This window comes from Chloracidobacterium sp., assembly GCA_025057975.1.
Taxonomy (GTDB): domain Bacteria; phylum Acidobacteriota; class Blastocatellia; order Chloracidobacteriales; family Chloracidobacteriaceae; genus Chloracidobacterium.
In genome coordinates this window covers 55,340-113,010 of record JANWUV010000008.1, presented here as the reverse complement: position 1 = coordinate 113,010, position 57,671 = coordinate 55,340, and the positions used below count along the sequence as shown (strand labels likewise).

46 protein-coding genes and 1 tRNA gene (2 of these 47 running past the window's edge) are annotated in these 57,671 nt (G+C 60.0%); 27 read left to right on the top strand and 20 right to left on the bottom strand.

Annotation, left to right across the window (positions count from 1 at the left end):
- The 3 genes from NZ585_08795 to NZ585_08785 all read left to right on the top strand — a co-directional run.
- On the top strand, positions 1-1,568 hold the 3' portion of the coding sequence (locus NZ585_08795) for a glycosyltransferase family 39 protein (GenBank protein ID MCS7080133.1). The gene continues 13 nt to the left of window position 1, outside the view; the window shows 1,568 of its 1,581 coding nt (coding positions 14-1,581); its start codon lies off the left edge, out of view; it ends in the stop codon at positions 1,566-1,568.
- Between the two features lie 93 nt (positions 1,569-1,661).
- Complete coding sequence (locus NZ585_08790; GenBank protein MCS7080132.1) at positions 1,662-2,276, top strand: D-sedoheptulose 7-phosphate isomerase; 615 nt, start codon at positions 1,662-1,664, stop codon at positions 2,274-2,276.
- Entirely contained in the window at positions 2,273-2,812 is a 540-nt protein-coding gene (locus NZ585_08785; GenBank protein MCS7080131.1) for an acetyltransferase, read from the top strand. Before NZ585_08790 ends, NZ585_08785 begins: the two co-directional genes overlap by 4 nt.
- A gap of 180 nt (positions 2,813-2,992) precedes the next feature.
- Here the strand turns inward: NZ585_08785 and glpK are convergent, their stop codons facing one another.
- Entirely contained in the window at positions 2,993-4,501 is a 1,509-nt protein-coding gene (gene glpK / locus NZ585_08780) for a glycerol kinase GlpK (GenBank protein ID MCS7080130.1), read from the bottom strand.
- 84 nt (positions 4,502-4,585) lie between these two features.
- Complete coding sequence (locus NZ585_08775; protein MCS7080129.1) at positions 4,586-5,707, bottom strand: M48 family metallopeptidase; 1,122 nt, start codon at positions 5,705-5,707, stop codon at positions 4,586-4,588.
- 145 nt (positions 5,708-5,852) lie between these two features.
- On the opposite strand from NZ585_08775, the gene NZ585_08770 reads away from it, so the two are divergent.
- Together NZ585_08770 and hisB are read left to right on the top strand one after the other, a co-directional pair.
- Positions 5,853-7,817 carry a M1 family metallopeptidase gene (locus NZ585_08770; GenBank protein MCS7080128.1) on the top strand — a complete coding sequence of 655 codons (1,965 nt, stop codon included), beginning with the start codon at positions 5,853-5,855 and terminating at the stop codon, positions 7,815-7,817.
- Positions 7,818-7,834: 17 nt separating this feature from the next.
- Positions 7,835-8,425 carry an imidazoleglycerol-phosphate dehydratase HisB gene (hisB, locus tag NZ585_08765; protein ID MCS7080127.1) on the top strand — a complete coding sequence of 197 codons (591 nt, stop codon included), beginning with the start codon at positions 7,835-7,837 and terminating at the stop codon, positions 8,423-8,425.
- Between the two features lie 93 nt (positions 8,426-8,518).
- Here hisB and NZ585_08760 read toward each other — a convergent pair whose 3' ends face one another.
- Positions 8,519-8,938: a hypothetical protein gene (locus NZ585_08760; protein MCS7080126.1), complete on the bottom strand. Its 420-nt coding sequence runs from the start codon at positions 8,936-8,938 to the stop codon at positions 8,519-8,521.
- 10 nt (positions 8,939-8,948) lie between these two features.
- Here NZ585_08760 and NZ585_08755 point away from each other — a divergent pair, with 10 nt between their 5' ends.
- Positions 8,949-11,144, top strand: coding sequence for a DUF3488 and transglutaminase-like domain-containing protein (locus NZ585_08755; GenBank protein ID MCS7080125.1), 2,196 nt, complete (start codon positions 8,949-8,951; stop codon positions 11,142-11,144).
- Positions 11,145-11,196: 52 nt separating this feature from the next.
- On the opposite strand, the gene mnmG is transcribed toward NZ585_08755, so the two are convergent.
- Positions 11,197-13,092 carry a tRNA uridine-5-carboxymethylaminomethyl(34) synthesis enzyme MnmG gene (gene mnmG / locus NZ585_08750; protein MCS7080124.1) on the bottom strand — a complete coding sequence of 632 codons (1,896 nt, stop codon included), beginning with the start codon at positions 13,090-13,092 and terminating at the stop codon, positions 11,197-11,199.
- Positions 13,093-13,293: 201 nt separating this feature from the next.
- On the opposite strand from mnmG, the gene puhE reads away from it, so the two are divergent.
- Entirely contained in the window at positions 13,294-15,069 is a 1,776-nt protein-coding gene (gene puhE, locus NZ585_08745; protein ID MCS7080123.1) for a putative photosynthetic complex assembly protein PuhE, read from the top strand.
- A 309-nt stretch (positions 15,070-15,378) separates the two neighbouring features.
- Here the strand turns inward: puhE and ispG are convergent, their stop codons facing one another.
- The 3 genes from ispG to NZ585_08730 are packed head-to-tail and all read right to left on the bottom strand — an operon-like array spanning position 15,379 to position 19,436.
- Positions 15,379-16,599 (bottom strand): flavodoxin-dependent (E)-4-hydroxy-3-methylbut-2-enyl-diphosphate synthase, encoded by a 1,221-nt coding sequence (gene ispG / locus NZ585_08740; protein MCS7080122.1) that lies wholly within the window; start codon positions 16,597-16,599, stop codon positions 15,379-15,381.
- A 46-nt stretch (positions 16,600-16,645) separates the two neighbouring features.
- Entirely contained in the window at positions 16,646-17,908 is a 1,263-nt protein-coding gene (locus NZ585_08735) for a hypothetical protein (protein MCS7080121.1), read from the bottom strand.
- Between the two features lie 52 nt (positions 17,909-17,960).
- Positions 17,961-19,436 carry an AarF/UbiB family protein gene (locus NZ585_08730; GenBank protein MCS7080120.1) on the bottom strand — a complete coding sequence of 492 codons (1,476 nt, stop codon included), beginning with the start codon at positions 19,434-19,436 and terminating at the stop codon, positions 17,961-17,963.
- Between the two features lie 242 nt (positions 19,437-19,678).
- Here NZ585_08730 and NZ585_08725 point away from each other — a divergent pair, with 242 nt between their 5' ends.
- The 3 genes from NZ585_08725 (at position 19,679) to NZ585_08715 (ending at position 24,669) form a co-directional block, all read left to right on the top strand.
- A complete protein-coding gene (locus NZ585_08725) occupies positions 19,679-20,743 on the top strand; it encodes an energy transducer TonB (GenBank protein ID MCS7080119.1) in 1,065 nt (354 codons plus the stop codon).
- A 275-nt stretch (positions 20,744-21,018) separates the two neighbouring features.
- Positions 21,019-23,268, top strand: coding sequence for a response regulator (locus tag NZ585_08720; GenBank protein MCS7080118.1), 2,250 nt, complete (start codon positions 21,019-21,021; stop codon positions 23,266-23,268).
- A gap of 33 nt (positions 23,269-23,301) precedes the next feature.
- Positions 23,302-24,669, top strand: coding sequence for a response regulator (locus NZ585_08715; GenBank protein ID MCS7080117.1), 1,368 nt, complete (start codon positions 23,302-23,304; stop codon positions 24,667-24,669).
- A 294-nt stretch (positions 24,670-24,963) separates the two neighbouring features.
- Here the strand turns inward: NZ585_08715 and ftsY are convergent, their stop codons facing one another.
- From ftsY to NZ585_08685, 6 genes are all read right to left on the bottom strand, one after another.
- Complete coding sequence (ftsY, locus tag NZ585_08710) at positions 24,964-26,337, bottom strand: signal recognition particle-docking protein FtsY (protein MCS7080116.1); 1,374 nt, start codon at positions 26,335-26,337, stop codon at positions 24,964-24,966.
- A gap of 44 nt (positions 26,338-26,381) precedes the next feature.
- A complete protein-coding gene (locus NZ585_08705; protein MCS7080115.1) occupies positions 26,382-29,093 on the bottom strand; it encodes a PBP1A family penicillin-binding protein in 2,712 nt (903 codons plus the stop codon).
- A gap of 100 nt (positions 29,094-29,193) precedes the next feature.
- Positions 29,194-29,291: transfer RNA gene (locus NZ585_08700), tRNA-Sec, on the bottom strand.
- 76 nt (positions 29,292-29,367) lie between these two features.
- Positions 29,368-30,495, bottom strand: coding sequence for a PQQ-binding-like beta-propeller repeat protein (locus NZ585_08695; protein ID MCS7080114.1), 1,128 nt, complete (start codon positions 30,493-30,495; stop codon positions 29,368-29,370).
- Positions 30,496-31,260: a crotonase/enoyl-CoA hydratase family protein gene (locus NZ585_08690; protein ID MCS7080113.1), complete on the bottom strand. Its 765-nt coding sequence runs from the start codon at positions 31,258-31,260 to the stop codon at positions 30,496-30,498.
- Between the two features lie 24 nt (positions 31,261-31,284).
- Complete coding sequence (locus NZ585_08685; protein MCS7080112.1) at positions 31,285-32,445, bottom strand: alpha/beta fold hydrolase; 1,161 nt, start codon at positions 32,443-32,445, stop codon at positions 31,285-31,287.
- 29 nt (positions 32,446-32,474) lie between these two features.
- Between NZ585_08685 and NZ585_08680 the strand changes: the two genes are divergently transcribed.
- Positions 32,475-33,218 carry a 4'-phosphopantetheinyl transferase superfamily protein gene (locus NZ585_08680; GenBank protein ID MCS7080111.1) on the top strand — a complete coding sequence of 248 codons (744 nt, stop codon included), beginning with the start codon at positions 32,475-32,477 and terminating at the stop codon, positions 33,216-33,218.
- Between the two features lie 42 nt (positions 33,219-33,260).
- Positions 33,261-35,045: an ATP-binding protein gene (locus NZ585_08675; GenBank protein MCS7080110.1), complete on the top strand. Its 1,785-nt coding sequence runs from the start codon at positions 33,261-33,263 to the stop codon at positions 35,043-35,045.
- Positions 35,046-35,186: 141 nt separating this feature from the next.
- Here NZ585_08675 and NZ585_08670 read toward each other — a convergent pair whose 3' ends face one another.
- From NZ585_08670 to NZ585_08655, 4 genes are all read right to left on the bottom strand, one after another.
- Positions 35,187-36,542 (bottom strand): glycosyltransferase family 2 protein, encoded by a 1,356-nt coding sequence (locus tag NZ585_08670; GenBank protein ID MCS7080109.1) that lies wholly within the window; start codon positions 36,540-36,542, stop codon positions 35,187-35,189.
- Between the two features lie 301 nt (positions 36,543-36,843).
- A complete protein-coding gene (locus NZ585_08665) occupies positions 36,844-38,250 on the bottom strand; it encodes a sigma-54 dependent transcriptional regulator (GenBank protein ID MCS7080108.1) in 1,407 nt (468 codons plus the stop codon).
- A gap of 49 nt (positions 38,251-38,299) precedes the next feature.
- Complete coding sequence (gene aroA, locus NZ585_08660) at positions 38,300-39,589, bottom strand: 3-phosphoshikimate 1-carboxyvinyltransferase (GenBank protein ID MCS7080107.1); 1,290 nt, start codon at positions 39,587-39,589, stop codon at positions 38,300-38,302.
- Positions 39,590-39,609: 20 nt separating this feature from the next.
- On the bottom strand, positions 39,610-41,541 hold the full coding sequence (locus NZ585_08655) for a protein prkA (protein MCS7080106.1): 1,932 nt from the start codon (positions 41,539-41,541) through the stop codon (positions 39,610-39,612).
- A gap of 173 nt (positions 41,542-41,714) precedes the next feature.
- Between NZ585_08655 and NZ585_08650 the strand changes: the two genes are divergently transcribed.
- From NZ585_08650 to NZ585_08585, 14 genes are all read left to right on the top strand, one after another.
- A complete protein-coding gene (locus NZ585_08650) occupies positions 41,715-42,179 on the top strand; it encodes a hypothetical protein (GenBank protein ID MCS7080105.1) in 465 nt (154 codons plus the stop codon).
- Positions 42,180-42,237: 58 nt separating this feature from the next.
- Positions 42,238-43,353, top strand: coding sequence for a response regulator (locus NZ585_08645; GenBank protein ID MCS7080104.1), 1,116 nt, complete (start codon positions 42,238-42,240; stop codon positions 43,351-43,353).
- Positions 43,354-43,489: 136 nt separating this feature from the next.
- Positions 43,490-44,248, top strand: a complete 759-nt coding sequence (locus NZ585_08640) for a hypothetical protein (GenBank protein ID MCS7080103.1) — start codon at positions 43,490-43,492, stop codon at positions 44,246-44,248.
- Positions 44,249-44,293: 45 nt separating this feature from the next.
- A complete protein-coding gene (locus tag NZ585_08635) occupies positions 44,294-44,989 on the top strand; it encodes a hypothetical protein (GenBank protein ID MCS7080102.1) in 696 nt (231 codons plus the stop codon).
- Positions 44,990-44,994: 5 nt separating this feature from the next.
- Positions 44,995-45,468, top strand: a complete 474-nt coding sequence (locus NZ585_08630) for a (2Fe-2S)-binding protein (protein ID MCS7080101.1) — start codon at positions 44,995-44,997, stop codon at positions 45,466-45,468.
- A gap of 141 nt (positions 45,469-45,609) precedes the next feature.
- Entirely contained in the window at positions 45,610-46,272 is a 663-nt protein-coding gene (locus NZ585_08625; GenBank protein MCS7080100.1) for a 4-vinyl reductase, read from the top strand.
- A gap of 34 nt (positions 46,273-46,306) precedes the next feature.
- The gene (locus NZ585_08620; protein MCS7080099.1) at positions 46,307-46,816 is read left to right on the top strand and encodes a hypothetical protein; all 510 of its coding nucleotides are present in this window, start codon (positions 46,307-46,309) and stop codon (positions 46,814-46,816) included.
- A gap of 103 nt (positions 46,817-46,919) precedes the next feature.
- Positions 46,920-47,519, top strand: a complete 600-nt coding sequence (locus tag NZ585_08615; GenBank protein MCS7080098.1) for a hypothetical protein — start codon at positions 46,920-46,922, stop codon at positions 47,517-47,519.
- Complete coding sequence (locus NZ585_08610) at positions 47,516-48,160, top strand: hypothetical protein (GenBank protein ID MCS7080097.1); 645 nt, start codon at positions 47,516-47,518, stop codon at positions 48,158-48,160. Before NZ585_08615 ends, NZ585_08610 begins: the two co-directional genes overlap by 4 nt.
- 73 nt (positions 48,161-48,233) lie before the next feature.
- The gene (locus NZ585_08605; GenBank protein MCS7080096.1) at positions 48,234-50,048 is read left to right on the top strand and encodes a serine/threonine protein kinase; all 1,815 of its coding nucleotides are present in this window, start codon (positions 48,234-48,236) and stop codon (positions 50,046-50,048) included.
- Between the two features lie 5 nt (positions 50,049-50,053).
- Positions 50,054-50,248 carry a hypothetical protein gene (locus tag NZ585_08600; GenBank protein MCS7080095.1) on the top strand — a complete coding sequence of 65 codons (195 nt, stop codon included), beginning with the start codon at positions 50,054-50,056 and terminating at the stop codon, positions 50,246-50,248.
- Positions 50,245-51,267: a trypsin-like peptidase domain-containing protein gene (locus tag NZ585_08595; protein MCS7080094.1), complete on the top strand. Its 1,023-nt coding sequence runs from the start codon at positions 50,245-50,247 to the stop codon at positions 51,265-51,267. The genes NZ585_08600 and NZ585_08595 overlap by 4 nt, the downstream gene beginning before the upstream one ends.
- A 54-nt stretch (positions 51,268-51,321) precedes the next feature.
- Entirely contained in the window at positions 51,322-51,768 is a 447-nt protein-coding gene (locus NZ585_08590; GenBank protein ID MCS7080093.1) for a DUF4870 domain-containing protein, read from the top strand.
- A 41-nt stretch (positions 51,769-51,809) separates the two neighbouring features.
- On the top strand, positions 51,810-53,135 hold the full coding sequence (locus tag NZ585_08585) for a circularly permuted type 2 ATP-grasp protein (protein MCS7080092.1): 1,326 nt from the start codon (positions 51,810-51,812) through the stop codon (positions 53,133-53,135).
- Positions 53,136-53,274: 139 nt separating this feature from the next.
- On the opposite strand, the gene NZ585_08580 is transcribed toward NZ585_08585, so the two are convergent.
- The 3 genes from NZ585_08580 to NZ585_08570 form a co-directional block, all read right to left on the bottom strand.
- Complete coding sequence (locus tag NZ585_08580) at positions 53,275-54,324, bottom strand: hypothetical protein (GenBank protein MCS7080091.1); 1,050 nt, start codon at positions 54,322-54,324, stop codon at positions 53,275-53,277.
- Between the two features lie 215 nt (positions 54,325-54,539).
- The gene (locus NZ585_08575) at positions 54,540-56,084 is read right to left on the bottom strand and encodes a protein phosphatase 2C domain-containing protein (GenBank protein MCS7080090.1); all 1,545 of its coding nucleotides are present in this window, start codon (positions 56,082-56,084) and stop codon (positions 54,540-54,542) included.
- A gap of 150 nt (positions 56,085-56,234) precedes the next feature.
- Positions 56,235-57,020 carry an FHA domain-containing protein gene (locus NZ585_08570; GenBank protein MCS7080089.1) on the bottom strand — a complete coding sequence of 262 codons (786 nt, stop codon included), beginning with the start codon at positions 57,018-57,020 and terminating at the stop codon, positions 56,235-56,237.
- Positions 57,021-57,282: 262 nt separating this feature from the next.
- Here NZ585_08570 and tyrS point away from each other — a divergent pair, with 262 nt between their 5' ends.
- On the top strand, positions 57,283-57,671 hold the beginning of the coding sequence (gene tyrS / locus NZ585_08565) for a tyrosine--tRNA ligase (protein ID MCS7080088.1). It continues 922 nt past the right edge of the window; only the first 389 of its 1,311 coding nucleotides appear in the window; its start codon is at positions 57,283-57,285; its stop codon lies beyond the right edge, outside the window.

The window sequence follows — 57,671 nt, the reverse complement described above, 5'->3', positions numbered from 1 at the left end:
CCGTCGCCGCCCACGCCGAACCGGCCGCCAGGGTTGGGGACTGGACGAGCCGAGTGTTTTGGTTTGGCGTTTTGCCGCTGGCGGTTGGGTTGCGGCTGTGGGGCATTGAGACGCAAAACCTCTGGCTGGATGAGCTGTATTCAATTGACGTGGCGCGCAAGTCGCTCACTGAGATTGTCCGGTGCGCAGCGGCGGACGTTCACCCGCCGCTGTTTTATGTTGTTTTGAAGGCGTGGATGCGACTCTTCGGCGACGGCGCGGCGGCTGTTCGGTCGTTGTCCGTCGCGGCAAGCATTGCGGCGCTCGTCTCCGCGTTTCGCCTGATTGCGCCGCGCTACGGCGGCGGCGCGGCGCTGACGACGACGCTGCTGATGGCTGTTTCGGCGCACCAGATTTTCTTTGCGCAGGAAGCGCGGATGTATGCGCCGGTGACGGCGCTGGTCTTGGGCGCGACGCACGGCTACGCGCTCTGGCGGGAGGCCGGTGTTGAGCGGGGGCTGGCGGTCTACTTCTGGTGCTCGCTGGCGGCGCTCTATTGCCATTATTTCGCGGCGTTGGCCGTTCTTGTTTTCAACCTCCACGTTTTGCTTTCCGCTTACGGCCCGACCCGCGCCGGGACGCGCCGTCAAGTTCGGCGCTGGCTCGGCGTACAGGTTGTGACGGCGCTGCTTTACGCCCCGTGGGTGGGGGTCATGGTCGCGCAAATGCGGCGCGGACAAACGTGGCGCAAGCCCCTGACGCTGGCCGACGCCGCCTGGCAGGCGCTGGGCTACCTACAGGAAACGACGCTGGGGCATGCCGTGTATCTTGATCACGTCCGCGAGTGGTTGACCAAACTGTTTGTGGAAAACGTCGCCCTACCGCGTAGCTTCTTTCAGCAGCCGTTGGCGTTCAACGTGCTGTTCATCGTGTTTCTTGGCGGGTGGGCGGCCTGGGGACTGTGGCGTTGCCTGCGGTTGGCGCGGACGGACGTACGTGCGGCGCTGCCCATCCTGTTGCTGGTTGTCCCACTGTCGGCGGCGAGTGTCCTGTCGCTGCGCAAAGGCGGCATGGAACTGGGGCGTTATCTGATGTTCACCACGCCCGCCGTGTGGTTCCTCATTGCGGCGGGGCTGCATGACATCGGCGTGCGATGGTTGCGGGTTGTGCTGATTGGTTTTTGCGTCGGCGGCTTGTTTTGGCAAGGGGCGCGCGTCCACTACGCGACGACGGCGCGCGACAGCGACCTGCGTCCGGCCTTGGCCTTCATTCGGCAAAACCTCCAACCGGGCGACCGGGTGGTGATTGACCCGGACGCAGTGGATGTGTGTTTGAACTACTACGCGCCGCGCTACGGACTTGGGGAAGCCGTCTACCCGACGCAGACCGTACCGACCGGCGAGCCGAACGGCCACAGTCAGCTTGACCGTTTGCCTTTGGAGTCGGCCGTCCAACGGGCGTGGGTCATGCTCGATTACCGGTCGGAGCGGTTTGAGAGGCTCGCCGTACCGGGTTTTCAGGCGCTGCGGGTGATGGATTTTCCAAGCGAGTATCCGAAGGTGCGGGTAGTGGAACTCAGGCGGCAGTAGGCGTCGGACGGCGCGAGGTGGGCGCGCCGTCACTGCGTTGCGCCGCACTGCGCCGCCTGCTAGCGTTTACGGCAGTTTAATGCGTCGTGCCTTATGTCGCCTTCCGCTGACCAGCCCCCGCTTACCGTCGCCGCTGCTGCGCTGGCCGACGCCGCCTTACGCGAGCACGCCGAAGTCGTCGCCGCCCTGCCTCCGCTGTTGCCGACCATCGCCGCCGTCGCCGCCAAACTCGTTGAGACGCTGCGCCGCGATGGGCGGATTTTCCTGTGCGGCAACGGCGGTTCGGCCGCCGACGCCCAACACCTCGCCGCCGAACTGGTCGGCCGCTTCCGGCGCGACCGGCGGCCGCTCCCGGCCGTGGCGCTCACAACCGATACTTCAATCCTGACAGCTGTTGCGAACGACCTTGGCTACACGGAAGTTTTCGCCCGCCAGCTTGCCGCGCTGAGCCGTCCCAATGACCTGCTGCTTGCCATTTCGACCAGCGGCGACAGTCCCAACGTTCTCCGCGCCGCCGAAGTTGCGCGGCAGGAACGCCTGACCGTCGTCGGCCTCACGGGACGCACCGGCGGAAAGCTGCTTGCTCTGTGCGACCTGTGCCTGTGCGTTCCTTCAGACGCCACCCCGCGCATTCAGGAAATGCACATTCTAGTCGGGCACATCCTGTGCGAGGTTGCGGAACGCGCCTTCTGTGGGGACGACCTATGACGTTGCGCGTCTTTGCTGGAAGCCTGCTGAGTTACTTCTACAACCACTGGCTGACCTATTGCCCATCGCATCACATTCGCCGGGCGTATTTGCGCGCCTACCTAGGCGGCTGCGGTGCGCAGACGTGGGTTCAGATGGGCTGCCGGTTTCTCAATGGACGCAAGGTGTTTCTAGGGCCGCGTAACGCCGTCAATTTTGGCTGCCTGTTTGACGGGCGGCGCTATGCCATCCGTACCGGGAGCGATGTCTCCATCGGCCCCGAAGCGACAATTCTCACCCTCGGTCATGATCCGCAGTCGCCGGATTTCGCCGACCAAGGGGGCGAAGTCGTCATCGGCGACCGTGTTTGGATTGCCTACCGCGCCGTCATCATGCCTGGCGTGACGCTGGGTGAAGGCGCGGTTGTCGCCGCCGGTGCCGTCGTCACGCAGGACGTAGCGCCGTACACGATTGTCGGCGGTGTCCCGGCGCGACCGATTGGGACGCGCACAACCGACTTACGCTACCGATTCAACTATGCGCCGCTTCTGCTATAGGCGCCAGTCGCAGACCCTGCAGATGCATCCTCATCTTGGAGCGCTCGGTCTTCTAGCCCTGAGCCTGTCCGAATCTTCTAGAACCGCTCCCGGCAGACTCCGACCGCCGATGCGCCGCCCAGCCAAGCATCACCTACACACCCAAAAACTGGGAAACCCGCTTCGACTATTCACGCGCCGTCATCCACTCCGCGCCCGCCGAACCGCCGCCTGCCACGCGGCATAACCGGCGTCTCGTGCTGGTGCGTTCGGCGTCGGTTCAAATACCCGCTCCCGCCGCCAGACGCGCCCCACTTCTGGCAAGTCGCGCCAGAACCCGACGCCCAGTCCAGCTAAATACGCCGCGCCGGCCGCCGTTGTCTCCGTCACTGTCGGCCTCACGACCGGCACGCCGAGCACATCCGCCTGAAACTGCATTAGAAAATCATTCGCCGCTGCGCCGCCATCCACCCGCAGTTCCGTCAGCGCAAAGCCTGCGCCCAATGACCGCCGTGCGTCCGCCAGCATCGCCTCCACGACATCCCGCGTCTGGTAGGCGATCGCTTCCAAGGCGGCCCGGACAAGGTGCGCCCGCGTCGTCCCGCGCGTCAATCCCGTGATGAGGCCCCGCGCATGTGGGTCCCAGTAGGGCGCGCCCAACCCGACGAAAGCTGGGACAAACATCACGCCGTCGGTGTCTTTCACTGAACGAGCGACAGCCTCGGTTTCAGCCGCACCACCGATGATTTGCAAACCGTCGCGTAGCCACTGGACAGCCGCGCCTGCAATGAAAACGCTTCCTTCCAAGGCGTACTCGGCCGGAGCGTCACCCAACTGCCACGCAATAGTTGACAGCAAAGACTGCCGCGATAGGCAAGGCTGTGTTCCGGTGTGCAGCAACAAAAAACAGCCTGTCCCATAGGTGTTTTTGGCCATACCGATCTGCGAGCACATCTGCCCAAACAGCGCCGCCTGCTGGTCGCCGGCGATTCCGGCAATCGGCAGCGCCGCACCGAACCACTCTGGGGTGGTCTCACCCACCACACCGCTTGACGGCGTCACCTGCGGCAGCATTGCCATCGGAACGGAAAACAGCGCGCACAGGTCGGCGTCCCAGGTTAGTTCGTGGATGTTGAACAGCATCGTCCGGGCGGCGTTGGTCACATCCGTCACGTGCGCGCGCCCGCCGGTCAACTGCCACACCAACCACGTGTCCACTGTGCCGAAAGCCAGATCGCCGGCTTCGGCCCGCTGCCGCGCGCCGGGGATGTTCTCCAGCATCCACTCGATTTTGCTCGCCGAAAAGTAGGCGTCCACAACAAGGCCGGTTTTCGCCTGAATAGTCTCGGCCGCCGCCGTTTGGCGCAGGGCGTCGCAGCGGGCGGCCGTCCGCCGACACTGCCAGACGATGGCGTTGCCGACTGGCTCGCCGGTCGTTCGATCCCAGACCAGCGTGGTTTCGCGCTGATTGGCGACGCCGACGGCGGCTACTTCCGCCGCCGTCACGCCGGCCATTCGCAGCGCTTCGCGCGCCGCGCCGATTTGCGAGTTCCAAATGTCTTCTGGGCGGTGCTCGACCCAACCGGGCTGTGGGAAGAGTTGCTCAAATGGGCGCTGCGCCAGCGCCGCAATCCGGCCGTCGTGGTCAAACACAATCGCGCGCGAACTGGTCGTCCCTTGGTCCAGTGCGAGTATGTAGCGAGTGGTCATCGCAGGGTCATCTTCCAAAAGAATCGCCTCCGGGCAGCCTGTCGGACGCCGGAGGCGGTACGTGCGCCAATCAGGAGGAGGACCTTAGTTGAGAGGAGGCGCATCGTCGCTAGGCGGTGGGGTCTCGGTTCGCCGACGCAGCGTTGGCCGATTCGCTGGCTCGGATTTTTGCGGACGCTCACTCGGCGCGTTCATCTCATCGTCCTCCGGCGGCGCATCGGGCTGTCGCCGTCGCAGCGTCGGCCGGCTCGGTCCCTGATCGCCGCCCCCTGGCCCAATGCGCCGTCCTACATCCGGGGCGATGGCTCCTAGCCGCGCTTTGACGCGCGCAAATTCCGACGAACTAATGATGTATTCATCCCGCTGCGGGAATGCCGCCGTCAACTGACGCATCTTGTTAGCGCGCTCCTCATTTGGCGGGTGCGTCGAGAAAATCGTCGGAATCTTTTGCTTCGGGTCCTGCTGCGCCTTCAGCTTTTCAAAAAAAGCGATGAACTCGTCTGGGTCATAGCCGCTCGCCCAAGCGTACTGTGCGCCGAGCATGTCGGCTTCGAGTTCGGCGTTGCGGCCAAACTTGAGAAACGTCAGCGGCACAAGGATGTTCGCCGCGTTGGCGACTAGCACGCCGGCTACGCCGCCGATGAAGATCAGTGGAATCATTCCAAACTGCGCCAACTGCCCTTTCGATACCTGTTCAGTCGCATGCCGCGCTGCGACATGCGCAATTTCGTGCGCCATCACGCTCGCCACCTGTGCTTCATTATCAGCCGCCAAAATCAACCCCTTGTTGACATAAAAGTAACCACCCGGTAGCGCAAAGGCGTTGACTTCCGGGGAATCCACCACCTTGATGGTAAAGGGAATCTTCGCGTCGGAGTTCTGGGCGACGGTTTGGCCAATCCGGTTGATGTATTCCACCACCATCGGGTCGGTCACAAACTTCAGTTGCCGATCCAGTTCGGACGCCAACTGCGCGCCGATCGCCATTTCCTTCTCTTTCGAGTAAAAGTTGATGCTCCCCTTGTTGATGTCGCGCTTGCCGATCATTAGGGGATTTTCCTTGTCGGAGAGCTTGCGCGTCACGGGCGAACTTGTTCGCTTGTCCTTATCGTCAGCCTGTGCGCTCAACCAAAACACCGGACTCACAATCAACCCAACGGCTAACAACCGGCTGAGCCGCCGTCGAAACGCTTGTGTTAAGAACATGACCAGAATCCTCCCGTGACGAAATCTCCTACGGCACGCTAGTGTACACGTGACTGAGCGGTTCGTCTTTCCTCTTTTGACGCAACGCCCAATCCTGCGCTCACCGCCTATGGTTAGAACGGCTTATCCCTCGAAAGGTTTGAAAATGTCGCCTGCCGGTCGCCGGATGGTCAAGGCGTTCGTCGCCGCCGGCATTGTCCTGTCATTGTGGTTTGCTCCGGGCGTGGCACCTGAGCCGGTCTGCGCTGCCGAACAAACCACCCCGCTGTCCGACCGCCGTGTATGCTACCGGATTGAAGCGGTGCTCGATACGGAGAAAAAGGAAGTACGCGGCCGTGAGCGTCTGACATGGCGCAATCCCGCGCCCCATCCCGTGCCGGACTTGCAGTTTCACCTCTACCTCAACGCCTTCCGCGATGAAAAAAGCTCGTTTCGACGTGAATCCGGCGGCGGACAACTGCGCGGCGATGAAATGGACCCCACCGCGCCCGGCTGGATTGACTTGTTGAGTGTCCGCACTGCCGACGGCGTTGATTTGCTCCCGCGCGGCGAGTTCATCCATCCCGATGATGACAACGCCGACGATCGTACCGTATGGCGGGTTGTGCTGCCGCAGCCCGTCCCGGCCGGCGGCGGCGTTGAGCTTGACATCGAATTTGTCGCCAAGCTGCCGCGCGTCTTTGCTCGAACCGGCTACTACGGCGATTTCTTTATGGTCGCGCAGTGGTTTCCCAAGCTGGGCGTCTATGAGCCAGCCGGCATGCGCCGCCGCGCCGAGTCGGGCTGGAACTGTCACCAGTTTCATGCGACGACGGAGTTTTACGCCGATTTCGGCGAGTATGACGTGACGCTTGACGTGCCGAGCCGTTTCAAAGTGGGCGCAACGGGCGTGGAGCGCGAACGCCGCGACCTCGGCGACGGGCGGACGCGCTACCGATTTACGCAGGCGGACGTACACGATTTCGCTTGGACGTGTTCGCCGGATTTTCTCGTTTCGGAAGAACGTTTTGAAGCCGAAGGATTGCCGCCGGTCAGGCTCATTCTGCTGCTTCAACCGGAACACGCCGAGCAGCGCGACCGGCACTTTCGGGCGGCGCGCATAGCGCTTGAAGCCTACGGGCGGCAGATCGGCCCTTACCCGTACGAAACATTGACCATCGTTGATCCGGCTTATGGCGCGGGCGGCGCAGGCGGGATGGAGTACCCAACGCTCATCACCGTCGGAACAAGCCGCCGTGCGCCTGATGATGACCTGCTGGGGCCGGAGGTTGTGCTGATTCACGAGTTCGGCCACCAGTACTGGTACGGTATGGTCGCCAGCAACGAGTTTGAGGAAGCTTGGCTTGACGAAGGCATCAACAGCTACTGCGAAGCCAATCTCATGGCGGCGTATTACCCCGAAAACACCGCTCTCTGGCTGCGCCTCGGTGGGCGGCCGCTCTGGCGGCTACCGGTGCGCGTTCCTGATTGGTCGTTTCAACGGGCACAGTTGTTTGTGATAGGCCCGCAAGGCATCACCACAGCCCCAATCATCACACCGGCCTGGAAGTTCCCCAATCCGGGACTTTACGGCTTCAACGCCTACGCGCGGCCGGCGCTCACGCTCAAAATGCTGGAAGGCTATGTCGGCGTGGAAACCATGCGGCGCATCCTGAAGACGTATTTCGAGCGGTGGCGCTTCAAGCATCCGACTTCGGACGATTTCTTTGCCGTCGCTTCGGAAGTCGCTGGTGAAGACCTGAAGTGGTTCTTTGATCAGTACTTTCGCGGGACAAAGATTCTCGACTACGCCGTAGCGTCGCTGGACGCCCGCGAAGCCGTCATTGTCCGCAAGGGCGAAGCCGTCATGCCGCATGACATCGAACTGCGCTTCGCCGACGGCTCTACGCGCCGTGAGCGGTGGGACGGACGGGAGGCGGAATACCGCCTGACGACCGACCGTGAACTGGTGTCCGTCGTGCTTGATCCCGACGACACCCTGCGGCTGGAGATGAACCCAGCCGACAATAGCCGCACCCGCCTGTCCAGCGGACGCGCTAATGCAAGTCTGTTCGTCCGCGCCCTAGCGCTCATGCAGTGGCTTCTGCACGGCGCGGTCAGTCTCATCTGAAACCTTTACCCACCGCCATGACCCCTCGCACCGCTTCGCTCACCCGCCGCACCAACGAGACCAACGTCGTCGTCACCCTTGGCTTGGATGGGACAGGCCTCGCCCGTGTCACGACCGGCATTGGCTTCTTCGATCACATGCTGGCGCAACTGGCTCGCCACAGCGACATAGACCTTGACATTCACTGCGATGGCGACCTCGACGTTGACGGCCACCACACCGTCGAGGATGTGGGCATCACGCTGGGACAAGCCCTCGCGCAGGCATTGGGCGACAAGGCCGGCATCGCCCGCTTCGGACACGCCTACGCGCCGATGGATGAAACGCTGGCGCGGGCGGTCGTGGACATTTCTGGCCGACCCTATTTGGTGTACGAAGTCGCCAACCCACGCGAACGCATCGGGAACTTCGCCGTCGAAATGGCCGAGCATTTCTGGCGGTCGTTCGCCTTTAGCGCGGGCGTCACACTTCACATCACCGTACTATACGGGCGCAACCAGCACCACATTCTGGAAGCGGCGTTCAAGGCGACGGCACGCGCGCTGGGCGCGGCGACCCGCCGCATTGCCGGCCGCAACGAAGTTCCCTCAACAAAGGGCGTTTTGTAAGCGTCTAGAGCAAAGTCAGCTGTAGCAGTGGTAGATACGGCAGTCCTGCGCCAGCCACGACGGTGTGTTCGCTAACCATGCACCAAAAATGCACTAACCCTCTAGCAGACGAATGGTTGCCCCCTGCCAGGCCGCCGTGAGAACACCGGACTCGCCGATGACCTGCATGTGGGTTTCCGTTTCCCTCGCATAGAGCGTAACGTCCTCAATCGCCCCAATCTCTCGCGGCGGGTGAGCAAAGTAACGGACGACTGCCTCCGCGCCATCCTCGCGCAGGGCCTGCGCTTCTTCCGATAAGGCGTCAGCAACAGCCTCCGGCACGTTCAGTCCCCGGATGGCTTCCTCATCCTGCACCAACGCCATGCTTCCGTCGGCGTCCACACTCCAAAGATAGGGGATATCAAGGAGGAAATGGAGGTGTTCAGGTTGAGCATAAACGCCTAAGATTCGGCAGCCAAAGATGTGCTTGACGACGTGTTCCTGATGCTTTGTGAGTTGGCGTATCTGCATCATTGAGAGCCTTATGACCGTTGAAAAGTTTTTCAAGGCGACATCCTACGCGCTGATTACCGGCGGCTTTCTGACACTCGCGCTGACGGGGCGCGTGGACGTTGTCACCTGCATCCTCTACGCAATGGCACTGGCGGCAAGCTGGTTCGCCGACCGGCCTGGTTTCCGCCTGCAAATCAGTGAGCGCGTCGCCAACTGGTGTGTGCTGATCTATCTGCCCTTTGCCTACCTGGATTTTCGTTACCTCAGCAGTTCGTGGATTGCGCCGCTGGTTCACTTTGTTCTCTTTGTTTCTGTTTTCAAGCTCTTTCAGGTCAAGCGCGACCGCGACTGGGTATTTCTTTACCTGCTGGCGGTTTTTGAAATGCTGTTGGCCGCCGGTCTCACCATTGACGCGCTATTTCTTGTTTTGCTCGGCGGCTTCACCTTGACGGGATTGGCGGCGCTTCAGGCGTTTGAGATCGTGCGGACGCGCCGCGCCGCGCGGCCGGCCATGCGCACTGTCACCTTTTCGTACGACGGACAACGCCTGCGCGCTGCGGAGCGCCCTGTCCGCCACCTCGTCCTGCTGACGTTCGTCATGGCATTGCTTATCGGCGCTTTGAGCGCGCCGATGTTTTTCATTTTGCCGCGCTGGAACACCGGACTCTTAGCGCAGTCGTTTAGCGAAGACACCGCTATGACTGGCTTTTCCGACCTTTCGATTTCGCTTGGCTCGGTGGAAAGCATCAAGACCGACGACCGCACCGCCTTTCGCGTCCGAGTTGACGGGCCGCTGCCGCCGAACCGACACTGGCGCGGCATGGTTATGACGCATTTTGACGGACACGAATGGACGCGGCCGGAGGCCGAGCGGCGGTTCGCCGTCGAACAGCGCGACGGACGCTACATTTTGGACGAGCGTCGTCCCGGACCGCTTGTGACGCAGACCGTGTACGTCGAACCGATGCCAACCGGCGCATTATTTCACTGTGGCGAGCCGTGGTTTGCGTACAACCTGCGTGGGCTGGCGCGCGACGCAACCGGAACGTTTTACCGAGCGGAACGTGGGGTGCGCCTTAGCTACACCGTCGCCGCTAGCCTTGTTGACACGCCGGAAGAAACCCTGCGTCGGGACCCGCTCAAGTATGACGAGCCGACCCGCGCGATGTTCTTACAACTTCCTGCTGATTTTGACCCGCGCATTACCCAGTTGGCGCGTGAAGTGACGGCCGAAGCGACCAACGGCTATGACCGGGCGCGCGCCATCGAGCGGCATCTCAAAACACGCTGCTCCTACACGCTGGACTTACAGCGCGGTCGTGAGCCGGACCCGATTGTGGACTTTTTATTTGAGACCCGGCGTGGGCACTGCGAGTACTTTGCTTCAGCGATGGCGCTTATGTGCCGTTCGCTTGGTCTTGCGGCGCGCTTAGCTGGCGGCTACCACCTTGGCGAGTACAACGAGGTCAACCGGACCTACATTGTCCGGCAGGCCGACGCCCATGCTTGGGTTGAAGTGTATTTTCCGCAAACCGGAACGTGGGTGGAGTTTGACCCGACGCCGGCGGCGGCGAACACACGTACGAACACAACCGGCTGGTTCGCCTCGGTACGGCGCTACGTTGACGCCCTGCGGATGTTCTACATTGACTATGTGATTGCCTACGACGCCCAGCGTCAGCGTGCGTTGGCGCGCGACGCCGGCACCGCCGCTGCGCAATACCAGATCGTCGTCTGGCGATACGTCAATGACTTCCGCCGGAACTTTAGGGCCTGGATTGAAGCCTACAGCTACTGGCTCTATCAGGTCTCACAGGACGACCGGTTTCTATACAACGTCTTTGCCCTTACTTTGGCGTTTGGGATGGGGACGGCGGCGCTCGGCGGCTACTGGCTCTGGCGACGCCTTCGGCGCACGCCGCGCCTGCTTTTTGAGCGTTGGTGGCTACGTTGGCTGACGCCGTTCTTGCGGCGGATGCTGCGCCGCGACGAACGCGAGTCGGCGGTATTGTTTTACGACGAGATGGCGGCGCTATTGGCCCGTGCCGGTTATCGGCGTGCGCCGCACCAAACGCCGTTGGAATTCGCCGCTGCCGTCGGTTTTGAAGAGGTACTGACGATTACTCAGGCTTATAACCAAGCGCGGTACAGCGCGCGGCCGGAGGTGGACTCTAGACGCATTGACCGCGCTCTTCAATCGCTTCGGCGGCGCTTGCGCAGACGGTAGCCGGCTGGCGCGCCCTCGCAGGAAGGATGGCGACGTTCACTTAGGAAAGGGACTAGATGGCGGCGACGCGCTTCCCCGGCCCGAGGTGCAGACTCAAAATCGCCAGCGCCGCCGGCGTCACGCCGGGAATCCGCGCCGCTTGGCCAAGCGTCGTTGGACGAATGCGCGTCAGCTTTTCCGTCATTTCACGCGAGAGGCCCGGCAGACCGGCAAACTCAAAGTTCGGCGGGATAGCAATGTCCGCTGCTTTGGAAAGCTTCTTCGCCGTCATCTCGTGGTGACGGACATAGCCTTCGTATTTCAGGTCGTTGACCGCCACGCTCAACTCAGCCTCGTCAAAGTCGGTCACGCCGGCCCGCCGAAGCGCCGCCGCCAAATGCTCGGTTGTGATTTCAGGCCGCCGCGCCAGTACAGATAGGCGCTGCTTTTCCTTGATGACTGTCCCGGTCTCAGCCGCAAAAGCGTCGGCTTCGCTTGAATTCGGGGCAATCGCCACCGTTTCCAACAGCGTCCGACAGGACTGGATGCGCGCCTGTCGTTGCTGAAAGGCGTGAAACTCCTCATCGCTTACCAAACCGATGGCGTGACCCAGCGGCGTCAAGCGTTGATCGCCGTTATCAATCCGCAGCAGCAACCGCACTTCTGAGCGGGAAGTAAACATCCGGTAGGGTTCATCCACACCCTGCGTCGTCAGGTCGTCCACAAGGACGCCGATGTAGCTGGTTGCACGGTCAAGCACAACCGGCGGCAGCCCCTTGGCCGAACGGGCGGCGTTAATACCAGCCACCAAGCCCTGACAACCGGCCTCTTCGTAGCCAGTCGTCCCATTGATCTGCCCGGCGTGGAACAACCCCTTGATGCGCTTGGTTTCGAGCGTCGGTTTCAGTTCCGTTGGGTCTACCATGTCGTACTCAATGGCGTACCCCGGACGAATCAGCTGCGCTTGTTCGAGGCCCGGAATCGTCCGCACCATGCGCTCCTGCACGTCAATCGGCAGGCTGGTCGAAATGCCGTTGACATAGACCTCGTGCGTGTCAAAGCCCTCCGGTTCAAGGAAAACCTGGTGACGATCCTTGTCGGGGAACTTGACGACTTTATCCTCAATGGAAGGGCAGTAGCGCGGGCCGACCGACCGGATTTGCCCGCTGTACATTGGCGACTTATCAAGGTTTTCACGAATGATGCGGTGCGTCTCTTCGTTGGTGTACGTGATGTAGCACGAGAGCTGCCGCCGCGTGATGGCTTTGGTGGTAAACGAAAAGGGCGTCGGGTTGGGGTCGCCCGGTTGTTCCTCACACTTCGACCAATCAATGGTCTTGGCGTGCACGCGCGGCGGCGTACCGGTCTTGAGCCGTCCGACGCGGAACCCTAGGCGGCGGAAGCTTTCAGCCAGCAGGATTGAAGGCAATTCCCCGGCGCGCCCCGCCTGATAGGTGCGCGTCCCAATGTGGATGAGGCCGTTGAGGAACGTCCCGGTGCAAATCACAACGGACGCCGCCGCCAAGCGGCGGCCGTCCCACATTTCAACCCCTAGAACCCGGTCCTGTTCGACCATCAAATCAATGACTTCGCCCTGCCGCAAGTGCAGATTGTCAACCGTTTCGAGGAAACGACGCATTTCCGTGCGGTACAGTCCACGGTCAGCTTGAGCGCGCGGTGACTGTACCGCCGGGCCGCGACTACGGTTGAGCAGACGGAACTGCACGCCGGTGCGGTCAATAATTTTGCCCATTAGGCCGCCCAGTGCGTCCATCTCGCGGACAAGGTGGCCTTTGGCGATGCCGCCAATTGCCGGATTGCATGACATCTGGGCGACCAGATCGAGGTTGAGCGTAATCAGCGCCGTCCGGCAGCCCAGCTTAGCGGCGGCGTACGCTGCTTCGCATCCGGCATGACCAGCGCCGACGACCACCACATCAAAGACCTCGTTGAAACGGTACTCGCTCATAGCCGACGCAAAACCTCAAGCAAGGGGTCAGGTCGGGCAGTCTAGCGACAGGACGAGCGCGATGACAACCAGCCGAGGTGGCGCGCCGCCCGCTCTACGGTCGGGATGTCATTGCAGTGCGTGTCCGGCGCAAAGTAGGTTGGTGGCAGGCTGGGCGTATCAGTTACGCGGCCGACCTTCCGCGCCCCCGTTTTTCGGCCGATGTCCGATTGGAATCTACAAAGCCCGTGGTTGCTCTGGCTTGGGCTGCCGTTGTTCGCCGTCGCCGTCTGGTGGGCGGCGACCGTGGGGATTATCTTCGCCTGTGGTCGCCGGAGTTGGCGGCGGCCAGTGTTCGTGCTGTCTTCCTTGGCGGCGCTGGCGGCGACGGCGTTGATGCCCAGCGTTAGCTACATCACGACGCCGCTGGGCGCGGCGGCGGGATTTTTGCTGGGGATTGTCGCCTGGGGCTGGTTTGAGACAAGCTACTACACGGGCTATGTCGTCGGCTTAGACACGCCGCCCTGCGCTCCCAACTGCGGCGGATGGCGGCACTTCGTCCACGGCGTCAAGGCCAACCTCTTTCACGAACTCTCCATCTTCGCCGGCTTTGCACTGGTCTGGGCGGTGACGCCAGGACCAAATCAGGTCGCGCTGTGGACGTTTACCATCCATTGGTGGATGCACCAATCCGCCAAGCTCAACGTGTTTTTTGGCGTCCGCAACCTCAACGAGGAGTACTTGCCGGAGCATCTGCGTCGCATGACGCAGTTTTTCTCCAAACGCCCCATCAACTGGTTCTTTCCCTTCTCCGTCACCATTTCCACGGCCGTCGCACACTGGCTCTTTTACCGCGCCGTCCAAGCAACCGACGCCTTCACCGTCGCCGCCAACGGCTTGGCGTGTACGCTGATGGCGCTGGCGATTCTCGAACACTGGTGGTTGATTCTGCCGCAGCCGGTCGGCGTCTGGGCATGGGGCCTGCTTTCGCGGCGTACGCCAGAAGTCAAGCCGACGGTGGATGTCATCGGCGGCTTTCTCGGCGCCGGCAAAACCACGCTGCTGCGGAATCTCATCCCACAGCTTGACGCTAAAACCATCGTCCTCGTCAACGAATTCGCTGATGTCGGCTTGGACGGCGCACGGTTACGCGAAGCCAAAAGCGACGCTGACGCGACGCCGGTGGTTGAAATGGCCGGCGGGTGTCTATGCTGCACGCTCTCGCGCAACGTCGCAGCGACGCTGGCCCAACTCATCCGTGACTACGCCCCGGAGCGGATTTTGATTGAGCCGTCCGGCGCAGCGGCCCTCGGCGACTTGCTGGGCACGCTGCATCAGCCCGGTTGTCGTGAACTGCTCGGCCCTATCCGCGTCGTCGCGGTGGTGGACGGCAAGCAATGGCTGACGGCCGACCGCGCCGTACAAAGCGCCATTGAAGCCTACGTTGAGGCCGCCGCGACGGTCATCGTCAACAAGTGCGACAGCCTATCGCAGGCTGAACTGGAACGCATTACCGACCGGATCGCCCGCTGCAATCCGACGGCGCGCATGCTTTACACAAGCTTTGGGCGGATTAGCCTGCGCGACCTGAGCGACACGCAGGAAGACGCCTGTCTGGGAGACACATTCGCCCCACGCATTGCGTTTGAGCAGCGCGCGGAAACCTTCGCCGAGACCTTTGACGCCGCCGCTCTCCAACAAGTGTTTGAGGACATCGCCGCCGGACGCTTCGGCGAGGTCGCCCGCGCCAAAGGTGTCTTTAGGACGGCCGGCGGCTGGTTACGCTTGGAATATGCCGGGCGGTCGTTCAACCTCAATCCTTGCGCGGCCGCGCCGGAAAGCTCGCTGGTCGTCATTGGTCGGGAACTAAGTCCAAATCTGATGGCAAATCTGATGGCGGCTGTTCGTACGGCGGTTATTGCGTCACCGGCGGGAGGCTTGGCGTCCGCCGTCGCGTCAGCCGAGGCGCATCGTTACTTGCCGACGACGGTCGGCTAGAGGCGGTTTCCGAGGAGGTAATCGCGCCATGCCCCGGCGTGGGCGGCCGGCGGCGGGGACTGCAACGGTCCAGCCTGCGTAGCGGGGAACGCTCCGCCTCGCCGCTGGAGAGGGCGAAAGCCGCTGCCTGCTTCGTGGGCTGTCTTACCTGACGGGCTGTGACGGTTTTTCACCGCCGCCGGTAGATTTCTTGAAAAGCACACTAGCGCCTGACCCAACGATGAAGGAACAACCTGCGGAAAGCGGTGTATTCCGCTTATCGAGGGTCGGCCGATGATGGGCGGCTGTTCAAAACACCGCCTCGCCGACCTAAGACGAGCCAAACCGCCGTGCCACGTAGTTGTTTAGAATCTCAATGAACGCCGGTACGATTTGGTCACCCTCCAACGTGGCGACCTTGACGCCGTCCACAAAAACCGGGGCCTTCGGATCTTCCCCCGTACCGGGGAGTGAAATGCCGAGATCGGCATGCTTGGATTCGCCGGGGCCGTTGACGATGCAGCCCATAACCGCCACCTTGAGCGCCTCGACGCCCGGATAGCGTGTCTTCCAGACCGGCATCTGCTCACGGAGGTACGTTTGGATGTCCTGCGCCATTTCTTGAAACAACGTACTTGTCGTGCGCCCACAGCCCGGACAGGCCGTCACCAACGGCGTAAAGCTGCGAATCCCCATCACTTGCAGGATGGTCTGCGCCACCCGGACCTCTTCGGTACGGTCCCCACCGGGGGTTGGCGTCAAGGAAACCCGAATGGTGTCGCCGATGCCTTCCTGTAGGAGCAGCCCAATGCCGATGGCGCTGGCGACAATTCCCTTCACGCCCATTCCCGCCTCGGTCAAGCCCACATGGAGCGGATAGTCACAGCGCGCCGCAATCGCCCGATAGACCGCAACCAAGTCCTGCACTTCCGAGACTTTGGTGCTGATGATGATGCGGTCATGGGGCAACCCAATGTCTTCCGCCATCTGCGCCGACTCCAAGGCGCTGGCGCACATCGCCTCCAACATCACCTCGCGCGCCGACAGCGGTGGGTCGCGCCGCGCATTTTCGTCCATCATCCGGGCCAGCATCGCCTGATCGAGCGATCCCCAGTTGACGCCGATCCGGACGGGCTTTTCGTACTGTATCGCCAACTGCACGATGGCCTTGAAGTTTTCGTCGTGCTTTTTGCCAAAGCCGACATTGCCGGGGTTGATGCGATATTTCGCCAGCAACCGCGCCGTTTCGGGAAAGTCACGCAGCAAGGTGTGTCCGTTGTAGTGAAAGTCGCCTACCAGCGGAACATTGACGCCGCGCGCCTGCAAACCGCGGACGATGTCCGGGACGGCCGCCGCCGCCGCACGGTCATTGACGGTGATACGGACAATTTCCGAGCCGGCGGCATGCAGGGCGGCGACTTGCTCAATCGTAGCGGCGACATCGGCCGTATCGGTGTTGGTCATCGACTGTACAACCACTGGCGCGCCACCGCCGATGATGACGCCGCCGACATTGACCGGGACGGAACGACGACGAGGAGATAGAGCCATACGTTGATACCCGCTTTGTGACTAGCTCGCTGGGATGCCAAAGGTTTTAGTTTTTCTTCCGGCCGGGCTTGGGACGAACGATTTCCTTCGCCGTCGTCCGAATGTACTCAGCGCTGGCCTGCGCGGATTGCTTGATGTTTGGATCAGTCGCCTTAGCGGCCACCATTTCAAACAGCGCAATCGCTTCCCCGGCTTTGTTCGGATTCAGTAGTTCCGGGTCCGACGACAGCAGCGACATCGCCAAACCGTTCATTGCCGCAATGTTGTTCCCGTCCTCCTGAAGGACGGCCCGGTAAAACTCATCGGCCTGATTGAACTTCCCGGCGAACCGGTATGAATCCCCTGCCTTGACCTTCATTTCGTGGCGTTTCTTCGGGTCGGTTTGGAGGTCAGCGAGTTCACTGTAGAACTTTCCGGCCTTCTCGCCGGCTTCCGCATCGGCATAAAGTTCAGCCAAAAAACGATAGGCTTCCGCCGCCTTGCTGCGGTAAACGGGGTCACGCTTTTCAGGGGGCTGGGCGTCGTTGATGGCGACCGCCCGTGCCGCCGCCTCAGCCGACTCCTGAAACGCCTTCCGCGCTTCGTCGCGCTGCTTGGCATTGTACTTTCTGACGGCGATTTCGAGCATCGCCGAGGCAAGGTTACCCAGGAAGCCCGGTTGATTTTCGTCCAGCGCCAGCGCCTTGCGGTACTCGCTTGCCGCCGTTTCAAAGTCCTTGCGGTTGAAAGCCGCGTTACCCGAATCCATCAGAGCGCGCAATTGCTCGTTGATGGTACGGGCACGCTCATTTTCCTTCTCAATGCGTTCACGTTCGGTCTTGAGCTTGGCCGCCGCCGCCTTTTCCTCGGCAGTCGGTTGAGGTGGCGTGGTTGGCGCAACAGGAATCGCCACGGGGGTTCCACCACCCTTGGCTTCTTCCAGCAGTTGGGCGTCCGGTGGGAGCGTCCCGTCGCCCGGCGTGATGGTGATGTCAATGACGACCGGCTCGGTGCTGGTGATGCGCACCGGCGGTTTGACCTGATACTTCAACCCCGGTCCGTGGGCGACGACAACGTACGTCCCAAACGCTTGGACTGTGTAAAAGTAGCCGCCTTTCTTATCCGTCTTGGTCGTCAGCCGCCCCTTGATGTCCTGCCGCAGGATGAGAATCTCCACCCCCGGTTTCGGCTCCGGCTTGGCGTCCGGCGACGCTTGATAGAAGACCGTGCCGCGAATGGCGCCGTTTTGCGCCCAAACCCCATGACCGCTCACGCCTAACACGAGCGCCGCGCCAACCAAACGACAACCTGTGTACAGAAGTCGCTTCATGTAACGCCGCATTGAAACCCCTCCCTGCCGCCGCAGCCGACGCCGTAGGCGCTCAAGCCGGGCGTACGAAAAGCGTCCGAAGCCACCGCCCAACCCACTGGGCGATGAGTTCCGGCCAGTTGATGGTGTTGTTTGCCATCATCATCTTACGGACGCCCCGCTGCACCGCCGGTGAAGCGTCCGCCATGATGTTCCAACCGGGCTTGAAGCAAGTGCCCAGTCCCTCCAGCATGGAAACAACGCGAAAAACGTAAACCATTTCCTTCGGCATCCGCAGCGGGACGTACCCGAACGCATCCCGCATGTAGCGTCCGATGGCCTCAATCCGCTCCGCCGTTGGCATATCGCGCAGATAGAGTTCCCGAAACTTCTCGCCGACTCGCAGTGCAATCGTCCGGTCAGCCGCCGGGTCCACCACGCCCATCCGGTAGAGTTCATCTACAATTGCCGGTACGTCGCCGCGCAGGCCGTCTAGCGTCATCTTGAGCAGGCTGTCCCGGATGCGTGCCGACAGTGTCCGCACAATGCCGAAGTCATACAAAATGATGCGTCCGCGTTCGTCCACGGCGATGTTGCCCGGATGCGGATCGGCGTGATAGACGCCGTGAACCAAAATCATCTCCAGATAGACTTCCACCAAGCGCTCAACGATCTGCAGCGGCTCAAAGCCAGCGGCGCGCAGCGCTTCGCCATCGCTGATCTTGATGCCGGGGCGGTATTCCAAGACTAGGACCTCAGGACGACACAACTCGCCGATGACCTGCGGGACGACAACCAGTGGGTTGTCCGCCAACAACGCCCCCAAACGCTCCGCATTGGCGCGTTCAAAGACAAAATCCATCTCCTCGCGCAGTCCGGCGTTGACTTCCGTCACGATTTGCGAAAACAGGCGCGTCAGAACGTGGACATCCGAGTTTTCCTGTCGAAAGCGCACCAACTGTTCGTCAAGGAATCGCAACAGCGCCGTCACAATGCGGAAGTCTGTGGCGAGTTGATGTTGAATACCGGGTCGGATGAGCTTAACGACCACCGGCTGACCAGCGTACCGTGCGCGGTGTACCTGCCCAATGCTGGCGGTGGCGATGGGCGTCGGCTCGAAATCTTCAAATACGTCCTCCAGCGGACAGCCATAGGTCGCCTCTAACGCCGCCCGCACCTCGCCGAACGTCAACGGCGTCAGATTGTCCTGTAGTTGACGGAGTTGCTCGAGATAGGGCTTCGGCAGCAGGTCGCCGCGTGTACTGACGACTTGACCGACTTTGATGAAGCTGACGCCAAGCCGCTCAATTTCGGCGCGGATACGCCGCGCCCGCTCGGCGTGCGTCGCTTCGGTCACGCGCCGCGCGCCGCCGAAAAAGAAAAACCGCCGACCGTCCCGCCAGTAACCCAAAATCAACGGTGTCGCCGCTCCGACAACCTGCGCCGCACGGCGCGCGACTTGGTAGCGTCCGGCCATCGTACGGTGAACCGACGCGGAGGCGGCGCGTTCCGGGCGGGGGACGTTGATGGTAGGACCTTGGAGCGTCACGTCAGATATCGGCGAATGTTGGAAAGTACGGTTGGATGCGCACTTAGTGCGGATTCCTCAGGACTTCCGGCGAGAGGATAGTACGAAAGCAAGCGAAGCGTGACAAGCAAGGGCCGAATCCCCTGTGTTCGACCCCGCCCAGCGCTGAACCCGGACAAACCAGACGACGCGCTTGCAACCTAGGGAACTTTTCTCCACGATGCGGCGTCTGGACGGACGCTTGATGGACGACGCTTTTGCCTATGCCCGACCAACGCCCATCTCATGACCTACCTCCGACCTCCGACCCGTCCGTCTCCGTGCCTTCCCTGCGGACATACATCCTGCACGGCTTCATTTACGCCACGCCGCACACGCTCGACTTTGAGGGGCAACCTTCGTTTTGGGTGCGGCACGGTTTCAAGTTGGGGCTGGCGTTGGCGCTGGCGCTGCACTTGCCGTTCTGGGGGTATCAAATCTACCGGACGTTCATCGTGCCGTTTGACGTGGATGTCGTCGAAAGCGAGTATGACGTGGACTGGGTGACGCTTACCGATCCACGCTACAAACCGCTGCCGAATCCCGAAGGACTAGTTGCTCCGGATGCACCGATCAAGGACGCGGTGGCGGATGCCGCCCGTCGCCGCGCCGAAGAAGAAGCTCGCCGCCGCAAACGTGAAGAAGAGGCGCGTCGTCGCGCTGAAGCTGAACGTCGGCGGCGCGAACAGGCGCGTGAGGCGGAGGAGCAGGTGCAGCGGCATCGGCGAGATGACTCAACCCGAGATGAACCGAACGCCGCCGTCAATCGTCCGCTGGGTTTCGGCAAGGTGGATGTCGGCCCAATCAAAGCCGTTGTCACCAAGCTGTATGCGCTCAGTGAGTCGGGCGAACTTAACCTTGAGCAAGAGACCTTTGTCATCACGCTGGCTTTCCGCGTCGAGCCGAGCGGGCGCCTGTCCAACATTCGGATTATGCGGTCGTCGGGTATTGACGCCGTAGACGAGGCGGCGCTCACCATTGCGCGCGCTGTCAGCGCCTCGCAGGCGCTGGGGCCGCTACATATTCTGACTTCGACAACGCTGACGCTGGACGTCGGGCCGCAGTTTATGACGCTGCGCATCGGTGGGTTTGCCGCCTCGCCACTCGAAGCCACCGCCCTGCAAAAGCTCATCAACAGCGGACTAGCGCTAGTACCGCGCAAGCCCGAAACGACGGCTTTCCTCAACAATACCAGCATTAAGGCTGACGGCAAGCGTCTGACGGCGACCGTTCAGATGACGCGCAGCCAACTCAACGCTCTTTTGAAGCAAAACTTCAAACGGGGGTAATTTCCGAGGAGAAGGCTTTTGTTTACAAGGCTGAACGAATCGCTGCTTTTCCAGCAAAAAGTTCTCCTTCTAGGCAGGTTCTCAGTCGTCCGTTGCTTCATTTATCAACCTGTCCTAGACTGAACCCAAGTCAGAGGCGTTGGTTGCCGACGCTGTCCGCCCGCCGAATGTTCCCTCAGAGCCGTAGGCGGGCGCTGGAAAGTCTCAAGGACCGCTTGACTCGTCTCTACTCGTCAAGGCTTTCGGGGGATCTGTCCGAACATCTGTAAGCAGCTATGGAACTTTTCAAGAACGTCCGCCGACAAGTCGCCAATCAGCTTGACCAAATGAAGCTGGCGCGTGAGATCGAGCAGCTTTCAAACGCCGTCCGCGACAACCCTGCCAATGTGGACGCACTCAAGCGGTTAGCCGAGGCGTATCAGGAAAGCGGCAACCTCGAAGCCGCCATTAGCCACTTTATGCGGCTGGCGGACGTTTATCGCAGCAGCAAGCAGTATGAGCTGGCGCTGGTGTTCTACCGCAAGGTGGAGCGCATGGTGGAACCGGCCCAGCGCGCCACCATTCTCAAAAACATCGTCAACATCTACTTTGAGACGCGACAGTTCGACCGGGCGTACGAATACTGCCGGCAGGTGATCAGCCTGTACTTGAGCGAGCAACAACCTGAAGCGGCGATGGGCTTCCTCAAAATGCTGCCCGGCTTTGGGGAAAAAGACGCCGATTACCGCAAAGAGCTGCGCGAAATGATTCAGGAGCGCAGCGAAAAGTGGATGCAGGGGGCGAAAGCCACTTGGGTCACGGAGGAGAATAGTAGCCGCGCTCAGAAAGACAAAGATCAGGAGGATTTCTCCGACCGGCTGGTTTTGCTGGTAGACGACGAGCCCCATGTTTTGATGATTCTGGAGAAAATCATCAAGCCGCTTGGTTGTCAGATTATGACGGCCAACAACGGGTTGGAGGCGCTGAACATCCTCAAACAGCACACCCCAGCGCTGATTATTTCCGACTTGATGATGCCCAAGATGGACGGCAGCCAGCTTTTCGCTGCCCTTCAGGACGACCCAAACCTCGCCAAAATTCCGTTTGTCTGCCTTTCCTCCCGCGCACAGGAAGACGAGAAGGTTTCCGCCCTCGAACTCGGCGTTGAGGATTACTGGGCCAAGCCTTTTAGCGTTCGGGAAATCCCGCTCAAGGTCAAGCGTATCCTCAAGCGGCAACCAGCGACGACGCGGGTCGGAGGACAACTCTCCCACACGAGCCTCACCGACATCCTCAATCAGATGGAACGCGAACGTAAAGAAGGCGTCGTCAAGATCGTCACGCCAAGTCAGGAGACCGGAACGATTTACTTCAAAGACGGCGCCGCCGTGGATGCGGAAAGCGGTTCTTTTACTGGCATCGCCGCCATCATCCACATGGTGCAGTGGTCGGAGGGAAGTTACGTCTTCACTCAGCAACCGGTGACGCGCCCGAACGTCATTAACATGCGGGCATCAGAGCTCATCTTGGAGGCGCTCCATCGCTACGATGAAGAGCAAGGTTTGATCGCCGCGCTGCCGCCACCCAGTACGCCAGCGACGCTGCCGCCGGGTTTCGATGCTTCGTGGCTTGCTGGTTTCCCCCCGGAGAAAGTTCGCCGTGTCATGGCGCTCATAGACGGCAAACGTACGGTTGGGCAATGCATCCAGCAAGCGCACCACGACATTGACCTGCTGCGGATATTTGCGGTGCTTTGGTCTCCCGGCAGCCGCGAACAAACTCCACCGCCAGCTTCGAATGCACCGCTTGTCCCCCCGCCCAGCGCCTCGCCGATTCCTCCGGCTTCCCTGCCCACCTCACCGTCCCTGCCGTCTTATCCGGCGACTGGGCCATTGCATTACCCGGCCGGTCAAGCCTACCCGACCAGCCAGCCCTATCCCGGCGGCGCGTATCCTCCGGCGGGCGGCAGTGCGCCCTTAGTGCCGCAAGCGCCTTACCTGCCACCCACGGCACCGCCTTACTCGGCGCAGACATTCCCGCCAGCATATCCGCCGGCTGGCTACGGGCAGGCCGGCTACGGACAAGGCAGCTATCCGCCGCCACCTCAACCGACCTATGCGCCGCCCGGCTACCAGCCGCCGTACACCGCCCCTTCAGCCTATGGAGCGACTCCGCCTCCGGGGCAACCGACCCTGCCACCGTTAATTCCGCCGGCTTATGATCCCGGCGTGCCAGCGGCCCCGTCGGGTTACACTGCTCCGCCGTCGTCACCGTCAGACCCACCGCCGCCTGCGTTTCAAGGTGAGTATCGGGTTACATTCACCGACCCGGCCAAGGAAGAAGCCCTTGCCAGACAACTTTATGATGCCGTCGTTGCAGCCAAGCGACAGTGCGGCGAGTCAATTCAGGATTTCACCTTTGCGCGTTTTCATCGCATCCTGTGCGACCAGTCGGCCAAAATCAAAAGCCAGCTCAACTGCACCCACATCTCATTTTCAGTTTCGGTTGACAACGGGCGTGTCAAGTTCATCGCCAAAGGGCTTTGATCACGGTCAGCTACGTCAACCACTCGCCTCGGAATGACCCGCCGCATCCTGATTGCCGACGATCACGTACCCACCCGCCGTGACCTGCAAGCCTTTTTTCAGCAACAGGGGTTTGAAGTGGTTGCGGTCGGCAACGGCGATTTGGCGGCCCGCCGCGCCGGTGAAATGCATCCTGACTTGGTGGTCCTCGACGTGTTGATGCCCGGAAAGACGGGCTATGAGGCCTGTCGTCACATCAAGCAGGTCCTCAAACTAGAGCTTCCGGTGCTGATGATTCACCACGACGGCGAACCGTTTGACCGAGACGAGGCGCTGCGTGTCGGCGCGGATGAAATCTTGGTCAAACCGCTTGATCCGTTCGCCCTTCTTGAAACCGTCAATGCACTCTGGCGCAAGTATGGACGTCCGCCAATCGGTTTTGAGTCGGGCGATTTCGTCCAAGAGGTTCGGGAGGAAGACGTTGAGGCGGTCTTTGGCGGCGAGCCACCTGCTGAGTCACCGCACACGGATGAAGCGTCGTTCCCTATCGCCGAAGCCCCTCTGCAAGCTGTTGAAGCGTCGCCGGACGTAGTCGCGTCAGAAGCGGTTGACGGCGATGCGCCAACACCGGCGCATTCTTTAGAGGAAGCCAACGCCTTACCTTCCCCCCCGTCGGCATTGTCACCAGCGGTGATGGAGACGCCCCAGGAAACAGCGCCGCCTGCGCCAACCACACCGACGATGGAGTTGCCCGATCCATACTCGGTTGTCGCCAGGGGCGATTATGCGGCGTACTTCAGTGAAACGCCTTTCGACCAGATGGCGACAAGCGACGCCGTTTCCACGGCAGCGACGGCGATGCCGGAAACCACTCCGACACAGGCAACCACTCCTTCGGAGACCGTCACGAGCCAGGCGACTCCCTTTACCGATCCCTACCCTTCAACCAACTTCTTTGCGCCGATTCCGACGCAAATGACAACGGATGTCAGCTTTAGTCTGCCGGAGCGCATTACGGCTGAACTTCCACCTCCAGACCCGGCGGCTGGGCTTAGCATCCGATTCGACACTAGCAATGCGGCGGTGCACATCGGCGGGCTGTACGAAGTGACCGAAGTCGAACTGCCAGAAAACAACACACAGGAGATTCCACTCACGCCGGAAGCGACGGCGGCGATGGACGTTTCAGCAGCCTCTTCGGAAACGTTCGATGAGGCGGATGTCTCAAGCGATGGGGTTTTAGAGGAAGTGGCGTTGCTTCAGGAAACCGGCACCGACATTCTGGCCAGCGCAGTCATTGTCGCCGTTACGCCGCCGACTGAAAGCGTCCCAGTGGTCGTGGCGGAAATGACTTGCCCACACTGCGGCGGGCGGGTCCTCGAAAGCGACATCATCTGCCCGCACTGCGGTGAAATGCTCTAAGCTCCCAATACGCGCTCAGCCTTCGACAAGAGCAGTCCTCAAAAGGATATAAAACCATAGACCGCTTGGTGGGCCGCGGCAGCACTTCAAGAAGCGCACACAGCATCTTACTGGCTAAGTTGGATGTACCTGGCTGCCGGTCGTTCCCGCCTGCCAACAGCGAGTAGGATTGTGTCGCCTAATTTGCGGGGTTGTGGGGTAAGAAACGTCAAGGGTTAGGGGCCGCCAAGACTTTGAGCCGCCCGAATGTAACAAGCCTCCATTTTCGGCTCTAAACGAAATCCCGCCGTGCAACTACTCAAAAAGGCTGTCCACAAAAGCTTCTGGTGAAAACACCGTTAAGTCGTCGAGTTGTTCTCCTGTGCCGACGTACCGAATGGGCAGACCCAGTTCACGCGCAATGGCGACGACGATGCCGCCTTTGGCCGTCCCGTCCAGCTTGGTTAGCACCAAACCCGTCACCGGTACGGTTTTAGCAAATTGCCGAGCTTGCTCCAGCCCGTTTTGTCCGGTGGCGGCGTCCATCACCAGCAGCACTTCATGGGGGGCCTGCGGCACTTCACGGCGGGCGATGCGAGACATTTTTTCCAACTCATTCATTAGGTTGACCTTGTTGTGCAAGCGCCCGGCGGTGTCCACAATCACCACATCGGCGTCGCGTGATTTAGCAGCCTGGAGGGCGTCGTACACCACTGCCGCCGGGTCTGTGCCGGGCTTCTGACGAATGACCGGGATGCCGACCCGCTCCGCCCAAATAGTCAACTGGTCGGCCGCCGCCGCCCGGAACGTGTCCGCTGCGCAGACAATGACTTCGTTTCCTTCACGCTTAATGAGGTTGGCCAACTTGGCGATGGTCGTTGTCTTGCCGACGCCGTTGACGCCCACCACCATCATGACGTACGGACGAATGTCCAGCGGTAGGTCGGCTTCCGAGTGTACGGCGCGGCCGGATACGGACCTCACCGGCGCGCGCAACAACGCTAGCAACTCCTGCCGCAGTGCCCGTTTAAGTTCCTCCGTATCGTTGAGGAGTTTGCGATCTACCTGCGTCCGAATCTTCTCGACCAACTCCATCGTTGTGCGGACGCCAATATCAGCCCCGATAAGGATTTCCTCTAGTTCTTCCAACACCTCCGGGCTGATGACCTTCTTGCCGTGAATCAGTGTATCCAGCCGTCCGACGAGCTGCTGCCGCGTCCGCCGGACGGCGTTTTTCATCCGCAGGAGAAATGTCGCCTTGGGGGGCTCTTCCACCAGCGGTGTAGGCGGCGCGGCAAGAGACGCCGCCGGTTCAGCGACCGGCGGTGCCGGTTCAGAAACCGTAGGCTCTACTGGTTGGGTTCGCCCAAACCAACGCGACAAAAAGCCCCGTTTCTCCGTCTCCGGCGACGTTTTTGCTGGCGGTGATTGCTCAGCCAACGGCAGCGGCGCAGTCGCTGGCGCGGATGGACTGACCGCCGCCACATCCGACAAGGTCGGTGGCGGTACCATCACTGGCTCAGCGACGACGGTTTGGGTAGCTTTGGACGGCGGACTTTCTAGAACCGGCGCGGGCGACGGCTCGGCCGGCTGCGGTTGCGCTACAGGAATCGGTTCGTTCCCAAAGAGCGTCGTCAGGCCGGCGCGTTCGGCGGGAGTTTCTTCCTTCTTGCGTCTCCAAAACAACATAGCGCTTTTGCGACGGCGGCGCAGTTTGCCGCCCGGCTGCGCCGCTACCGGTCATTTTCCGGTGTCTCAGAGCGAGGCGAGGTACGACGTGGTGGCTTAAGCGGCTCATCCATCACAAACGACGGTTTCTTGACCTTCGGCCGCGGCTGGGGCGATTCGTCTTGGTCGGACGCTTCGCGCCGCTGGGCGCGTTTGGCCGACGGTGCTTCATCTGTAGCGGTCTGGCCGGTGGTTTCTTCAATGAGCGTGCGGTCATGACGCGGTTTGGCCGGCTCTTCGTCGCGCGCCGCTTTCGTATGGCCCGTCGCCGCTTGCTTCGCCGACGCAGCTTCCGTGTCCTCCATCAGTGTCGCCACGCCGCTTTCCAGTTCCTTCCGCTCTTGCCGGTCATGTTCAGCTTGCAATTTTTCAATTTCAGGGTCAGGAGCCGGCGTTTTATCGAAGGTCTCTAGTGGCCGCCCGCGAAGATAAACCTTCATAAACTCAATCCACATCGGGAGAGCGGCTTGACTGCCGGTTTCGCCGCGCCCAAGCGTTCGTTTTTCACCCGGATAGCCGATCCAGACGCCGCAGGTCAGCGACGGGGTGTAGCCGATAAACCAAGCATCCGTCCAATCGTTGACCGTTCCGGTTTTGCCACCCAGTTGGCGTTTGTCAAGGTCGCCGTCGGTTACGGTGCGGATTTTTGCGGCCGTCCCACCGTCAACGACGCCGCGCATCATATCTACCATTTGGGCCGCCACATACTCTGACAAGACGCGCGTTTCACGTTCGGTTTCATCCCGATCAAAGTCAAAAACCGTTCGGCCGTCATAGTCGAGAATGCGCCGGATCAGATGCGGCTTGGCGCGTTTCCCATGGTTGGGAAACACCGAATACGCAGACACCATTTCAATTAGCGGCACTTCAGTCGCGCCCAATGCGGACGGCAGGTAGGGCGCCATGGGGTTGGTGATCCCAAATCGGCGCACCATCTCTGCGCCGCGCCGAATGCCGATGCTAGCCAGCAGACGTACGGCGGGGATGTTCCGCGATTTGGCCAGCGCCGTACGCAGTGAAATCGAGCCAGTATAGCCGCCGTCGTAGTTGCGCGGCGACCAGTTCCCCGACTGGAAGGGCGTGTCGGACACCAGATCGTCGGGCGTCCAGCCGTTCTCAATCGCCGCCGCGTAGATAAACGGCTTAAAGCATGAGCCGGTCTGCCGGTTTGCCTGCGTGGCGTTGTTGAACTTCGACTGTGAAAAGTCATAGCCACCGACCATGACCTTGATTTCGCCAGTTTGGGCGTTGAGGCACAGCATCGCCCCAGCAACGGACGGCAGGTGACACAATTCCACTTGCAGCGTTCCGTCACCGGCCGTCGTCTCCGGCGTCGGCTTTCCCCCATCACGCCGCCCTTTACGGCTGGTCGGCGGCGGCGCGGTCGCAGCAGTAGCTTCCACCGCCGGTGCAAAGGCGTCATTGCGCGGCGCTCCACTCTTGATAAGAAACATCGGCAGGTCGCCTTCACGCAGCGGGCGATCGGGCGGAAATGTTACCGTCGCGCGGTATTTCCCAAACGACACTTCCGCCGTCCGCCCACTGACGCGCGTCACCAGCCCATGGAGATACATCCCGTTGAACGGCTCATAGGCCCACTCCGGATGGCGGTAGGCGGACAAGTCCTTGCCCTTGAGTTCCTCCAAAACGTTTGGGATGGGGGCGTCTCCCCGAGGGCCGCCATGGCGCTCTTCGTACCGGTGCAGTCCCCACCGAACGGCGTTGACCGCCTGAATCTGCGCGGGCGCATCAATCGTTGTGATGACTTGCAGTCCGCCGGTATGTGTTCCGCGCGTCCCAAAGCGACTTTCCAGTTCGCGACGCACTTCTTCGACGATGTAGGCAAACGGGCCGCTCGTGTTGAGTTCGCGCGCCGAGGTGACATTGAGCTTCAGGTCGGTCGCCTTGGCGGCTTCGGCTTCGGCCGGCGTGATGTAGCCCGCTTCGAGCATGTTCGTAATGACCAGATTCCGCCGACGTTTGGCTTCCTGCGGCTTGAGAATCGGCGAGTAGCTGGACGGAGCTTTGGGAATCGCCGCCAGCAGCGCGCACTCCTCAATCGTGCAGTCCTTGACTGACTTGCCGAAGTAGTACTGTGCGCCGGCCTCGACGCCGTACGCGCCGCCGCCCAGATTGATCTGGTTGCAGTACAGCTCCATGATTTGCTCCTTGCTGTACTGCCGCTCGATTTGCAGCGCAAGGATGGCTTCCCGCACTTTGCGCTCAAGGGTGCGTTCCGGCGACAGGAACAGAATTTTCGTCAACTGCTGGGTTAGGGTTGAACCGCCTTCTACGGTGCGGCCGGCTAGGAAATTTTTCCACGCGGCGCGCGCCAGCCCAATCGGGTCCACACCCCAGTGGTGCTCGAAGCGTACGTCCTCAATTGCCATAATCGCCTGCCGCATGCGCAGGGGGATGTCCTCGTAGGCGAGCGGCACACGGCGTTCAAGGGCGAACTCACCAATTACGGTACGGCCGTCTTCGGCGTACACGCGCGTTACCACGCTGGGCTGAAAATCGGCCAGCGCCGCCACTTGGCGGTGGTCGTCTGTCGTGGCGAACCATTGTAGGAACAGCCACATGCTTAGCGATCCGGCGGCGGCGGCGGCCAGCAGCGACAACGGGAGAAACAACCGGCGACGCCACACCGACGGTAGCGCTGCGACGGACGCAGTCAGCGCTTCATCCAGGTAAGACAACTTGAGAACGTTTGACATAGAGCGGCTACCGTTCCCACAACCGAGGGAACGCTCCTGTGGGGCGGATTATTCGCCGACTTTTTACATTGTGCAATCTGCGCCGCACGGCCGGGTTTGTTGGCGAAGGCGTGTGGGAGTCGAACCCACCCATCCGTATCTCCATACGGACGCACCGGATTTGAAGTCCGTGACGGCCACCCGACCGCATGCGCCTCCAACCCTTCTCAGAAGCTCGACCCCAAAAAGACCGGCAAAGACGCAGCCCGTGCCGGTAGTTCTAGCCTAGTTCCGGCTACAACAGTTTGGCGGCGACGACGCCGCGTTCGGTGGCGGCAATGACCAACCCACCAGCTAAGTGCAACGCTGAAAAGACGCGCTCCGACGCCAGCCGCCGTCGCGCGATAATCCGCCCGTCCACGCTGCTCACAATTGTAATCTCATCATCGTCGAGCGCCGCCACCGCCACGCTGTCCTCTGTCAAGCGCACCGGTGGCGTCGCCAGCCGTCCAGCCATCTGCTGCCGCCACAGCATAACGCCGGTCCGCCCGGCGAAGGCATAGAGAAAGTTATCATACGAAGCGATGAGCACACGTTCCCGATCAATCAGCGGCGGCGCGGCGACCGTTCCGCCAACACGCCGCCGCCAACGGATGCGGCCGTCGGCACGGCGTATGGCGACCACTTCTCCCTGCGCCGTACCACAGTACACCTGTTCGGCGTCGCCGGTCGCCGGCCCAGGTGCGCCACCTAAGGTGCATCCCCACTGCCGTCCGCCATCGGCTGCACGCAGCCGCCAAAGCGCACCAGACCTTGTTCCAACCAGAACGCCGTCGCCGTCACAGGTTAGGTGTTCTGTGAAGTCGCCGGTCACTTGCCACAGCAGAGAGAAATCATCCGGCCTGAACGCCGCTGCTTCCGTTGTCCCCAGCCGGGCGTACAACCGCACCCCATCACCGACCAACGGCGATGTGATGGGAGACGGCAGTTCTATTTCGCGCCGGACAACGCCAGTCGCTGCGTCGAGGAAGCGCACAATGCCGACCGGCCCAGTTACACCGTCCGCCACCGGGCGCGTTGCACAGGCAATGAGGCGCTCGCCCAACCGCGCCAACGCCCCCGTCGTTGCCACACCGGGCGCGGTTTCCCACAGACGCGCGCCGTCCCGTTGCACCAAGGCGACGACTTTCCCGCTGCGCAGCGGCACATACACGGCGGTTTCCGTCGCCAGCGGCTCCCGGCGTGCGCCGTCCGGATCAAGGTACAGCCACTCGGTCGGCAATGTGACCAGTGGCACCGACGCCCGTCCGTTGAGCACGGTCGTCACCCGAAGGCGCGGCCGCCGCTGCGCACCTGCTACGGACATTTCTGCCGCCAAGCCGGCCAGCCCGCAAATCAACTGGCGTCGGCTGCAATCAGTCATTTAGAAAGCTCCGTGGCGGCCACTGCCTTCCGCAAAGCGTTGCGCGCCGGCTTGGGTTTCACCAGAGGCGACAACCGCCATACCGCGCCGAAACTCGTTGTGGAGCGCTTGTTCCCAGGTGAGTTCAGCCTGTTCGTAGAGCGACAGGCGGTCGCTGCGCAGGCAAGTCTGCGGGAAGGCGGCGATGTCCCGCGCCAACGCCACCGCCGTTTCCAGCGCCGTTCCCGTCGGACAGAGGCGATTGACAAGACCTATCGCCAACGCTTCGTCGGCGCGCACCGGACGACCCGTCAAGATCAAGTCCATGGCCCGTCCAAAGCCAATCAATCGAGGAAGGCGCACCGTTCCGCCGTCAATGAGCGGGACGCCAAAGCGTCGGCAAAAGACGCCGAAGACGGCCGTCTCGGCGGCGACGCGCAGATCACACCAGAGCGCCAGCTCCAGTCCGCCGGCGACGGCATAGCCTTCAACAGCCGCAATAACGGGTTTGGACAGGCGGCGGCGAGTCGGTCCCATGGGAGCGACGCCAGTTTCGTGGAGGTTGACCCGTGCGCCGGCCGCAACGGCTTTGAGATCAGCTCCGGCGCAAAAATGTCCGCCGGCTCCAGTCAGGACGGCGACCGCGACGGCGTCATCCGCGTCGAAACGCGCAAACGCAGCGTCCAGAGCCGCCGCCGTCGCGTCATCCACCGCGTTGCGCGCCTCAGGTCGCTGGAGCGTTACGACGGCGACGTTCTCTTGTACCTCGTACGTGACGGTTTCCATGGGTGGTCGCTTCCGGGATGTGAACTATGAGACTTTGCGCAGAGCGACCGCCGGTTGCGCCGCGCCGACCGACAGCGGGACAACTGTGGTCGGCTTGGTCGCCGCAACGCGCTGGAGACGCGAGCGCGTATCCAGCCACTCGGCCGTCACGCGCCACGTCCGCTGCGCCTGCGAGCCAATGAGCATGCCCAAGTGCCCACCTTTTACAAAGCGAACTGTGACATCGTCGGTCGTCAGCTTTTTTGTGACGGCGGTGACAGCCGCCGGCGACACCAACCGGTCCTCCCGACTGGCGATGACCAGCACGGCGGCGCGGATGCGTTCGTACCGCACGCGGCGGCGACCAACGGTGAACTGATCGGTCATGAGTTCATTGCCAAGTACAAGGTTATGCCACAACTGTTTGAAGGCGGCTTCCGTCAGATTGACGTACTCCAGATAGCGGCCGCCGTCCGGGCGTGGCGTAGCGACGAAATCAGGGTCGCTCAAACCGCGCCAAAACTCCACCGGATGTCGCATGATGGCGTCAGGATGCAGTAGATGAAACGCCGCGTTGCAGACCGGAGCCGGAATGTAGCCGTAATGCGCGGCGAGCGCTTCCAACGGCTGACGCGAAACGCCGGCCAAAACGCGATGGAGTGTCATTGCTGAAAAATCGGTCGGCGTGCCAATGGTGACAAGATTGCGGATGCCAGCCTGTGGATGCAACGCCGCATAACAGTTGGCGAAAATTCCGCCCAGACAATAACCGACAAGCGAAAGCTCCTCGCACCCGGTCGCTTCCTTGACCAACCGCACGCCCTGATGGACGCGGTGCGCAATATATCGCCCCAGCGACAGCCGCCGGTCGCGCGCCTGCGGCTTGCCGTAGTCCAACAGAAAAACCTCGTAGCCTTGTTCAACCAGATAACGCGCCAGACTGCGTTTTGGGTGGAGTTCAAACACGTCGGCCGTGACCATCAGCGGCGGCACAAGCAAAATAGGCAGGCGACGGCGCGGCCGCCGTAGGGGAAGGTAACGCCGCAGTTTCAACGTCGGCGCATCTATGAGTAGTTCGTAGCGCAGTGGACGCGCAGCGGCGGCCGTCCGTCGCGGCCGGCCTTCAGCGTAGCCGTCTTCCTCAAGCGGGCCGGTCGGCGGGCCGAAAAAGGCTGTAAAAAGGCGTTCGGCAAGGAGCAGCGACATAACGGCGTTACAAACAAGACTTCAACGTTATGACAGCGGTCTACTTAAACCAAAGTACGCCTCAATCGGCAACTCCGGCGACGAAACGTTGGGCGTTGCCGCCGGAAACTGTTCATCTCTGGTGGCTGTCGCTAGACGGGCCAGCGACGGACGCCGATGCCGATCTGCTCAGCCGCGACGAACACTGTCGGGCGGAGCGATTGGCGCATTCCGAAGCGGCGCGTCGCTTTCGCCGGGGACGAGCGCACCTGCGCCGTGTTTTGGCAAGCTACCTCGGAACAGCGCCTCGGACGCTGCGGTTTGCCTACACACCGAACGGCAAGCCGTCCATTCAGGACGCGCCGCACTTGTCGTTCAGCTTGGCGCACAGCGGCGATATCGGGCTGCTCGCCGTGACCTACCGGCGGCGGCTTGGCGTGGATGTTGAGCTTTCCGACCGAACGGCGCGCTGGTTGGCTGTCGCGCGCCGGTGTCTGTCGGAAGACGCCTGGCGGCGGCTTCAGGCGCTGCCGGAAGCCGATCGTGTCCAAGCGGTGCAGCGCGGTTGGACGCGCCACGAAGCGCTCCTCAAAGCGAGCGGACAGGCTGCCCTGCGGCGGTTGCTGCGGTGGGAAACGCCTTGCACGGCGCATCCGGCTGCATTCACGATACAGGATCGGCACGGCGGCTCTTGGCTGGTCAAGGATGTTGTACGGGAGGGCGTGTGCGCGGCGCTGGCGGTCGAGCGGTGGTTGGACAGCACGCCTGAGATTGTCACCGCTGGCTGGTTGTGACTGCCCCACAACAACCTGGCGTTGCGCCGCCCACGGCGGCTTATGAACCCTCTTTACGCGCGCCTTAGCAACCTCATCGTCACACGGTTGGTGGTCGTTTCGACGCTGCTGGCGTTGGCCGTCGCCATGGCGCGTTCCGACAGTTCATGGGCGAACGCTAACATCAACCCCCAACCACTGGTCTGGCTGGCGGTCGCTGTTGGGGCGCTGTCGGTGGCGTATTTCACGTGGCTGCGAATGTCCGAACGCTATCTCCTTCAGGGATACGTCCAACTGCTGGGGGATGTGGTCGCCGTGACATGGCTGACCTACCAGATGCGCGATTCAGCCTTTCCACTTGCGCCGCTCTACTTGGTGATTGTGTTTGTGGCGGCGATGATTCTGCCGCGCATTGGAACCATCGCCGTCGGCGTCGCCTGTGCGCTGGCCTATGTCGGTTTGCTGGTCTCGTTCAAAGTCGGGCTGTTAGTGGGCGGCTATGCCATCGTTGAACAAAACGAGCGGTATTTCCAAAACAACCCGCTGCTGTACGTTATTGCGATTCTGGCGTTGACGGTGCTTGGCGGCCAGCTGGCCGAACGGCTGCGCCGCAGCGACGCCGAACTGGAAGCCGCCGCCCGCGACCTCGCCCAACTGCGCGCCTTCAATGAACGGATCGTGGAAAGCGTCAAAAGCGGGCTAGTGACGGTGGATCTAACGGGACGCATTATGACCTTCAATCGCGCCGCCGAGGAAATCACTGGCTACTGCGCCAGCCGTGTCCGGGGCAAACCGCTTCAGGAGGTGTTTGGTATGCTTCATCAGGCGTTCCCCGGAGAACCATCGCCGAACGCAAAAGACGATTTCCGCCGGTTTGAAACCGACTGTCGGGCGGCTGACGGACGCCTGCTGCGGTTGGGCTTCGCTGTCTCGCCGCTGACGAGCGAAGCCGGTGAGACAACCGGCTACGTTTTCTCCTTTCAGGATTTGACGGAAATCCTCAAGCTGGAAGAAGAAATCCGCCGCCAAGATCGGCTGGCTGCACTGGGCAAGATGGCCGCTGGCATCGCCCATGAAATCCGCAATCCGCTAGCCGCCATGCGTGGTTCGATCCAGCTCCTGCAATCGGAACTAAACCTTGACGAAGAACAAGCCAAGCTGATGCGGATTGTGCTCCGGGAATCAGACCGTCTCAACCGGACGATTGAGGATTTTCTCCGGTATGCCCGACCACGACCACTCCAACTGGCATCCGTCAACGTGGCCCGGCTCATCGGCGAGACAATTTCCCTATTGCAGCATAGCCCTGAAATACGCCCCGACCACGAAATCATCCTCGACGCCCCACCCGACCTGCCGCCGATTACGGCTGACGGCGACCAGATCAAGCAAGTCTTTTGGAATCTTGCGCGGAACGCTGTTCAGGCGATGCCACAGGGTGGTCGGCTCACTATCGCCATCCGTCCCACCGCCGAGTACGTCGAGATTCACCTCACCGACACCGGCACTGGTTTTCCGCCGGAAAACTTGGCGCGTCCGTTTGAGCCGTTTAACTCCAACCGGGAAGGCGGCACAGGGCTGGGGATGGCGATTGTTTATCAGATTGTTTCCGACCATGGCGGGCGAGTCAGGATTGGCAACCGTACCGATGGCGTTACCGGTGCCGAGGTGGTGGTGGCGCTTCCGTGGGAGGCCACAGCGCCGGCGTCCCCCCCTGAGACCGTCACAGATTCACGACTAAGCTTCCGGCGTACGCCGACTGGTGTTCCCACGCCAGCGACGCTCACATCAGGAGAGACCGTCGCGCCGGCGTCAACGCAGCAACCCACTTCAGACGGGGCAAAGTGACGTGTAGCGACTCACCAGCATGCCAGCGGCCCTCTCGAAAAACTCACGTTCAATGGGAGACAATAAGCGCCGACGCTCGATGCTTCCATCCTTCCTGCTTCCGCCGACGGAAGGTGGTATGTCCAAGCCGAGCTGGGGGATTTACTCCATCGCCGGCGTAAGGTCACCGCTGATTCGCTCCGTCTCCCGTTGGACCCCCAGCCCGTTTAGTAGAGAAGCGACACCGACATAGCCATAGCCAATGACAAAAATGGCAAGAAACGGTAGGACGCCCCAAATCTCACTGCGTACCGCGTAAGCAATCGCCAAGACAAAGTAGATCGCCATACTGATTTCAAGCGCCGGCAGCCAACCCATGTTCCGGCGGTATTTCTTTCGCTGCCAGTCTTGCGCCGGTGACGTTCCATCAATGGCGTACTTTGGCGTCCTCGCAAATCCGCTCTGAACGCCAAGCAGGGCCTCCAAGACGGCCTTGGCGTTGCTGATGGAGATACCGATGCCGATAGACATCGCTAAATAAATCATCAGTAAATCTTTCCAACGTCTTCCGTGCAGTTCTTTGAGCGATATGAGGTAGTATAACGTCACTGAGAACGTTGAAAGCAACATAAACGGCACATCCAGCAGCATCAGGTGAAAAAGTCCCTGATTGTACCGAACAATGAGAATCGGCAGATGAAGCAAGTGGAACAAAATCATCAATGGATAAATCAAGTTGCCTGACAAATGAAAGAAGGTTTCAATCTTAGCATGCAACGGCAAGTGCAAACCGCTTAGTCGCGGCAGAATCTTCATAGCAACCTGCGTATAGCCTTTCGCCCACCGGCGCTGCTGAACCTTGAAGGCATTGATGTCCACCGGAAGCTCAGCCGGCACATCTTCATCCAGAATATACACAAACTTCCAGCCCAGTAGTTGCGCGCGGTAGCTCAAATCCGTGTCCTCTGCCAGTGTATCCGCCTGCCAGCCACCCGACCATTCAATCGCTTCCCGCCGCCACATGCCGGCCGTACCGTTAAAGTTGAAAAAGCCGCCGCTGCGATGCCGCGCCGTGTGTTCGACAACGAAATGGCCGTCCAGCATGACGCTCTGAACGCGCGTCAGTAGGTTGTACTCAGCATTGAGGTGGCTCCACCGGAACTGAACGACGCCAACGCGGGGCTCTGTAAAGTAGTGGATCATCTTCCGAATGCAATCCGGCTTCGGTTGGAAATCCGCGTCAAAAATGAGGATGAATTGCCCCTTAGCGACCTTCAGTCCCTCACTTAGAGCGCCGGCTTTGAAGCCTTTCCGCTCCGTCCGGTGGAGGTAAACAATGTCAATTCCCTGCGCGGCGTAACGCTCGACGGCGGCCCTGGCAATAGCCTGCGTCTCATCGGTCGAGTCATCCAGAACTTGAATCTCCAGTTTATCCTTTGGGTAGTCTAATGCGACGCAAGCTGCCAGCAGACGCTCGACGACATACATCTCATTGAACAAGGGCAACTGAACCGTCACACGTGGTAGATTTGCTTCGTCAAAATATGCTTTCGGTTGTGGACGAAAGCGACGGTACTTCAAAAAGAGGTAGGTGATCCTCAACCGATAAGCACCATAAACAGCTAGGATAAAGAGTAAGCCGAAGTACAGAAAAAAGATTATCCAGTCAAATGTGTCAGATGTGTAGAGATAACTAATGTTATTCGTTCGGGAAAATTTCTCTAGATCGGATATTCCCTGAACAATGGGAAGCCAGTTCTGAGGTTGCTCCAAAAAACGCAGAGAGGTTAGGTACATAAACACTGTCATTAGATGTTGTTCATTTGATGTTGTAGTTCTTAATCTTACTGTTGAGCGTCGTTGGGTTCAGCCCAAGGAGTTTCGCCGCCCGACTTTGATGATTGCGCGTCAGCTCAAGCGCCCGCCGAATCAGCTCAATCTCAAACTGCGCAACCACGTCATAGAAGTGAATGCCCTGTGAAATGTCGAGATGTGAAGGCAGCAAGCTACCCGGCGGCGTCGTTGCAGACCGCTTCGTTGGGGGGTTGAGAATCTCATCCCGCAGGCATTCCACCGTCAGTGAGTTGGTACGCGAGATAACCACCGCCCGCTCGATAACGTTCTCCAGCTCACGGACGTTACCGGGAAACGGATAGGCTTCGAGCAGAGCAAGCACCTCTGGGTCAATGTCTTCAGACATCTGGCGCTGGTTTTCAGCGTTGTACTTGCGGATGAAGTGTCGCGCCAGCGGCAAGATATCCTCTGGGCGTTCGCGCAGAGGTGGAATTTTGATCGTGATGACATTGAGGCGATAAAACAGGTCTTCCCGAAACTTACCTTCTTGGACAGCCTGTTTGAGGTCAAGGTTCGTTGCAGCGACGATGCGCGTGTCCACCCGGTGCGGTGTCGTCTCACCAAGTGGGATGAACTCGCGTTCCTGAATGACGCGCAGCAACTTGCCTTGGGTCTCGAAGGCGATGTTGCCGATTTCATCCAAAAACAACGTCCCGCCGTCGGCGATGTCAAACAGCCCTTTTTTGGCTGTGAACGCGCCAGTGAAGGCGCCGCGTGCATGGCCGAACAACTCGCTTTCCAACAGTTCTGTCGGAATGTTGCTGCAGTTGACGGGCACAAACTGGCCGGTTTTAGCGCGTGGACTCGCAAAGTGAATCGCGCGGGCGATAAGTTCCTTCCCCGTCCCGGATTCGCCCTGAATCAACACCGTGGTGCGGGCCGGAGCAATCTGTTCGACGAGCGCCAGAATCTCGCGCATGGCGGCGCTGCGAGCGACAATGCCATGCATTTCCGCGCTCTGTTGAAGGGTGCGTTTGAGCTGGGCATGTTCCTCGTCCTTGCGGCGGCGACGCACACCAGCTTCGACCACGCGCAAGATGTCGCTGTTTTCAAAAGGCTTGCGAATGCAGTTGAACGCGCCACGCTGCCACGCGGCGACCGCTGTTTCAAACGTGGCATAGGCGGTGATCATAATCACGACGGCTTCCGGGTCGTGCCTGAGCAGCGCGTCCAGCGTCGCCAGCCCGCCCATGCCCGGCATCGAAACATCTAGCAGAACGGCGTCAAAGACGTGTTCGCGGTAGAGTTCCAACCCTTCTTCGCCCGTTCGGGCAACCCTGACGCTATACCCTGCGCTGGAAAGCAGGGTCTCCAGCACGTCGCGCATGACCTCTTCGTCGTCTACGACCAATAGTGAACCTTTTCTCGGCATCGTCCCTCTCTACTTCTCTCAACACTCACTTGAACGCATCACGTCAGGCTTAGCCCCGCACCTGATCCAGCACGGCGAAGAAATTCGGGAATGACACGCAGACACAGTCGGCGTCGTCAAGCGTCGTCGGGCCGTCGGCAACTAGCGCAGCCACGGCGAACGCCATAGCAATGCGGTGGTCGCCAGCGGTGTGAATGGTCGCCCCACGCAGCCGTTGGCCGCCGGGAATGGTCAAGCCGTCCGGGCGTTCTTCCACCGCAACGCCCATCGCGCGCAAGTTGTGCGCAATGAGCGCCAGCCGGTCGCTTTCCTTGACGCGCAACTCGCTGGCGTCGGCGACTTCAAGACCATGGAAGTACGCGCCCAAGATGGCGAGGATAGGGATTTCGTCAATGGCGTTGGCGGTCAATGCACCGGTTGCGCGAAGGGTCCTTATCGGACGCGGCGTTGCGGGCGTCACCCGTAAGTCGGCAACCGGTTCTCCCCCTTCAAGGCGCTCGTTCGCTACTTCAACCTCTGCCCCGGCGGCGCGCAGCACCGTCAGGAAGCCGGTGCGGGTTGGATTGAGCCCGACGCCCTCAAGCCTGATGTCGGCCGTCGGCGTCATCAAACCGGCGGCGATGAAAAACGCCGCCGCCGAAAAGTCGCCCGGCGCGCGCAGCCGTCCCGGACTTTGTAACGGCAAACCGCCCGTCACCGTACAGGCTGAACCCTGAATGGTGACCGGCACACCGAACGCGCCCAACAGGCGCTCCGTGTGGTCGCGTGTCGGCATCGGCTCAATCACCGTCGTGTCACCAGCGGCGAACAGTCCAGCCAACAACAGGCAGGACTTGACCTGCGCGCTGGCGACAGGCGACTCATACGTTATGCCCCGCAGGTCGCCGCCCCGCACACTCAGCGGGGCAAAATTGTCATCCACGGCGGTCAGGGTTGCGCCCATGCGTCGCAGCGGCTCGATGATGCGCCGCATTGGCCGCCGCCGCAGCGAAGCATCGCCGGTGATGCGCGTCTCAAACGGCTGCCCAGCGAGCAAGCCCGCCAGCAGGCGGATGGTCGTGCCGGAGTTGGCGGCGTCGAGGGTGGCGGCGCTCGGCCGGAAACCGCTCCTCCCCACCCCGCCGATGACCACACCCGACACGGCAGGGCGGACGCTCACGCCCAATCGCTTCAGACACTCAAGGGTCGCTGCGCAATCAGCGCTTGTCGAGTAGTTTTCAAGTTCAGTGTCGCCGTCCGCAATGGCGGCCAACATCGCCATGCGATGCGAAATGGATTTGTCACCCGGTAGGTGGACCCGCCCACACAGACGACGGGTCGGCTCAAGCCGCCGCGCCATCTCGGACTCCGATAACGCGCTTACCGGGACAGCAAACTGCCGACGTACTTGAGCAACTCGTTGGCGCTTTCCGGCGTATAGCCATGCTTTTTCACCAGTCGGTCAATCACTTCGTTGATCCGTCGCAACTGATCGGCATCCGGCGACTTGGTTGAGGTCGTAATTTTGACAATATCCTTCAAGTCAGCAAAGATTTTCTTCTCAATAGCCTCCTTCAGGCGCTCGTGCGAGGTGTACTCAAACCGCTTGCCTTTGCGGGCATAGGTTGAGATACGGATCAGGATTTCCTGCCGGAACATGTTCTTGGCGTTCTCTGAAATCCCAATCTGCTCTTCAATCGAGCGCATGAGCCGCTCATCCGGCTCCATTTCCTCTTCAGTAATCGCGTCCTTAATTTTCTCCTTGTTGCAGTAGGCTTCTACGTTGTCGAGGTAGTTGTCGCAGATGCTCTTCGCCATTTCCTCGAACGAATAGACAAACGCCCGCTGCACTTCATTCTTGGCGATTTCGTCGTACTCCTTCCGTACCAGTGTTAGCAGATTGAGATACCGCTCACGTTCTTCAGGCGTGATGCCAGTGTGCTGATCGAAGCCGTCACGGATGGCGCGCAGCGCGTCAATCGGCGTGATGTACTTCTTCGAGTCCTGCACGAGCGCGCTCGACAAACGGTTGATGATATAGCGCGGCGAAATGCCGAACATCCCCTCGCGGACAGCTTCAGCCTTTAGCTCTTTGACATCCTTGCTCTTGAAGCCGTCTACGTCCTCACCGTCATAGAGTTTCATCTTCTTGATGAGATCAATGTTGGCTCGCTTCGGCGGCTCTAGACGGGTCAGTACAGCGAACATTGCTGCGACGCGCAACGTGTAGGGCGCAATGTGGACATCCTGAAGATTGCTTTGCGAGATCAGCTTCTTGTAGATGCGTTCCTCTTCCGAAACCTTGAGGTTGTACGGCACCTTGATCATAATGATGCGGTCCTGCAAGGCTTCGTTTTTCTTATTCCCAACAAACGCCAGGTATTCATTTTCGTTCGTATGCGAAATGATCACCTCGTCGGCGTAGATCATCGCATACCGGCCGGTCTTGATGGCCTGTTCCTGAGAAAGCGTTAGCAGCGAGTAGAGGAACTTTTCATCGCACTTGAGGATTTCAATAAACTCCATCATGCCGCGATTGGCGACATTGAGTTCACCGTCGAAGCGGTAGGCGCGTGGATCGCTTTCCACGCCAACTTCGCCAATCATCGAAAGATCAACCGAACCGGTCAACTCAGAAACATCTTGCGATTTTGGATCGCTCGGAGCGAATGTTCCAATGCCGACGCGGTCCTTCTCAGAAAACACAATGCGTTCAACGATGACATCCTCGTGGCGGCCCTTGTAGGTGTGCTCCAAATCGTAGCGCGCCTGCGGGCTAAGTTCCCCTTCAATGTAAATTCCGTAGTGCTTTTGGATTTCGGGGCGCAGTTCCTGTGGGATCAGAAGCATCGGGTCGCCGTGCATTGGGTCGCCCTTGATGGCGTAAACGGCGCCCTCTTCAGTGCGCGTCCACTTTTCGAGGCCGCGCTTGAGCAGCGTGACAATGGTGGACTTCCCGCCGCCGACTGGCCCCATCAGGAGAAGAATCCGCTTGCGCACCTCCAGACGCTGCGCCGCGGACTTGAAGTACTCGACCAGTTGTTCGATGGTTTCATCAATCCCGAAGAGTTCTTCACTGAAGAAGTTATAGCGCGTGACTTCGTCTTGTGTCCCCGGATTGATGACCGTCGTACCGGCGGCCAGAATCATGTCGCAGATGCGGGCATGCGCCAGTTGCGTCAGTTTGGGCCGCTTGACCGCCATTTCGAAGTACTCACGGAAGGTCCCTTCCCAATGCAGCGAAGCGCGTTCACGCCGGTGCGCTTCTAAAAGCTGGGTAATATCGGGCTTTGCGGGTGTAGTGTCAGACATGGCAGCGACTCCCGTCACGGACGATGAGATGCAAAAATCCAGCGCAAGCAGTCTGCGCGCGGCCTGCGCTGAGCGCGCAGACCGTCTTGCCGGGAAGTATGGGCGCATTCGGCGTCAGCGTCAATTGTCGTAGTGTCAATTGTCGTGTAGATGGAAAGGCTTGAGGTTTTCCGGTGAAACTAACGCTCTACCTTGAAACATCCGTTATTGGGGCGTATCTCGACAATGATGACCCCTTTCGGCGCGACCTCACCCTGCGGTGGTGGGAATACGACCTGAACGAGTACCAGCCGTTCGTCTCACCGCTGGTGCGCTATGAACTCGAACAACTGGCGGAACCGCACCGTTCGGCGTACCTGAACTTGATTCGGCCGCTCCCCTACCTTCCCATCTGCGAGGAAGCCGCCATGTTGGCGGCGGGTTACATTGGCTGCGGCATTTTTCAGCGGCGCTTCCTGGCCGACGCCTTCCATGTCGCCCTCGCCTCCGTACACAATGTGGACTTTTTCGTCACCTGGAACTTTGGGCATATCGCCAGCATCCACCGGCAGGCGCGGGTGCGGCGATTCAATCTGACGAGCGGCTTTCCCTGTCCCGTCATTGTGACGCCGGAGTTTTTGGTGCTGAGCGGTTTATGACGCCCGTCGGCGACAGCCGTCCGGCCTACACACCTGTTTTTCTACAACGGAGCGTTTTATGAAGAAGCGCGTGCTCTTGGTTGAAGATGACGACGCCATTGCCGGGCTTGTGTCCAAGTGGCTGAGCCAGCATCAGGACGGTTTTTCCGTCGTGACGGCCGGACACGGACAGGAGGCGCTCGACATTCTGGCGCATCAGCCGGCGGACATCGTTGTCACTGACCTCCAGATGCCCGTCATGGACGGCTTTGAACTCATCGCTCACCTATTGAGCGAGCAGGTCAACCTCCCCATCGTCATTCTGACTGCCATGGCGGTCAGCGATGTCGAAAGCCGTCTGCACCAGATCGGCGCGCTCCCGGTCATCCGCAAACCGTTCAGCGTGAGCACGCTCTACACCGTGATCTGCAACGAGTTGAACGCGCGTCAGCAGGGCGTAATTCAGGGCCTGACCCTTGCTTCATTCCTCCAGCTTCTAGAGATGGAACGCAAAAGCTGCGTCCTGCGCATCGCTGCTGGAGGACGGGTCGGCTACCTTTACTTCAGCAATGGTGATCTTGTTCACGCCGAAACCGGCGACCGGTCCGGCGAGCCGGCCGCCTATGACATCCTCCTGTGGGAAGGCGTCAAGCTTCAGATGACCCCGCCACCGCCTGTTCCGCCGCCGTGTACACTGCACGACCGGCTCATGGGTTTGCTGATGGAAGCTTTTCGGCGACGCGACGAAGCGGCGGAAGCCCTGCGTCGGACAAGCAAGTCGGCGACCTTAGAGGATACTCCGACGCCGACTGCGACAGCGGCGGAAGACCAAGAGCCACTCGCTGAACTGAGCGCAGCCGTCCATCCGTCCGCCGCCCACCACACGCCGGCGTCGGCGCTTCAGACGGCCGAGTTGCTGCTGACGTTGGCTGACCGTTTGCTGCACACCAAAGTCGAAGACACTAGAACTTACGTCCTTGCGCCGGATTTGCGCCGCCGGTTGGAGGCCAACGCCCTCCCCCAGCAAACGGTTGGGTTACTGCGCCTTTTTGACGGCCGCCGAACGCTCGGCGAGTTGTTGGCGGCGGTTCCGAACGAAGCCTTGGTGTTTCTTTTCCTCGTTGGGGGTTTGCGGGCCGCCGGTTTGTTGCAGGAAACCGAGACGCCGGTTGCGACCTCACCCGGCGCTACCTGACGGCAAGATGACATAATTTGTCACCTTATCCGGTAACTGCTGGAAAAAAAGACAGTGACTTCTTAGAAAGTTTGAGTATCCTTGCGACTGCAGTTCACCTTTGCATCCCCCGATTGCCCAAGCCCTCGACAGAGCGATGATAGCCAGTGGCGTTTCCCCTTCGCCCACATCAGCACCGCCAGAGCAGTACGGCCTTCAGCGGCTGCCAACCGTCACCCGTGTTCTCTATCGCTGGTGCGTCAGCCTCATTAATCGCACGCTTGAGCGTTTTCCTGGTCTTCGGCACGGCATTAAGCGCTTGGAAGTGGCGGAAACCACCATCCGGCAGCTTCGGTATGAGCGGGACGAAGCCCTTGGGTTTCTCCGTGAACGCAACAATGAGCTGGCGCACTACGACACGGCTCTGCGCAACTTCTTTGCAGCCGTCGGCGAAGTCACCCGTGAATTGGAAGCCATCCGCCGGGATGTCGCTGCGCATCAGGCGCGCGTTGCAGAGCACACCGAACAACTGGTCAACCATATCCTCTACCTTCAGCAGCGTCTGCGGGAAGCCGCTTTGGATATGCAGGAAGCGCAGGCTGATCTTGACGCCATTGCTTCAGCCTTCCGCAGTCATCAGGCTCAACTCGACCGCCGGATTGGACAGAAGGATATGGCGCTGCTCGGTACGCTCGACGCTGCTCAGGAGGCGGAAACCGAGTTGGAGCTGTTCGTCCAACAGGTAGATCACTACCAAAGGGCGCTTTTACGGGTCTATCGCGAAGCAATGGCGGAGAACGCCCGTCTGTCGCAGGAGTTGGAGACAATTGTGGCGGAAGTCGCCCAAACCAACAGCCAGACGGCAGCCTATATTCAGGCTCTGGAAGCTGAACTGGCGGCGCTCCGCACGCGTTAACTCTGCCGACACCCCGATTCTCTTGTAGAGCCTTACCTTATTTCTATGAGCACGCGACCATATACTGTTTGCCGCATTATTCAAGAAACCACAGATGTACGCTCGTTTATTTTTGACTTCGGAGAATACCCTTTCAGCTTTACACCGGGACAGTTTGCCGTTTTCCATCTCAATGCTGAACGACAAGCTTGCCTAACTTTCAGCTCGTCTCCCCATGACCAAAAGTATTTTCAGGTAACAGTCAAACGAATTGGCAATTTCGGAACGCAATTTTACGACCAAGTAAAAGTTGGTGACATTATCCATGTCACTGAGCCAATGGGACAGCTCAAGTTACAAACTGACAGTTTAGATCCGGTTTGCTTCATTGGCATGGATTACTGTATCCCAGCTGCACGCAGCTTTTTCTACTACATTCTCACTCGTCAGCCAGAACGCCGCCTTACGCTCTTTCATGAACTTACTGACTCAAGCCAAATCCTCTACGATGATGAATTCAAGCATTTTGAAAAAAACAGCCCACTTACGCGCATACTAATCCTGAACCAGCCAACACGTCCTGTTGGATGGGTTGGTGGGCTGGGGCGTGTGACACCGGTTATGCTGAGAAGCTTGTATCTCGAAAACCCAAATACAAAATTTTATGCTGCAGGTGAGTATCCCGAGATAAAGTTTTATCAGCAAACCTTCCAGTCAGCCGGAATCCCAAAGTCAAACATTACTGTCGAGCGCTGGAGTTAGTTGCTATGAAAAGCATCACGTTACAGCCAATCAATAGGACAATTTCGGTTAAGACGGACACCAAGGTGCTCGACACGCTGTTAGCTTCACAGTGTGAGGTGGCGATGGCGTGCGGCGGTATGGGACTATGTGCAACCTGCCATGTTTTCGTCATCAAGGGCGAACAATCCCTAACCCCGCGTACGGAACGCGAAATTCGAACACTTGGGACGATCACCGGCGCGACTGCCCGTTCACGGTTGTCCTGTCAGGCGCGCATCATCGGCGACGGCGTCGTCGTTGAGTTGCCTGAAGGGATGTATGTGCAAAGCATTGACGACTTGCGGGCGCTCATCGGCAAGCGCGCTGAAGTGCCGATCCTTCACCCGCGCGATGGTCGCGTCTTGATTGATCGCGGGAAAATCATTACAAAGTCCAGAATCCTAGAACTCGAAGGCGAAGACTTTGATATGACTAAACTGGCGGCGTCGGCTACGTAAGGCTTCCTAAGCTCAAGTTCGGCCTTAAGCATTGCCTTAGCGCCGGCGTTCACTGATGTCCCTAAAAATTTTTTTCTCCCAAGCGGACTTGCGTATAGCACACACGGCGTCAATAGCCATTTCCATCAAGGAGTGACATATATGGCCATCAACGTCGCTGACGGCGGCATCAAAAATTACCACAATTACTTTGTCCCAGAAGACTTTCTTTCGCGTGATCCGCGCACCCGCACGATTCGTCTCCGCGACGGTCAGCGCGGCGTCTATGCGTCAGAAGACTTTATCACCAGTCTCCATGCCGGACTGGATGAAGAAATTGGTGACGCCTCTAACCTTGTAATGTACAAATGCGGCTACGAGTGGGGCGTCAGTGACATGAAGCGCTTTGCTGAAAAAATGCGCCACGAGTTCGGCGGCGGTAAACTCGATATCTGGCAAATGAACCGCAAGTTCGTCCTCGAATCTTGGTGGTGGCCGCTGACAGCTGAAGGCTGGGGTGCATGGGCAATTGACTTCAGCTTTGAAAAGCAAGGCATGGTTTTTATCACCATCAAGAACTCCGCCGTGGCAAAGGCAATGGAGCAAGTCGGTAAGCCAGTTTGCTATATGTATGCCGGCATGTTTGCCGGCGTCTTCAGCGTCTTTGACCGTGAGGAGCGCGGAGGGATTGAGGTGCAGTGCTACTCAATGGGCAATGACTGCTGTAAGTTTATTGTCGGTTCTCAGAAAAAGGTCAATGCGGCTGAGTTCTGGCGGCGCGAAGGCGCGTCGGCGCAAGAAATCATGGAGAAGCTCATCGACTGACAATGTATCCGCCTAACTTCAAAAGGTACAGAACATGACGAGTCTTAGTCTTTCGCTCCCCCAAGATTTACTTGATGAACAAGAGGCGTTGCTGGCGCGGATTGCACGCTGTCGTGAAAAGCTCAACTTGGCTATCCAGCGTGCTCGCGCGGCGCTGAGTTTGGAGGATACCGCCGAGGTGTTTTTCACGGAGCTTGTGCCTTGGGCGCAACGCGGTGGCGCTCCTGTCCGGTCGGCGCCGCGTCCGTCTTCAACACGCCTAACGGCGGCAACCAGCCGCGCGACGGAAGGGCTGTTGCCTTTGCCGGTGGAAGTCGCCCCACCGCCGGCCGATGCCTCTCCTGCGCCGGCACCCGTCGCCGTTGTTGCGTCGGCGGTAGCCCCAACCGACGAAATCGCCGCCTTTACGTTCTTCCAGAGCATCCCTTGGGACACCAACGGCGGCGGTCGTTCGACGCAGTCGCCGTGGTCAAGCGCCGGCGCGAGCGAGTTCTTGCGGGTAGCGACGGAAAGCGCCATCCGCGCTTCACAAGTCAAGAAATAAGCCTGCTCTCATTGCCCTGAGCGGCGGCTGCGGCGTAGGGTTTCCTTGTGTTTCCCTACGCGCTGTCCTCTGCCCAAGGCTTCACGGAGGTTGATTTCCATCCATGACAGCACCAGCCACCGTAGTTCCACCACACCGCCACCCCGATTTGGCGAACATGTTTCGGCAGGCGGAGGGCAAATACTTCACCGACGCCGAGTTCGCCAAGCTGGAGAGTTACTACCCCAATCTTTCCGCGCATATCGCGGCGGCGAAGGATATCCGTGCTAAGGAAACCGGTATCGTTAGTCGGAGCGTAAAGGAAATCTACACGATGTATCCCTACGAACAGCATCACGAGCATGCTACGGCGAAGTGCGTCCGCGACGCGCGTTATGTACTGTCATACGCCACGCTTTCGATGCTGATTGAAGACCCGCGCTGGTTTGAGAATAAGCTCCTCATCTGGATGAAAACCATTTTGCAGGCGTTTGACTTCCCGGAAGTTGGACAGACCGCGGCGATGCGGGAAGCCTTCGCCAAGATTGACCCGGCGCTGGCGACGAAACTCAAAGCCTTCAAAGGGAAGGTTAAGTCCATTTACCACATGTACTATGTCGTCAAACGTGAGTGTCAGCAGGACCTGCAACCGACAAGCTTTCGGTTGCTGTCGCCTTATCTTGACCTCGCCATGAATGTCTTGTCGGAGGACTACGGGGCATGATGCGTGCTACGGTGGATTTACTTGAGGGTTTGGAGAGTTTTTTTGACGAATCACGGTTGGGCTTTGACCTGCGCGAAGGCGTGTTGTGGAACCCAGCCAAAACGCGCTTATGCCTCCTGTCAACCGACTTCCTGGCGGGTGTGTACACCGCCGTCAAGGACGAAGCCGGCCCTGCGTGGCCGGTCATTTTTAAAACCTGCGGAAAAATCTGGGGAGAACGCATCATGCGCCGGCTGGAACGCGAAGCGCAGGCGGTAGGCAACCTTCAGCTCCGCGAAATGCCGATCTCGATGTTTCTACGCTTCTTCCGTGAATATTTCGTCTATCACGGCTGGGGACTGATGACGATTGACGTGTCGCAGGCTCGGGAGACGGGCATCGTCACAGCGGCGCTGGAAGATTCCATTTTCGCCGAAGTCATTCGTGACGAGGAGGATTTTTCCGATCCGATGATTGCGGGCATTCTCGCTGGCATGCTGAGCCACATTAGCGGCCACGACCTTGATTGCGTCCAAACTGCGTGCATCTCGCGCGGCGCAGAAGCCAGCCGTTTTGTTGTGACCGGCGCCGGGCGGCTGCGCGGCATTCAGGAGAAGATCAAAGCCGGCATGACGCACGAGCAGGTTGTGGCGACAGTCTAGAAACTCCCCCAGATTTCTTGACGACTATCTGCGTGCCGGTAGGCGACGAACGCTAAAGGTCATATCCCCCCCCATGACGGCCTTCTACGAAAACATCAAAGTCCTCGGCAGCGGCGCGCACGCCGTCGTCTATCTGGCGCGGGACACAACCACCGGCGACCTATACGCCGTCAAGGAATTCCTGGGCGGCGGCCGCGCCGCCCATTTCTTTTTTCGCGAGCTTTCCTCGCTGACGGCGCTTCAGCACTCCAACATTGTTCGGTGCTTCGACGTGATTTACGGGCAGGAAGGCGCGCGCAACAAGTTGGTGCTGGAATACGCCGCTGGTGGAAGCCTGCGGGACGTTCTCAACCGGCGCGGCGCGCTGCCGATGAGGGAGGCTGCGGAGGTGATGCGGGATGTGGCCGCCGGTCTAGCCTACGCGCACGACCGTCAGGTGCTACACCGTGATTTGAAGCCGGAAAACATTCTGGTCTTTCCCGACGCCGCTGGCAGAACCACCTACAAAATCGCCGACCTCGGTATCGCCAATCATTTAGCGAATGTGTTTGACCGACAAAAGCCGAACGGTTCCCCGGCTTACATGGCACCGGAGCAGTTTTATGACTTCGCAACGTACGCCAGCGACCTCTACTCACTCGGCGTCATCTTCTATGAACTGCTTACCGGCGACCGACCCTTTCAGGGCTTACCAGAGGAACTCTTTGTCAAGCATGCTAAGCAGCCGCCCGATTTGAACCCGATACCGGAAGCCGTCCGGCCTATCGTCGCTAAACTCCTGCAGAAATCACCTGCTGAGCGACCCAGATCGGCGCAGGCGCTCCACTACCTCTTGGAGGCTCAACTTGCGTCACTGTCCGCGCCGGCCGGCGTGAGCGTCTTCGCTGTCGGCTATAGCGGCGACGCACCGCTGCCCGCCGACGATACAACGCAAGCGCCGGCCCCACCAGCGCAGGAACACGTCTCAGAACACATCTCGGTACTCGAACCACTGTTTAGCTATGAACTGGCTGGCAGCCAACAACTGTTTACGCTCAACCCAAGTCGGCGCGCGGTGGTGTACATTGTGGACGACCGGACAACCGGCTTTCTTGAGCTAGACCGACGACGGTTCGTACCCTATTTCCTCCCGGAGCGGATTACGGCGGCGGCCGCACCGACACTGCAGGCGAGGACCAGCTACTTTGCCACGAATCGCCATCTCTACGCCCTCACAGCGACCGAGCACGCGCCGCGCCGCCTTTTCCAACTCCTCTTTCCGGTAACGAGCCTAGCGGTCACGCCGTCCGAAACCCTGCTGATTCTAGCCAACAAGGCGCTGGTCGCCGGGTACTCACTGGAGGGGCGACGACAATGGGAAATCGAGTTGTACAACTACCTTCAGTCGCCACAGCTTGTCGTTCTGAGTGAGGACGACGTGTTGGTGTCGTCGGGACCGATTCATCCAGCGGTGACGTGGCTAGACGCGCGCGGCCGCATTAAGTATCGCATCGCGCTTCCTGCGCCGGCGTTGACCTTGCTGCGCGCTTCCGGGGAAGGTGATTTTCAGGTGGCGCTATTCGGCGACGGTGGTCAGCAACCCATGCGGTTGCTGACCTTTCGCGGCGACCGCGAAGTGGCGGCGCAAGACCTGGGCGAGGCGGCTTACGCCGCCAAAAATCATGGGGATTTCGTCACTTTTTTTCATCCCTCAGGGCGGATTTCGCTGGCGTCGAACGGATTAGTGATTGCCGAATATCAGCCGGTCGGTATGATACTGGACGACGCTTGGGCGCCGGTGGCGCGCGCCTACGTGCATCTTGAGCGCCGCCCGCCGCACACGTTCGTCAATGTTTTTCGCCTAACGACGTTTCGCCCGGCAACATACACGCCGCCGGAAACAACCTGATACTGATGTACCGCAAGCCGCGCTTCCTTGAAAAACTGCATGCGATTCGAGAACGCCTAGCCGAAGCCTGCGGCTACGACGCCGAGCGCTTAGCCGCCCTGCTCCAAAGTGAAACCGCCGCTGCGCCGCCGCCGGCCGTGGTGGAGGAGTCGCCGTCGTCGCCTCCGCCTGTTTGGGTTCCGTCTCAGTCAAACCAATGAACAGGTCTTGTGTTCCTTTCCTCATTGGCTTACTGATGTGGTTCAGCGGCGCTTCGGCGGCGCAACGACCGGCGGCGCAACGACCGGCGACGCGGTCGCCATCCACAACGACGCTCCCAACAATTGCGGATGTTGTGGCGCGTACCAACGGCGGCGTCGTTAACATTCAATCGGTTTCCGAAGATGGCGGCACATCCATCGGCAGCGGGTTCTGTCTCGACGCCAAGGGTGAGATTGTCACCAACTTCCACGTCATCCGGGACGCGCTTAAGGTGGGCGGCCCAATTCTGGTTGTCACGCAGGACGGCCGCACGCTGGCCGCCAGTGTGCGAGGTTATGACGAAGCGACTGACTTGGCGCTCCTCGAAGTGGATGTCGGACAAAAACCGCTTCCTGCACTGGCGTTGGGCGACAGCGACGCCGTACGAGTCGGCGACTGGGTGATCGCTATCGGCAGCCCCTTTGAACTTGACCACACGGTAACGGTCGGCATCATCAGCGGCAAAGGACGCAGCGGACTCGATGGAGCGTATGACGACTTTCTACAAACCGACGCCGCGATTAACTTCGGCAATTCTGGCGGGCCGCTGGTGGCGCTGACTGGCGAAGTCATTGGCATCAACACGCTGGTGCTGGCGCGCGGTCAGGGACTCGGCTTCGCCATCCCCGTCAACATTTTGAAAGACATCCTCCCCGACCTGCGAACGCTAGGGCGCGTGCGCCGTCGCTCGATCGGCGTCGAAGCTGTGGACATCTCGGCGTTTGACCGGCGCGGTCTAGGTCTTACCGGAACGGCGCGCGGTGTCCGAGTCGTCAAAGTGGAGCGTGGCCTACCTGGCGACCAAGCCGGACTGCGGCGCGACGACGTGATCCTAGCTGTAAACAACACCCCAGTGCTGTCCAGCGGTCATTTTAATCGGCTGATTGCCCGCAGTCGTCCAGGCGACGCTCTTCAGATTCGCATTCGCCGTGAAGAAAAGGAATACACCGTCATTGCCACACCAATTGAAAAGAAGTAAGCAAGCTCTTAAAGGCAGTTCCCATTTCTCGTTGGGAAGCCGCTCTTCGATGCTATGACGCCACAAAGCCCTTATCAACAACCCCCTTACCCGCCTTCGAATCCATACCAATCCATCCCGCCAAGTGGAGGTGATCAACCACCGGGGCCGCTGGGGATGCAACCCAACGTCGCCGGCATGCTGGCCTACGCCCCCTGCTGCATTGGCCTCATTTTTGCCATCATTCTCCTTGCCACGGAAAAAAACAACCGTTTCGTCAAGTTCCACGCTTGGCAGGGGCTATTTTTTCACCTTTTGCTGACGGTGATTGGCGTTCTGAACTCCATTATGGGCGTGATTCTTGGCGCCATCCATACAATCCTTTCGCTGCTTTCCACCCTATTCGGGTTAGTGCTTTTCCTCGCCGGACTTGGACTATCCATCTTTCTGATGATCAAGGCATACGGCAACGCGACGCCGAAACTGCCGCTGATCGGCGATTTCGCTGAAAAGCAATCCTAAGCGTTCTTATGCAGGCGGCTGTTGAAGATTTCCACCGACTGATGACAGACAACTTGGCCGCCGCAGCCGCCGACGCCGACCGACTTGACGCGGCGCTTGTTGAACGCGGCATCCTCTTTGCCGGCAAGGCGATGCCGGTTCATTTGCGCCCGCACTTCTTCACGCCAACACAACGACGGCGGCTGGAGACGGCCGCCGTCGCTGTCCTCCAAGCGGCTCTAGCGGCGGAACAAGGGCTTTTCGGCGGCGACCGTGAACGACTCTTCACGGCGCTGCGTCTCCACGACGCCGAACGCCGACTTTTGCGTCTCCATCCGGGCTATGACAACGCCGTCGTCTGGACGCGCTTGGACGCTTTCCCCACCACTAATGAGGTGTTCTTCTTGGAGTTCAACCATGACGCGCCGGCCGGCGTCGGCTATTCGGCGGCGATGACAGAAATCTTTCTAGAGCTGCCGATTGTACGGCGTTTTGCCGAACGCTACACGCTGGAGTCGGACGAACCACGCCCAGCGTTGCTGGCGGCTTTACTAAGCGCCTACCGTGATTTTGGCGGCGTAGAGCACCCTACCATCGGCATTGTGGACTGGACGGATGTCCGTACGTCGTCCGACCAAATCATCCTGCGGGATTACTTCACTGCGCAGGGCTATCCGGCGGTTATCGCCGACCCGCGCGAGGTGACGCTGCGGCGGGGACGGCTCTACGCTGGGAATGTCCGACTAGATATTGTGTACCGGCGGGTAGTCACCAGCGAGTTGCTGACCAAGCTTGATGAAACCCGTGACTTCGTTACAGCTTACCAGACGCACGCCGCCTGCTTCGTTAACTCATTCCGCTGTCGCGTCAGTGAAAACAAGGCGTTCTTCAGCTTTCTGACCGACCCGGAACAGCTAGCGTTTCTGCCAGAAGATGCTCGCCGAACACTCCTCCAACACTTGCCTTGGACGCGCATCGCGGCGGAACAAACCGTCAGCCTCCCTGACGGCCGCCGCGTCGACCTCTGTGAGCATGTTGTTCGCCATCGAGCGGAATACGTCCTCAAACCGGCGGATGCCTACGGCGGAACGAATGTCTATGTCGGCGACGAAACTGACGAGGCGACATGGACGAACATCCTTCGGCGAGCCGTCCGAGACGACGCGCTCTGGGTCGTTCAGCGGCGCGTCCCAACGCCGGTAGAAGTCTTTCCTGTTCGTCGGGCTGACGGCGGCTTCGACTTTACGCCGATGAAGTACAACGCCAACCCGTTTTATTTGGGCGGCCGCATCGCCGGGGCCGTTGTGCGTACGTCCCACAACGCCGTCGTCAATGTCAGCGCCGGCGGGGGCAGCATTCCGACCTTCACAGTGACGCCGCGTTGCTGAAAAACGTCTCCGCCTTGCTCGACTTCGGGCCGCGCTCGCGCCATCAAAGGTTCATGCACTGGCGGTCGTAACAAAACAGCGTCTTGACGTCTAGGCCAGCGGGAGACTCTTGCAGGAAGATATGGTGCTAACACCCTCGTCAGGGCGCAGCCTGTACCATGCTGCGGCGGGCTTCCTCGATGGCGGCCTTAGCGTCCTTGACGATCTTAAGCGCATTCGGCTCGCTCGGAATCGTCGCGTCAAGCAAAATGAAGCGGCTTCTGTAGGTGCGCTTGCCGTCATCGGTCAGGTAGGCGCGCAGCTCACCCAGCGCCTTTGTCTCGTAGTTGTTCACCACCAGCGCCGTGTCGCCGATAGTTTCCAGCGTCAGCAGCGACGGTTGGGTGTGCCCGACAATCATGACATCTACGCCTTCCAGTTCGGCGGCGAGGGTCTTGGCCTGGTCAAGCGGTAGGTAAGCTAGCACCACCACGATATCGGCTTGCTTTTTGAGTTCAGGCAGGACTTCCTTGAGCGCCGCTGCCGGATCGCGCCAAACATAGCCCGTGCCCTCACTAGGCGCTTGTTCGCACACGCCGGTAATTCCAATCCGCAGCGTGCCGCCCTTTGGAAGACGCGGCGACTTGATTTCTTTGACGATAAAACGCGGCAAAGCAATGTGCGTTTTTTCGTTGGCCGCCGGAATCGCATTGGCGGAAAGATACGCTTTGAGCACTGGGAAATCCGTCGCGGACTGCTTAGCGGCGTTCGTTGTGAAGTATTTGTGCAGGACGCGCAAATCCTGATAGGTCAAGTTGACGGCGTCAAACGGGTAGGCGCTGTAGCCGCGCAGTGCATAATCGTTTTGCACGAGTACGTCCTTGAAGGGCGGATTGAGCAGTACGCCCTGGTCGTTGAAAATCGCCCCAACGCTCAGTTCCAGCAAGGGCGTTTGCGGAAAGGCTTCGCGGAAGGCCTTGGCCATCGTCACCCGCCGGTGCAAGCCGCCGCTGGGATTGGCTGGGCAGCCGCACGTATCGAGGTTGGCGCGGGTTTCACCAGAAAAGTGAATGGCGAAAATGGCTTTGTCGTCTGTTCCAAGCGCATGCGCCGGAACGGTTTGCGTTTGCGCCGTCGCCGAAAACCGCGCCGAAACGCCGCTCAACACCAAAGCCAAACAAACCACCAGAGAACAGGCGCGATAAAACATCACCTTGCACCTCAGCCAAAGATGACCGTCACAGGGTCTAAACCATATTTTCCAGATGCGAAACGCCGGGGTTAGGTAGCCTTGTATGGCACGGAACAAAGCCGACTCCGACCGTCAGAAACGTGTGGACGGACGCAGAGCATTGGGCAGCAGTTCGGGAAGCTTTTGAACACCTTGCTCGACCGGCTCAATGGCTTTTTCAAAGGAGACTATCCTCAGAGCAGCGCTTTTGCCCCCGCTCCTTCGAGCTTACGCAGCGGCGGAGGCAATTTTTCCTCAAGCCAACGGGAGATTTGTCTGACCTCTTCAGCGATGTCGCTCAGCGACGGATCGCCATCTTTCACTTCCTGACGGCGGCGGCGGCCAAGTGCGTCTTTGAGCTGCGTTAGTCGGTCATACTTTTCACGAAAAGTCTTGCGCCAAGCTTCATAGCCGGGCAGCTTCTCCGTTCGGCCGGCCAACTCATCCATTTGCTGTTTGGCTTGATCCAGTTTCTTTTCAACCTCATCCACGTCCAGCTTGAAGTCATCGGCCTTGCCGTCATCGGTGCGTCCGATGCGACCCGATTCTGTGGGGGATGATGCGGCAGGTTTGGCGTCCGGCGACGGTTTGGGAGGATGCATCAGTGGAACCGGGTTTTTTTTGCCGGCTTCGGATTGCTTCTCGGCGCGCGCTTGCAAAATCCAGAACATCGCCGCTACGCCCGCCGACACAATCACCGCAACAGCAGCCAACGCCAACACGACGAACAGTTTGCCGCCCGTCGAAAGCCGGGGCGACGGTGACGCCGGGCCTTGCCCGGAAGGCGATAACGGCTGGGTGACAAACGCTGTATCCGCCACTGGCGATAAATCGCTGTGCGTTGGAACGCCTAAATTCTGTCGTGTCTGATAGCCCTGAAGGTCGGCGGTGACTCGTCGAGGTGTGATATGTGGGTTCGCTTCGTCAGAGGCGTTCGCTGAAGTCAGCAGTTGCGTTGTACGCAAATCGCCCACCGCGTCAGGGCGTTCCAGAGAAATCTGGGCTAGGATAACTGTGATGTTGTCTTCGCCGCCCCGGTCATTCGCCAGCTTCACCAACGCTTCGGCCGCCGCCGTTAGGGAGTCGGCCGTCGTCACATAGCTCAGCAGTTCATGCTCCTCAACCTTGTTGGAGAGGCCGTCGCTGCACAGTAAAAAAATATCGTTCGGTTGAACGATTTCGGTGGTGATGTCGGTATTGACCGTTCGCTGAGTGCCCAACGCCTGAAGGATGACGTTGGACGGCACATTGGCGGCTTGCATGCCGGCTTTTTTGGCGGCGGCGGCCCACGACTGATCCTCGGTCAACTGGCGAATTGTCCCGCCGCGAATCAGATACGCCCGCGAATCGCCAACCTGCGAAACAACGGCTTCCTGAGCCGAGAGGTAAACGGCCGTCAGCGTTGCGCCAAGGCCGCGAATGGCGCTCTCATTTTGGGATCGTTCCCAAATGGCGGCGTTGGCGCTGTCGGCCGCGTATCGCATGGCGTCGCGCGGGGGAACGCCGGCGTTCACATAACGCAGCATTTCGCGCGCGACAATCTCCACGGCCATCTCGCTGGCCACTTCACCGGCCGCTGCGCCACCCATGCCATCGCTAACAATCAACAGCGTCCCTAGCGGCCCAAGGCGATGCCGAGCCACATCGGGCGACAGCGTCGCTTCCCGGTGCGTCAGTCCTAGTCGTTGGCTGGTTAGGTCAACAACCTGCAAGTTGTCTTCGTTGCCGGTGCGCCGCATACCAACATCCGTGCACACCGAAACGGACACCCAGGTTTCTAACCCGTTGGATGCAGAAGCCGCCACCCACCCCTCACAAGGTCTCAAAGATTGAGCTTTTTCGCCCGCTGCCTACGGACGGCGCGCCGCTGTCCGCGTTCGAAAACGCCGTCACACTTCAAAGCGGAACAACTGTTTGCCGATCAAAATCACATCGCCCGACTTGAGCGTCACCGGGCCGTCAATTTTCTTGAACGTACCGTTTCGTGAGTTGTCATCCTGAAGAATGAATTCATCCCCCCGGCGGATGATGCGGGCGTGCCGACCGGACATGTAGCCGTCATGCGGAAATCGAATATCGCCCGAATTGCGACCAATCGTAAGTTCATTCCCTTTGATCTCATAGACTTCACCTTCTCCGCCACCTTCCTGAATCAGGCAGAGTCGCGCCGGTCGCGTCGGCGGCCGCTCTGAGGTGCGCACGATGGTCTTCATTAGCGGCGACGGCAGAGGCGCACCACAGCCGGCGCAGAAGTTATTGGACGCTGCGTTGACTTTGCCGCAGTGTTCACAGACCACCGTGTCGGCCTGTTCTCCGACGGGCGAGCGGGCCACTACCGTTGGCGGCACCGGCGGTATTGCTGGCTGCGCCACGACTGTCGGCGGAACCACCGGCTGCGCCACGACCGTCGGCGGAACCACCGGCTGGGCGACAACGGTTGGAGGAACGATAGGCGGCGACATCGCCGGCTGCGCAGCAACGGTTGGTGGGACCGGCGGCTTTACGACTACCGTCGGCGGAACTTCAACCGGACGTCCCCCTGAGGCGGCTGGGACGGCAGGCGTCGCTTCAGCTTTCAACGGAGAGCCGCATTGTTGACAATAAAGCCAGTCTGCCGCATTCGGCGCGCCACAGACCGAGCAAGCGATTTCATTTGCAGCAGTGTTGGATGTCATGGTGCTCTTACAACGTCAGAATCCGCCACAAGGCGTTGGTTTTGATACTTAGGTATGATGTTGGCCGTCACACGCTGCACCGCCGCCAGACTCGCTTACATCCAAGCGCACGCGCAGGACCGGAACGAACAGCGAAACGTAACTATACATACGCCTGAAGCGGCAAAACAAGCCGAAATCCGGCGCGCCGAGGAACTACCGACTTGTTTCCAGCAAACTCCAGTACTATCAACCACCCACAACGCTTTGCCTCTTCACGTCTATGCCCACCTTTTTTGATGAATTGACTTGGCGTGGTCTCGTCCATGACCATACGCCCGATTTGGCTCAGCACATGGCGGAACACCGAAGCCTTACGGTGTATGCCGGGTTTGATCCGACGGCCCCCAGCCTGCATGTCGGCAATTTGCTGCCGCTACTCACACTGATGCGTTTTCAGCGCGCCGGTCATCGGCCGCTGGCGCTGGCCGGTGGGGGAACGGGACTGATTGGCGACCCCAGCGGCAAAGCTGCCGAACGTCCGCTACTCGACGCCGACACCATCGCGGCCAATGTAGCGGCTATCGAACAGTTGTTGGCGCGGTTTCTTGACTTTTCAGGCACCAACGCCGCGCGGATCGTCAACAACTTGGACTGGTTGGGCAATCTGCC

Bases quoted from the DNA above. Each gene is read 5' to 3' on its own strand.
- NZ585_08675 (MCS7080110.1), top strand. From the start codon at position 33,261: ATGAACCCTCTTTACGCGCGCCTTAGCAACCTCATCGTCACACGGTTG.
- aroA (MCS7080107.1), bottom strand. From the start codon at position 39,589: ATGGCGCGGCGGCTTGAGCCGACCCGTCGTCTGTGTGGGCGGGTCCAC.
- NZ585_08760 (MCS7080126.1), bottom strand. From the start codon at position 8,938: ATGATGCAGATACGCCAACTCACAAAGCATCAGGAACACGTCGTCAAG.
- ftsY (MCS7080116.1), bottom strand. From the start codon at position 26,337: ATGTTGTTTTGGAGACGCAAGAAGGAAGAAACTCCCGCCGAACGCGCC.
- NZ585_08630 (MCS7080101.1), top strand. From the start codon at position 44,995: ATGAAAAGCATCACGTTACAGCCAATCAATAGGACAATTTCGGTTAAG.
- puhE (MCS7080123.1), top strand. From the start codon at position 13,294: ATGTCCGATTGGAATCTACAAAGCCCGTGGTTGCTCTGGCTTGGGCTG.
- NZ585_08705 (MCS7080115.1), bottom strand. From the start codon at position 29,093: ATGTCAAACGTTCTCAAGTTGTCTTACCTGGATGAAGCGCTGACTGCG.
- NZ585_08685 (MCS7080112.1), bottom strand. From the start codon at position 32,445: ATGTCGCTGCTCCTTGCCGAACGCCTTTTTACAGCCTTTTTCGGCCCG.
- NZ585_08775 (MCS7080129.1), bottom strand. From the start codon at position 5,707: ATGTTCTTAACACAAGCGTTTCGACGGCGGCTCAGCCGGTTGTTAGCC.
- NZ585_08595 (MCS7080094.1), top strand. From the start codon at position 50,245: ATGAACAGGTCTTGTGTTCCTTTCCTCATTGGCTTACTGATGTGGTTC.
- NZ585_08640 (MCS7080103.1), top strand. From the start codon at position 43,490: ATGATAGCCAGTGGCGTTTCCCCTTCGCCCACATCAGCACCGCCAGAG.
- NZ585_08585 (MCS7080092.1), top strand. From the start codon at position 51,810: ATGACAGACAACTTGGCCGCCGCAGCCGCCGACGCCGACCGACTTGAC.
- NZ585_08655 (MCS7080106.1), bottom strand. From the start codon at position 41,541: ATGTCTGACACTACACCCGCAAAGCCCGATATTACCCAGCTTTTAGAA.
- NZ585_08625 (MCS7080100.1), top strand. From the start codon at position 45,610: ATGGCCATCAACGTCGCTGACGGCGGCATCAAAAATTACCACAATTAC.
- NZ585_08735 (MCS7080121.1), bottom strand. From the start codon at position 17,908: ATGAAGCGACTTCTGTACACAGGTTGTCGTTTGGTTGGCGCGGCGCTC.
- NZ585_08680 (MCS7080111.1), top strand. From the start codon at position 32,475: ATGACAGCGGTCTACTTAAACCAAAGTACGCCTCAATCGGCAACTCCG.
- NZ585_08615 (MCS7080098.1), top strand. From the start codon at position 46,920: ATGACAGCACCAGCCACCGTAGTTCCACCACACCGCCACCCCGATTTG.
- NZ585_08605 (MCS7080096.1), top strand. From the start codon at position 48,234: ATGACGGCCTTCTACGAAAACATCAAAGTCCTCGGCAGCGGCGCGCAC.
- NZ585_08755 (MCS7080125.1), top strand. From the start codon at position 8,949: ATGACCGTTGAAAAGTTTTTCAAGGCGACATCCTACGCGCTGATTACC.
- mnmG (MCS7080124.1), bottom strand. From the start codon at position 13,092: ATGAGCGAGTACCGTTTCAACGAGGTCTTTGATGTGGTGGTCGTCGGC.
- NZ585_08575 (MCS7080090.1), bottom strand. From the start codon at position 56,084: ATGCGGCGCACCGGCAACGAAGACAACTTGCAGGTTGTTGACCTAACC.
- NZ585_08610 (MCS7080097.1), top strand. From the start codon at position 47,516: ATGATGCGTGCTACGGTGGATTTACTTGAGGGTTTGGAGAGTTTTTTT.
- NZ585_08690 (MCS7080113.1), bottom strand. From the start codon at position 31,260: ATGGAAACCGTCACGTACGAGGTACAAGAGAACGTCGCCGTCGTAACG.
- NZ585_08785 (MCS7080131.1), top strand. From the start codon at position 2,273: ATGACGTTGCGCGTCTTTGCTGGAAGCCTGCTGAGTTACTTCTACAAC.
- NZ585_08645 (MCS7080104.1), top strand. From the start codon at position 42,238: ATGAAGAAGCGCGTGCTCTTGGTTGAAGATGACGACGCCATTGCCGGG.
- NZ585_08600 (MCS7080095.1), top strand. From the start codon at position 50,054: ATGTACCGCAAGCCGCGCTTCCTTGAAAAACTGCATGCGATTCGAGAA.
- hisB (MCS7080127.1), top strand. From the start codon at position 7,835: ATGACCCCTCGCACCGCTTCGCTCACCCGCCGCACCAACGAGACCAAC.
- NZ585_08590 (MCS7080093.1), top strand. From the start codon at position 51,322: ATGACGCCACAAAGCCCTTATCAACAACCCCCTTACCCGCCTTCGAAT.
- NZ585_08770 (MCS7080128.1), top strand. From the start codon at position 5,853: ATGTCGCCTGCCGGTCGCCGGATGGTCAAGGCGTTCGTCGCCGCCGGC.
- NZ585_08665 (MCS7080108.1), bottom strand. From the start codon at position 38,250: ATGCCGAGAAAAGGTTCACTATTGGTCGTAGACGACGAAGAGGTCATG.
- NZ585_08695 (MCS7080114.1), bottom strand. From the start codon at position 30,495: ATGACTGATTGCAGCCGACGCCAGTTGATTTGCGGGCTGGCCGGCTTG.
- NZ585_08715 (MCS7080117.1), top strand. From the start codon at position 23,302: ATGACCCGCCGCATCCTGATTGCCGACGATCACGTACCCACCCGCCGT.
- ispG (MCS7080122.1), bottom strand. From the start codon at position 16,599: ATGGCTCTATCTCCTCGTCGTCGTTCCGTCCCGGTCAATGTCGGCGGC.
- NZ585_08580 (MCS7080091.1), bottom strand. From the start codon at position 54,324: ATGTTTTATCGCGCCTGTTCTCTGGTGGTTTGTTTGGCTTTGGTGTTG.
- NZ585_08635 (MCS7080102.1), top strand. From the start codon at position 44,294: ATGAGCACGCGACCATATACTGTTTGCCGCATTATTCAAGAAACCACA.
- NZ585_08790 (MCS7080132.1), top strand. From the start codon at position 1,662: ATGTCGCCTTCCGCTGACCAGCCCCCGCTTACCGTCGCCGCTGCTGCG.
- NZ585_08620 (MCS7080099.1), top strand. From the start codon at position 46,307: ATGACGAGTCTTAGTCTTTCGCTCCCCCAAGATTTACTTGATGAACAA.
- NZ585_08570 (MCS7080089.1), bottom strand. From the start codon at position 57,020: ATGACATCCAACACTGCTGCAAATGAAATCGCTTGCTCGGTCTGTGGC.
- NZ585_08720 (MCS7080118.1), top strand. From the start codon at position 21,019: ATGGAACTTTTCAAGAACGTCCGCCGACAAGTCGCCAATCAGCTTGAC.
- NZ585_08725 (MCS7080119.1), top strand. From the start codon at position 19,679: ATGCCCGACCAACGCCCATCTCATGACCTACCTCCGACCTCCGACCCG.
- glpK (MCS7080130.1), bottom strand. From the start codon at position 4,501: ATGACCACTCGCTACATACTCGCACTGGACCAAGGGACGACCAGTTCG.